Origin of the sequence: Bacillus sp. R86525 (assembly GCF_042466195.1) — a bacterium.
Lineage (GTDB): Bacteria > Bacillota > Bacilli > Bacillales > Bacillaceae_G > Bacillus_A > Bacillus_A nitratireducens.
Map to the genome: position 1 here is coordinate 1 of NZ_JAXHPX010000007.1, position 50,000 is coordinate 50,000.

49 protein-coding genes, 2 tRNA genes, 2 rRNA genes and 1 pseudogene (1 of these 54 running past the window's edge) are annotated in these 50,000 nt (G+C 36.8%); 1 reads left to right on the forward strand and 53 read right to left on the reverse strand.

Translation table 11 applies throughout. The features are described from left to right. Positions 1 to 311: 311 nt before the first annotated feature. From lysS to metG, 42 genes and pseudogenes are all read right to left on the reverse strand, one after another. Positions 312 to 1,811 (reverse strand): lysine--tRNA ligase, encoded by a 1,500-nt coding sequence (gene lysS / locus SJY24_RS02410; protein WP_377863640.1) that lies wholly within the window; start codon positions 1,809 to 1,811, stop codon positions 312 to 314. Positions 1,812 to 1,971: 160 nt separating this feature from the next. Continuing rightward, positions 1,972 to 2,970 carry a tRNA dihydrouridine synthase DusB gene (gene dusB, locus SJY24_RS02415; RefSeq protein WP_377863641.1) on the reverse strand — a complete coding sequence of 333 codons (999 nt, stop codon included), beginning with the start codon at positions 2,968 to 2,970 and terminating at the stop codon, positions 1,972 to 1,974. Between the two features lie 23 nt (positions 2,971 to 2,993). Beyond that, positions 2,994 to 3,197, reverse strand: coding sequence for a helix-turn-helix domain-containing protein (locus SJY24_RS02420; protein ID WP_000387027.1), 204 nt, complete (start codon positions 3,195 to 3,197; stop codon positions 2,994 to 2,996). Beyond that, positions 3,149 to 3,663 (reverse strand): annotated as a pseudogene (gene folK / locus SJY24_RS02425) (2-amino-4-hydroxy-6-hydroxymethyldihydropteridine diphosphokinase). The gene SJY24_RS02420 and the pseudogene folK overlap by 49 nt, the downstream one beginning before the upstream one ends. After that, positions 3,660 to 4,022 (reverse strand): dihydroneopterin aldolase, encoded by a 363-nt coding sequence (folB, locus tag SJY24_RS02430; RefSeq protein ID WP_377863642.1) that lies wholly within the window; start codon positions 4,020 to 4,022, stop codon positions 3,660 to 3,662. Before folB ends, folK begins: the two are co-directional and overlap by 4 nt. Further along, on the reverse strand, positions 4,023 to 4,883 hold the full coding sequence (folP, locus tag SJY24_RS02435) for a dihydropteroate synthase (RefSeq protein WP_377863643.1): 861 nt from the start codon (positions 4,881 to 4,883) through the stop codon (positions 4,023 to 4,025). Continuing rightward, positions 4,858 to 5,730 carry an aminodeoxychorismate lyase gene (pabC, locus tag SJY24_RS02440; RefSeq protein WP_377863644.1) on the reverse strand — a complete coding sequence of 291 codons (873 nt, stop codon included), beginning with the start codon at positions 5,728 to 5,730 and terminating at the stop codon, positions 4,858 to 4,860. Before pabC ends, folP begins: the two co-directional genes overlap by 26 nt. Further along, positions 5,724 to 6,311 carry an aminodeoxychorismate/anthranilate synthase component II gene (gene pabA / locus SJY24_RS02445; protein ID WP_377863645.1) on the reverse strand — a complete coding sequence of 196 codons (588 nt, stop codon included), beginning with the start codon at positions 6,309 to 6,311 and terminating at the stop codon, positions 5,724 to 5,726. Before pabA ends, pabC begins: the two co-directional genes overlap by 7 nt. Before the next feature lie 5 nt (positions 6,312 to 6,316). Continuing rightward, positions 6,317 to 7,714, reverse strand: coding sequence for an aminodeoxychorismate synthase, component I (gene pabB / locus SJY24_RS02450; RefSeq protein ID WP_377863646.1), 1,398 nt, complete (start codon positions 7,712 to 7,714; stop codon positions 6,317 to 6,319). Between the two features lie 222 nt (positions 7,715 to 7,936). After that, complete coding sequence (cysK, locus tag SJY24_RS02455) at positions 7,937 to 8,860, reverse strand: cysteine synthase A (RefSeq protein ID WP_377863647.1); 924 nt, start codon at positions 8,858 to 8,860, stop codon at positions 7,937 to 7,939. Positions 8,861 to 8,977: 117 nt separating this feature from the next. Beyond that, entirely contained in the window at positions 8,978 to 9,853 is an 876-nt protein-coding gene (gene hslO / locus SJY24_RS02460; RefSeq protein WP_377863648.1) for a redox-regulated molecular chaperone HslO, read from the reverse strand. 6 nt (positions 9,854 to 9,859) lie between these two features. Then, on the reverse strand, positions 9,860 to 10,648 hold the full coding sequence (locus SJY24_RS02465; RefSeq protein WP_144505707.1) for a type III pantothenate kinase: 789 nt from the start codon (positions 10,646 to 10,648) through the stop codon (positions 9,860 to 9,862). Between the two features lie 224 nt (positions 10,649 to 10,872). Continuing rightward, on the reverse strand, positions 10,873 to 12,774 hold the full coding sequence (gene ftsH / locus SJY24_RS02470) for an ATP-dependent zinc metalloprotease FtsH (protein WP_377863649.1): 1,902 nt from the start codon (positions 12,772 to 12,774) through the stop codon (positions 10,873 to 10,875). A gap of 85 nt (positions 12,775 to 12,859) precedes the next feature. Next, positions 12,860 to 13,402: a hypoxanthine phosphoribosyltransferase gene (gene hpt / locus SJY24_RS02475; RefSeq protein ID WP_000981839.1), complete on the reverse strand. Its 543-nt coding sequence runs from the start codon at positions 13,400 to 13,402 to the stop codon at positions 12,860 to 12,862. Beyond that, entirely contained in the window at positions 13,399 to 14,829 is a 1,431-nt protein-coding gene (gene tilS, locus SJY24_RS02480; protein ID WP_377863650.1) for a tRNA lysidine(34) synthetase TilS, read from the reverse strand. Before tilS ends, hpt begins: the two co-directional genes overlap by 4 nt. A 203-nt stretch (positions 14,830 to 15,032) precedes the next feature. Then, the gene (spoIIE, locus tag SJY24_RS02485; protein WP_377863651.1) at positions 15,033 to 17,504 is read right to left on the reverse strand and encodes a stage II sporulation protein E; all 2,472 of its coding nucleotides are present in this window, start codon (positions 17,502 to 17,504) and stop codon (positions 15,033 to 15,035) included. Between the two features lie 259 nt (positions 17,505 to 17,763). Beyond that, positions 17,764 to 17,835: transfer RNA gene (locus SJY24_RS02490), tRNA-Glu, on the reverse strand. Positions 17,836 to 17,848: 13 nt separating this feature from the next. Then, a tRNA-Met gene (locus tag SJY24_RS02495) sits at positions 17,849 to 17,922 on the reverse strand. 159 nt (positions 17,923 to 18,081) lie between these two features. Further along, positions 18,082 to 18,573 (reverse strand): S1 domain-containing RNA-binding protein, encoded by a 492-nt coding sequence (locus tag SJY24_RS02500; protein WP_098765862.1) that lies wholly within the window; start codon positions 18,571 to 18,573, stop codon positions 18,082 to 18,084. An 87-nt stretch (positions 18,574 to 18,660) separates the two neighbouring features. Beyond that, complete coding sequence (divIC, locus tag SJY24_RS02505) at positions 18,661 to 19,020, reverse strand: cell division protein DivIC (protein ID WP_001208735.1); 360 nt, start codon at positions 19,018 to 19,020, stop codon at positions 18,661 to 18,663. Continuing rightward, positions 19,017 to 19,670, reverse strand: coding sequence for a spore cortex biosynthesis protein YabQ (gene yabQ, locus SJY24_RS02510; protein ID WP_000059774.1), 654 nt, complete (start codon positions 19,668 to 19,670; stop codon positions 19,017 to 19,019). Before yabQ ends, divIC begins: the two co-directional genes overlap by 4 nt. Continuing rightward, the gene (gene yabP, locus SJY24_RS02515) at positions 19,667 to 19,975 is read right to left on the reverse strand and encodes a sporulation protein YabP (protein WP_001059100.1); all 309 of its coding nucleotides are present in this window, start codon (positions 19,973 to 19,975) and stop codon (positions 19,667 to 19,669) included. The genes yabQ and yabP overlap by 4 nt, the downstream gene beginning before the upstream one ends. A gap of 58 nt (positions 19,976 to 20,033) precedes the next feature. Beyond that, entirely contained in the window at positions 20,034 to 20,309 is a 276-nt protein-coding gene (locus SJY24_RS02520) for an RNA-binding S4 domain-containing protein (protein WP_001234880.1), read from the reverse strand. 14 nt (positions 20,310 to 20,323) lie between these two features. Continuing rightward, entirely contained in the window at positions 20,324 to 21,784 is a 1,461-nt protein-coding gene (yabN, locus tag SJY24_RS02525; protein WP_377863652.1) for a bifunctional methyltransferase/pyrophosphohydrolase YabN, read from the reverse strand. Positions 21,785 to 21,796: 12 nt separating this feature from the next. Next, positions 21,797 to 23,398 carry a putative polysaccharide biosynthesis protein gene (locus tag SJY24_RS02530; RefSeq protein WP_377863653.1) on the reverse strand — a complete coding sequence of 534 codons (1,602 nt, stop codon included), beginning with the start codon at positions 23,396 to 23,398 and terminating at the stop codon, positions 21,797 to 21,799. 231 nt (positions 23,399 to 23,629) lie between these two features. Further along, a complete protein-coding gene (gene spoVT, locus SJY24_RS02535) occupies positions 23,630 to 24,166 on the reverse strand; it encodes a stage V sporulation protein T (protein WP_377863654.1) in 537 nt (178 codons plus the stop codon). Positions 24,167 to 24,302: 136 nt separating this feature from the next. Next, the gene (mfd, locus tag SJY24_RS02540) at positions 24,303 to 27,833 is read right to left on the reverse strand and encodes a transcription-repair coupling factor (protein ID WP_377863655.1); all 3,531 of its coding nucleotides are present in this window, start codon (positions 27,831 to 27,833) and stop codon (positions 24,303 to 24,305) included. Between the two features lie 105 nt (positions 27,834 to 27,938). Further along, a complete protein-coding gene (locus SJY24_RS02545; protein WP_000399437.1) occupies positions 27,939 to 28,163 on the reverse strand; it encodes an anti-sigma-F factor Fin in 225 nt (74 codons plus the stop codon). Positions 28,164 to 28,233: 70 nt separating this feature from the next. Further along, positions 28,234 to 28,794 (reverse strand): aminoacyl-tRNA hydrolase, encoded by a 561-nt coding sequence (pth, locus tag SJY24_RS02550; RefSeq protein ID WP_000767700.1) that lies wholly within the window; start codon positions 28,792 to 28,794, stop codon positions 28,234 to 28,236. Positions 28,795 to 28,867: 73 nt separating this feature from the next. After that, positions 28,868 to 29,821 carry a ribose-phosphate diphosphokinase gene (locus SJY24_RS02555; RefSeq protein ID WP_000107420.1) on the reverse strand — a complete coding sequence of 318 codons (954 nt, stop codon included), beginning with the start codon at positions 29,819 to 29,821 and terminating at the stop codon, positions 28,868 to 28,870. Positions 29,822 to 29,839: 18 nt separating this feature from the next. Beyond that, positions 29,840 to 31,219 carry a bifunctional UDP-N-acetylglucosamine diphosphorylase/glucosamine-1-phosphate N-acetyltransferase GlmU gene (gene glmU / locus SJY24_RS02560; protein WP_097832989.1) on the reverse strand — a complete coding sequence of 460 codons (1,380 nt, stop codon included), beginning with the start codon at positions 31,217 to 31,219 and terminating at the stop codon, positions 29,840 to 29,842. 324 nt (positions 31,220 to 31,543) lie between these two features. Next, complete coding sequence (gene spoVG / locus SJY24_RS02565; RefSeq protein WP_000454042.1) at positions 31,544 to 31,837, reverse strand: septation regulator SpoVG; 294 nt, start codon at positions 31,835 to 31,837, stop codon at positions 31,544 to 31,546. Between the two features lie 152 nt (positions 31,838 to 31,989). Further along, complete coding sequence (locus SJY24_RS02570; RefSeq protein WP_377863656.1) at positions 31,990 to 32,364, reverse strand: RidA family protein; 375 nt, start codon at positions 32,362 to 32,364, stop codon at positions 31,990 to 31,992. A 123-nt stretch (positions 32,365 to 32,487) separates the two neighbouring features. Then, a complete protein-coding gene (gene purR, locus SJY24_RS02575; RefSeq protein WP_377863657.1) occupies positions 32,488 to 33,336 on the reverse strand; it encodes a pur operon repressor in 849 nt (282 codons plus the stop codon). Between the two features lie 54 nt (positions 33,337 to 33,390). Beyond that, a complete protein-coding gene (gene ispE / locus SJY24_RS02580; RefSeq protein WP_377863658.1) occupies positions 33,391 to 34,260 on the reverse strand; it encodes a 4-(cytidine 5'-diphospho)-2-C-methyl-D-erythritol kinase in 870 nt (289 codons plus the stop codon). A 196-nt stretch (positions 34,261 to 34,456) separates the two neighbouring features. Next, positions 34,457 to 34,636 (reverse strand): acid-soluble spore protein SspF, encoded by a 180-nt coding sequence (gene sspF, locus SJY24_RS02585; RefSeq protein WP_002094215.1) that lies wholly within the window; start codon positions 34,634 to 34,636, stop codon positions 34,457 to 34,459. A gap of 91 nt (positions 34,637 to 34,727) precedes the next feature. Next, positions 34,728 to 34,991, reverse strand: a complete 264-nt coding sequence (veg, locus tag SJY24_RS02590) for a biofilm formation stimulator Veg (RefSeq protein ID WP_000044339.1) — start codon at positions 34,989 to 34,991, stop codon at positions 34,728 to 34,730. A 238-nt stretch (positions 34,992 to 35,229) separates the two neighbouring features. Next, the gene (gene yabG, locus SJY24_RS02595; protein WP_377863659.1) at positions 35,230 to 36,093 is read right to left on the reverse strand and encodes a sporulation peptidase YabG; all 864 of its coding nucleotides are present in this window, start codon (positions 36,091 to 36,093) and stop codon (positions 35,230 to 35,232) included. Between the two features lie 110 nt (positions 36,094 to 36,203). Continuing rightward, complete coding sequence (gene rsmA / locus SJY24_RS02600) at positions 36,204 to 37,082, reverse strand: 16S rRNA (adenine(1518)-N(6)/adenine(1519)-N(6))-dimethyltransferase RsmA (RefSeq protein ID WP_000651555.1); 879 nt, start codon at positions 37,080 to 37,082, stop codon at positions 36,204 to 36,206. Then, on the reverse strand, positions 37,079 to 37,636 hold the full coding sequence (gene rnmV / locus SJY24_RS02605) for a ribonuclease M5 (protein ID WP_377863660.1): 558 nt from the start codon (positions 37,634 to 37,636) through the stop codon (positions 37,079 to 37,081). Before rnmV ends, rsmA begins: the two co-directional genes overlap by 4 nt. 260 nt (positions 37,637 to 37,896) lie before the next feature. After that, complete coding sequence (locus SJY24_RS02610) at positions 37,897 to 38,664, reverse strand: TatD family hydrolase (protein ID WP_098765850.1); 768 nt, start codon at positions 38,662 to 38,664, stop codon at positions 37,897 to 37,899. Between the two features lie 168 nt (positions 38,665 to 38,832). Next, the gene (metG, locus tag SJY24_RS02615) at positions 38,833 to 40,815 is read right to left on the reverse strand and encodes a methionine--tRNA ligase (RefSeq protein WP_377863661.1); all 1,983 of its coding nucleotides are present in this window, start codon (positions 40,813 to 40,815) and stop codon (positions 38,833 to 38,835) included. 366 nt (positions 40,816 to 41,181) lie between these two features. Here metG and SJY24_RS02620 point away from each other — a divergent pair, with 366 nt between their 5' ends. Then, complete coding sequence (locus SJY24_RS02620) at positions 41,182 to 41,466, forward strand: transition state genes transcriptional regulator AbrB (protein WP_000843037.1); 285 nt, start codon at positions 41,182 to 41,184, stop codon at positions 41,464 to 41,466. Positions 41,467 to 41,486: 20 nt separating this feature from the next. On the opposite strand, the gene rsmI is transcribed toward SJY24_RS02620, so the two are convergent. The 11 genes from rsmI to SJY24_RS02675 all read right to left on the reverse strand — a co-directional run. Further along, complete coding sequence (gene rsmI, locus SJY24_RS02625) at positions 41,487 to 42,362, reverse strand: 16S rRNA (cytidine(1402)-2'-O)-methyltransferase (protein WP_377863662.1); 876 nt, start codon at positions 42,360 to 42,362, stop codon at positions 41,487 to 41,489. Then, positions 42,331 to 42,621 carry a GIY-YIG nuclease family protein gene (locus SJY24_RS02630; protein WP_016131051.1) on the reverse strand — a complete coding sequence of 97 codons (291 nt, stop codon included), beginning with the start codon at positions 42,619 to 42,621 and terminating at the stop codon, positions 42,331 to 42,333. The genes rsmI and SJY24_RS02630 overlap by 32 nt, the downstream gene beginning before the upstream one ends. Beyond that, entirely contained in the window at positions 42,608 to 43,348 is a 741-nt protein-coding gene (locus tag SJY24_RS02635; RefSeq protein WP_097832997.1) for a tRNA1(Val) (adenine(37)-N6)-methyltransferase, read from the reverse strand. The genes SJY24_RS02630 and SJY24_RS02635 overlap by 14 nt, the downstream gene beginning before the upstream one ends. A gap of 120 nt (positions 43,349 to 43,468) precedes the next feature. Further along, positions 43,469 to 43,819 (reverse strand): DNA replication initiation control protein YabA, encoded by a 351-nt coding sequence (gene yabA, locus SJY24_RS02640; RefSeq protein ID WP_000412059.1) that lies wholly within the window; start codon positions 43,817 to 43,819, stop codon positions 43,469 to 43,471. 14 nt (positions 43,820 to 43,833) lie between these two features. Next, positions 43,834 to 44,661: a PSP1 domain-containing protein gene (locus SJY24_RS02645; protein ID WP_002107285.1), complete on the reverse strand. Its 828-nt coding sequence runs from the start codon at positions 44,659 to 44,661 to the stop codon at positions 43,834 to 43,836. A 5-nt stretch (positions 44,662 to 44,666) separates the two neighbouring features. Next, positions 44,667 to 45,650, reverse strand: coding sequence for a DNA polymerase III subunit delta' (gene holB / locus SJY24_RS02650; protein ID WP_000598358.1), 984 nt, complete (start codon positions 45,648 to 45,650; stop codon positions 44,667 to 44,669). 35 nt (positions 45,651 to 45,685) lie between these two features. Next, entirely contained in the window at positions 45,686 to 46,312 is a 627-nt protein-coding gene (gene tmk, locus SJY24_RS02655) for a dTMP kinase (protein ID WP_000677223.1), read from the reverse strand. Between the two features lies 1 nt (position 46,313). After that, positions 46,314 to 47,735 (reverse strand): aminotransferase class I/II-fold pyridoxal phosphate-dependent enzyme, encoded by a 1,422-nt coding sequence (locus tag SJY24_RS02660; protein ID WP_377863663.1) that lies wholly within the window; start codon positions 47,733 to 47,735, stop codon positions 46,314 to 46,316. Positions 47,736 to 47,806: 71 nt separating this feature from the next. Then, positions 47,807 to 47,986 (reverse strand): sigma factor G inhibitor Gin, encoded by a 180-nt coding sequence (locus SJY24_RS02665; protein WP_000842053.1) that lies wholly within the window; start codon positions 47,984 to 47,986, stop codon positions 47,807 to 47,809. Positions 47,987 to 48,176: 190 nt separating this feature from the next. Further along, positions 48,177 to 48,292 (reverse strand): 5S ribosomal RNA (gene rrf / locus SJY24_RS02670). A gap of 48 nt (positions 48,293 to 48,340) precedes the next feature. Beyond that, positions 48,341 to 50,000, reverse strand: a 23S ribosomal RNA gene (locus tag SJY24_RS02675) (it continues 1,262 nt past the right edge of the window).

Consider the following 50,000-nt stretch of genomic DNA (forward strand, 5'->3'; position numbering starts at 1 on the left):
ACTTCGTCGCTCAGAAGCGACTTTATTAATATAACATTTCGTTATATTTTCGTCAACAACTTTTTTCAATAAGTTGTTTTTCGTTTGTTTCTTTTGTTACCTCTCGTGGCAACGAATATAAATATACCAGTTTGATTATTAAAATGCAATAGTTTTTCTAATAAAATTTTTAACCTAGTAAAAAAGTATAAAAATAGCATGTTTCTTCTATATAAATATAATTTCTAGACGCATTCTCTACCCTATCAAGATCCACTCCCTTCATGTCACTCATAGTAAAATAAAAAAAGCTTTGGAGAAATCTCCAAAGCTTAGTCTTGTTTATGACGCATAGCAGGGAATAATAGTACATCGCGAATAGATGGTGCATTTGTTAACAACATAACTAAACGATCAATACCGATTCCTAATCCGCCCGTAGGAGGCATGCCGTACTCAAGTGCTTCGATATAATCATCATCCATCATGTGAGCTTCGTCATTACCTTGCTCGCGCTCTTTTAATTGAGCTTCAAAACGTTCTTTTTGATCGATTGGATCATTTAACTCAGTGAATGCATTTGCATGTTCACGTGCAACGATAAATAACTCGAAACGATCTGTGAATCGTGGATCTTCGTCATTCTTTTTCGCAAGTGGCGAAATTTCTACCGGATGACCGTAAATAAATGTTGGTTGAATTAATTTATCTTCTACTTTTTGTTCGAAGAACTCATTAATAATATGACCAACTTCCATTGTGTCTTTAATTTCTACATTATGTTCTTTTGCAAGTTCACGCGCTTCTTCTACACTCATTGGATTCCAGAAATCTGCTCCAGAGTGTTGCTTAATTGCATCTACCATATGAAGACGTGTCCATTCTGGCTCTAGATTAATTTCATAATCACCATATTGGATTGTTGTTGTACCCAATACTTTTTTCGCGATATGAGCAACCATATTTTCTGTTAGTTTCATAATATCATTATAATCAGCATACGCTTCATATAATTCAATCATCGTAAACTCAGGGTTATGACGAGTTGATACACCCTCATTACGGAATACACGGCCGATCTCATAAACCTTTTCTAATCCACCCACAATAAGACGTTTTAAATGAAGTTCAATTGCGATACGCATATATAATTCCATATCTAACGCATTATGGTGTGTAGTGAAAGGACGAGCAGACGCTCCACCTGCAATCGCGTGCATCATAGGCGTTTCTACTTCAAGATAACCGTTGTCATCTAAATATCTTCTCATTTCACGAATGATTTTACTACGGGTAACGAACGTTTCACGGCTTTCCATACTTGTAATTAAGTCCAAGTAACGTTGACGATAGCGTTGTTCAACATCTTTTAACCCATGGTATTTATCCGGTAATGGACGAAGAGATTTCGTTAAAAGTGTAAATCCTATTGCTTTTACTGAAAGTTCTCCAACGTTTGTTTTGAACACTTTACCTTCAATACCTACTAAGTCACCTAAATCTGCTGTCGTAAATAACTCGTACTCTTCATCTCCAACAGTATCTTTACGAACATAAATTTGAACTTGCCCCTGTAAATCTTGAATATGTGCAAATCCCGCTTTTCCTTTACCGCGTTTTGTCATAATACGACCAGCGATAGAAACAGTGATTTCTTTCTCTTCTAATTCTTCTTTAGAGAATTCTCCATATAGACTTACTAAGTCAGTTGTTGAATTTGTGCGTTCAAATCGTTTACCGAACGGATCGATTCCTTGCTCACGTAAATTATGTAGCTTTTCACGACGAACAAGCAATTGGTCGTTTAATTCTTCGTGGTTCATGTTATCCATGATATTAATATCACTCCAGCTCTATTAATTTTTACAATATATACAGTATAGCATTTTCTAATCAACTAGAAAAACTGCCAGCAACTAACTGGCAGTTCTTCTTTCTTTCACGTAATTATAGGAAGTGTATAGAAGAATGTCAATCTTCTATGCCCCCTTATTAACCAACATAAATTGTTTGTTGTTTCGCTTCTACTTCTTCTACAAATGCACCTAATACATTCGCAAGGTCTTCACGTGTGTCGCAAGTATTGATACCATTACGCACACTCGCATTACCACGAACACCTTTTAAATACCAAGCTGCATGCTTTCTCATCTCTCTTACGGCAACATTTTCGTTCTTTAAATCGATAAGACGATCTAGATGCAACATACATACATCAATTTTCTCACGCACTGTTGGTTCCGGCATTAACTCACCTGTCTCTAAATACTTTACCGTACGATAAATCATCCACGGATCTCCAAGAGCAGCGCGACCAATCATAACACCATCTACACCAATTTCATCAAGCATACGCTTTGCATCTTGTGGTGTTTCGACATCACCATTTCCGATAACCGGAATATTTACAGCCTGCTTTACTTGTTTAATAATATTCCAATCCGCTTTACCTTCATACATTTGCACTCGTGTACGCCCATGAACCGCTACCGCTTGTCCACCAGCACGCTCAACAGCTCTAGCATTTTCTATTGCGAAAATATGATCTTCATCCCAACCAATACGCATTTTAACTGTAACTGGCTTTTCAACAGCATCTACAACCGCTGCTACCATCTCATATATTTTATTTGGGTCTAAAAGCCACTTTGCTCCTGCATCACACTTAGTGATTTTCGGTACTGGGCACCCCATATTAATATCAATAATGTCCGCTGTCGTATATTTATCTACGTATTTCGCAGCATCCACAAGAGTCTCTTTCTCTCCACCAAAAATTTGTAAACTTAATGGCTTTTCTCTCTCATCGATATATAGCATATCTAATGTTCTTTTGTTATTAAGTAATATTGCCTTATCACTTACCATCTCGGCACAAACTAAACCTGCACCAAATTCTTTTACTGTCAAACGGAATGCAGAGTTACACACTCCCGCCATCGGTGCTAATACAACCGGATTTTTCATCTCAATATTTGCAATCTTTAACACTCGATTTACTCCTTCCTTCATAGTCACTTCGGCATTAGTTCATCTATCGAGACCTTTAATGCTTTAGCAACTTCTACTACAAAATCTTGGGAAGGCGATCGATTCCCTCTCTCAACTTCACCTAAAACAGATACAGATACCCCTAATTCTTTAGCAAAACCTTCTTGTGTATAGCCTTTTAGCTTTCGAAAAGCACGAATGCGTCTTCCCCATTTTTCTGCTTCCATACCGTTACTCCCTCTCGCCTTTTCATTTCTTCTACTTGCGAACGTGAAATGTCTTGTTTTATATCTTGATTGATTTCTAACAACGGAACGATAACAAAAGCTCTTTCGAACATCCGCGGATGCGGAACAATAAGATTCTCTGCTTCAATATTTTCTTGATTATATAGCAAAATGTCAAGGTCGATGGTCCTCGGCCCCATCTAATTTCCCTTTTTCTTCCTAAACCATTCTCTACCTTTTGCGTTACTTTCAATAATTCTTGCGGTGATAAATTGGTAGAAATTTTTATAACTAAATTTAAAAAACAACTTTGGTCAGTATAGCCAACTGGTTCCGTTTCATATACAGACGAAACATCATCAACATGGATATAAGGGTTTTTATTTAAAAACTTAATCGCTTCAGTTAAATACGTATAACGCTCTCCAATATTTGAACCTAATGCAATGTACGCTATATTATTCATGGACGCTCTCTCATAATTTCCACAGCTACAGCACGATAATGTCCTGGTATCGGCGGATCCGGTTTAATTACCTTAATTGTACACCGTGAAATACTCTCATATTGTTTCAATATATCTGTAGCGATATTTTCAGCGATACTCTCTACAAGCTTATACGTCTTATCTTCAACAACTTTTCTACATAGTTCGAAAAGCTCGCCGTAATTGACAGAATGCTCCAAGTCGTCACTTTCTCCTGCGCGTTTTAAATCTAACTCCACCGTTAAATCCACTTTAAATCTCTGACCTAATTTATTCTCTTCTGGGAATACACCATGATAACCGTAAAACTCCATATCATGGATATAAATTTTATCCAATTATTTTGCCCCCTTACCAATCATCGCGTCCATCATCTTAGCCATACGCGCCATTTCTTTCACATCATGAACACGGATAAACTCACAGCCCTTTTCAATACCAAGGCACACGGTAGCGCCCGTTCCTTCAAGACGTTCCTCCACTGGCAAATCTAATACATGACCAATAAAGGATTTTCTTGAAGTACCTAAGAGGACTGGATAACCCAGTACATTTAACTGTTCTAAATTACGCATCGCTTCTAAATTTTGTTCAGGCGTTTTCGCAAAACCGATACCTGGGTCTAAAATAATATTCTCATCTCGCACACCAGCATCTTTAGCAATTTTAATACTTTCATACAAATCAGCAATCATATCAGCCATTAAGTTGCGGTAGTTCATATTATCTCGGTTATGCATTAAGATAATAGGCACATCATAATAGGCTGCAACTTCAGCAATCTTCGGTTCCGCCTTCGCTCCCCAAATATCATTAATGATATGAGCGCCAGCTTCAATCGCTTGTTTTGCAACTTCAGCTTTATACGTATCAATAGAAATAGGTAATTTCGCTTCTTTCGAAACCGCCTGAATCATCGGAACGACTCGCTTTATTTCTTCTTCTACCGAAACTTTAGCGAAACCCGGGCGGGTAGACTCGCCACCGATATCAATAATATGTGCACCCTCATTTTTCATTTCTTTCGCGTGACGCACCGCAGCATCTACCTCGTTGTAACTCCCACCATCAGAAAACGAATCTGGTGTTACATTTAAAATCCCCATAATTAATGTCTTTTCATTTAAGTTCAATGTATATTCGCCGCAGCGTAAATCATAATCCCACTTCAAATTACACATCTCCTCTTCGCAATTCATTTCTGCTCCACAATTTCTCTCTCTGCACTTCATAAAGATCCATAAATCTTTTTGTAACTATTCCCACTTTGCCCGGGAAATCTTCTCCCTCTATAAGATAAAGAGGAACAATTTCTTGAATAGAGTTCGTTACGAACACTTCATCCGCTGAAAGCAATTCATCTTTCGTAAAGAAACCTTCCTTTACTTCTATACCCTGCTCTTCAGCAACCTTTATAATAAATGCACGAGTGATACCATTTAAAATCCCTGTTTCTAATGAAGGAGTATACAGAGTACCTCCTTTAACAAAAAAGAGATTCGAAACGATCCCCTCTGCAACATAACCTGTTTCAGTAAGGAAAATCCCTTCCTTATTCACACCATTTCCAATTTCGCGTTTCCCTAAAATATTATTTAAATAATGATGGGACTTCAAGCGAAACGCACCCTCTGGTGTATTTCGTACTTGTTTTAAAATAACCCCTTCTTTCTCCACTACATCTCCTGGAATTGCCAAAGGTTTTATAAAAACAATAACAGATGGTTCTTCATACACATTCGTTTGCAATCCTATTTCATCTATACCCGCCGATACATTAAAGCGTACATACGCATGCTTCAATCCATTCTTAACGAGTAGATTCTCCAAAATACGTATTACGTCATCTTTCGTCATTGTCCATTTGATTTGCAATGTATCCAGCGCATCCATTAAACGTTCATAATGATCATCCAACAAGAAAGGATGACCATTATAAATACGAAACGTCTCAAAAACTCCAAGCCCATATAAATAACCATGATCATAAGGAGAAATTTTCGCTTCACTCGCTTCTACATACGCGCCATTTACGTAAATTAACATAATGTCACACTTGGACTATATTTGTGAATAAAATTATGCAACAACTCTTTCCCATGAGAAGTCATAATAGATTCTGGATGGAATTGTACACCTTCAATCGGCAACGTTTTATGACGAAGCGCCATAATCTCTCCCTCTTCCGTCCAAGATGTGATCTCTAAACATTCTGGTAACGTCTCTTTCTTTACAATAAGTGAATGATAACGCGTTGCAGTAAACGGATTAGGAATATCCGAGAAAATCGTCTTTCCGTCATGATGCATAGGCGACGTTTTCCCATGCATTAATCGTTCTGCACGAACAACCTCTCCACCAAACACTTGCGCAATTGATTGATGCCCAAGACAAACTCCAAAAATCGGAATCTTTCCAGCGAAGTATTGAATAACCTCCATACTAATACCCGCTTCATTAGGACTACATGGACCTGGCGAAATCATTAAAAAGTCTGGCTTCATATTCTCAATATCCGAAATAGTCACCTCATCATTACGCTTAACAATAAGCTCTTGTCCAAGTTCTCCAAGAAACTGCACTAAATTAAATGTAAAAGAATCATAATTATCAATCATCAATATCATTTCTCTCACCTAACCGTTTCTTCGCTACTTTCTTTCGCACGCCATAAAGCGATTGCCTTTTTTAACGACTCTTTATATTCATTTTTTGGATTCGAATCAATTACAATTCCCGCTCCAGCTTGTACATGTGCTTGCCCATCTTTAGCAAGCAGCGTTCTAATTACAATATTCAATTCCGTATCTCCGGAATAACCAATCCAACCAATTGAACCTGTATAAATCCCTCGGCGAACAGGCTCTAATTCTTCAATAATCTCCATCGTACGTATTTTCGGGGCACCAGTAATTGTCCCGCCAGGAAATACGGCCTTTACTAAATCGAACGCATCCTTATCTTCTTCCACTTCACCGCGCACATTAGAAACAATATGCATAACGTGTGAGTACTTTTCAATTACCATAAATTCATCTACTTCAACCGTTCCATATTTACAAATACGGCCTAAATCGTTTCGTTCTAAATCCACAAGCATTACGTGCTCTGCTCTTTCCTTTTCGTTCTCAATTAATTCCCTCGCTAATTCTTTATCCTCTTGTTCATTCGCACCACGGGATCTTGTACCAGCAATTGGTCTTGTACTTACTTCTGGCCCTTGTTTTTTAATTAGCAATTCAGGCGAAGCACTAACAATTTGAAAATCCCCAAGCTCCAAGTAGCCCATATATGGAGATGGATTAATTTCACGAAGACTTGTATAAATTTCTAGCGGATGTGTTTGTAAAGTTCTTTCTTGCCTTGTCGACAAGTTTACTTGAAACACATCACCCGCTCCAATATATTCTTGAATACGTTCAACAGCCTTTATAAAGCCCTCTTCCGTAAAAGCAACTGCTTCATTTTTCTTTTCAGGACATTCAAACGGCATAGTCAATTTAGGTGCTTCTTTCACCCAAAGATCCTTCCATGCATTTAATCGTTCTTCTGCCTTTTCATGTTCATCTACATAATGCGTAATAATCCATAACACTTGTTCTTTTTGATCGTACACAAACACGTCATCAAATAATAAAAAGAATATATCAGGTATATTCAGATCATCCTCTGCAAGAGAAGGAAGTTTTTCGATATAACGGATACAATCATAACTAAAGTAACCAATTGCACCACCTTGAAAAGGCGGGTACTCCGGATTATAGTCAGTTTTCCATTTCTCCATATATTCTTGCATTAAATCTAATGGATTCCCTCGCTTTATTGTTTCCTTACCACTTTCCCTTATATGTAACGTCTCATTCTTCCCTTGAATTACCGCTACTGGGTCCAGCCCCACAATGTTATAACGACCACCACGTCCACTTTCTAACAAAATATGTTGTGGCTTATTTTTGGAAAGAAATTTATATTGCTTAAAAAAATCTAACTGATATGGAATAGAAAGCGCTAAAGATTTTCTTCGTTGCATATCAACACCCCGTCTTCTTTTATCCCACCCTCTAAGACTAACCAGCTCCAACTACATAAGTTATGTATATAGAGAATGATTATACTCAAGGGCTAGTGAAAATAAATTAATTATACTACCTCTTATTTTACATGAAGTTTTCTAGTCATTCACTCTTTTCCTTTTTCCAATCCAAAAAGAAAAAGCATCCTCTTTCAAGGATGCTTTTTCAATCACATTCAATTATGATTCAAATTGATAAAGCGGTGTACTTAAATAACGTTCACCGTTACTCGGAATAATAACAAGTACCTTTTTCCCTTTACCTAATTTCTTCGCAACTTCTGTCGCTGCATAAACGACTGCTCCCGAAGAGATACCAACTAAAATACCTTCTTCTCTAGCTACTCTTCTCGCATATTCGAACGCTTGCTCCGTTTTCACTTGAATAATTTCATCATATACCTCTACATCCAATGTCTCCGGAACAAACCCCGCTCCAATTCCTTGGATTTTATGTGGCCCCGGTTTCCCACCAGATAATACTGGCGAATCCGCAGGTTCTACCGCATAAATTTTAATATCTTTATACGCTTCCTTCAGCACTTCACCAGCGCCTGTAATTGTTCCACCTGTACCAATACCCGCGATAAACGCATCTAATTGATCACCCATCTGTTCAACAATTTCTGGACCTGTTGTTATACGATGGATTTCTGGATTCGCTTGATTTTGGAACTGTTGTGGTATAAAGTACCCATGTTCTTTTGCTAATTCAGTTGCCTTACGAATTGCTCCACCCATTCCTTCAGGTCCTGGAGTCAATACTAATTCAGCACCGTAAGCGCGTAATAAATTACGACGCTCAATACTCATTGTTTCTGGCATTACTAAAATTGCCTTATATCCTTTAGCAGCCGCTACCATCGCTAAGCCAATACCTGTGTTACCACTTGTCGGCTCAATGATTGTATCGCCCTCTTTTAATAATCCTTTATTTTCAGCATCTTCAATCATAGCTAACGCGATACGATCTTTAACACTGCTCCCCGGATTCATAAATTCTAATTTTAAGTATACATCTGCGCTGTCTGATTCTACGATGCGGTTCAACTTAACGATCGGCGTTTTCCCGATTAATTCTGAAACTGATTGTGCCACTCGCATTCCTGTCACTCCTAACACCGAGTATTTTTATTGGTTTTATCTATATTTAGATTTTGTCAGAAAATTCCCTGTTTGTCAATCTATTTGGGCAGCTGATTCTCCGCCTAAACTTCTTTATTACAGACTCTCAATCAGGCCTGTAATATCTTCTTTAGCGAATTTATATCGTTCATTACAGAAGTGACAGTGAACTTCCGTCTCTTCTTCTTCTTCACGAATTTGCTCTAACTCTGTTTTACCTAAACTAATTAACACACTCTCAATACGTTCGCGTGAACACGTGCAATTAAATTGAACATCCATAGTTTCTAATACTTTTACTTTATCTTCTCCAAGGACTGCATATAGTAGCTCTTCTGGAGAAAGACCTTGTTCGATCAATGTTGATACAGGAGGGGTTTTTTGTAAACGATCTTCAATGAATGAGATTGTTTCTTCCTGTGCGCCCGGCATAATTTGAAGGATAAATCCACCCGCTGCCAATACGCTGTCATCTCCATTTACAAGAACACCGACACCAACGGAAGAAGGCGTCTGCTCAGAAACTGCGAAATAATATGTGAAGTCTTCCCCTAGTTCTCCTGAAACGATGGGAGATTGACCGATAAACGGCTCACGCATACCAATATCTTTAATTACCGTTACAAATCCTTCTGTACCTACCGCTTGATATACACGTAATTTACCTTGTTCTGTCCCTTCAAAATCAACATGTGGATTCGTTACATAACCACGTACATCTCCATTTGCATGGGCATCTACTAAGATAGGACCAATCGGACCGTTACCCTCTACTTTAATCGTTAGCTTCTGCTCGCCTTTTAGCATAGCACCCATCATTGTACCCGCAGTTAAAGAACGACCAAGTGCCGCTGAAGCTGTTCTCCATGTATCGTGACGTTTTTGCGCCTCACTTACTGTGTTTGTCGTACGTACACTATACGCACGCACTTCTCCATCAAACGCTAACGCTTTTACTAAATAATCTTTCATACTTATTTATTCACCTTTCTCATATTGTAAATTTGCATTACGCTCATATAACATATACAAACCTTTTAACGTTAAAAATGGATCTACAATATCAATTACATTTGATTCCTCTGAAATTAATTTTGCTAATCCACCCGTTGCAATAACTTTCGGTTCTTGTTTAGCTTCTTCTTTCATACGCTTAACAATACCTTCCACTTGTCCAACGTATCCATAAAGAATACCTGATTGCATCGCACTTACTGTATTCTTCCCGATAACACTACTCGGTTTTGTAATTTCAATACGAGGAAGCTTTGCTGCTCTACTATATAACGCCTCTGCCGAAATCATAATTCCCGGCGTAATAACGCCTCCCATATAATGCTTCTCTTCGTTAATATAACAATATGTAGTAGCCGTACCAAAATCAACAATAATAAGCGGACTTCCATATAAGTGGATTCCTGCTACTGCATTTACAATTCGGTCCGCGCCTACTTCACGTGGATTTTCATATTTAATGTTCAAGCCAGTTTTTATCCCAGGCCCTACTACAAGCGGTTTAATTTTAAAATACTTTTCACACATACGCTCTAAAGCGAACATAATTGGCGGTACGACTGAAGACACAATAATACCTTTCACATCTTCAAAAGAAAGACCCTCATGCTCAAGTAACTGCTTTACAAGCATCCCATACTCATCTTCTGTTTTATGACGATCTGTTTCCATGCGCCAATGCTGACAAAGTTTCCCCTCTTCAAACACACCTAGTACCGCATTTGTGTTCCCTACATCCAATACAAAAATCATATTCTCACCACTTATCTTATTTAATCTATATTTGTGCAGTATGTATAAAACTTATAAAAACATCATATCACACATACTTATATAATCAGTTTTTCTATACTCATCATTGTACAAAAAGATTACTCTCTATTTCAATTTTTAATAATAGTTTTATTTAAATTCTTTTGCCACTTACATTCATTCCACAAATAAAAAAGGAGTGACTATTGTCACTCCTTCATCTCTTACTTATCTTCTACGTCTTCATCATCTTTCTTCATGTTGATGTTTATTTTCACATCATCTGAAGATGTTGGACGCTCTGGTAATCTGCCATAATCATATAAATGATTAATTTGCTCTGCATCTAATGTTTCTACTTCAAGTAACGTTTTCGCAATAATATCTAGCTTATCACGTTTTTCAGTAAGAATTTGTTTCGCACGAGCGTAACAGTCTTTCATAATAGTTTGCATTTCCACATCGATTTCATGTGCAATTGCATCACTGTAGTTTTGCTCTGAGTGGAAGTCTCTTCCTAAGAATACCTGACCACCTTGTGAGCTACCGAATTGCATCGGGCCAAGCTTATCACTCATACCGAATTCCGTAACCATACGTCTTGCAATACCAGTCGCACGTTGGAAGTCGTTGTGAGCACCTGTACTTACTTCACCAAATACAATCTCCTCAGCTACTCGACCACCAAGTAAACCAGTGATTTTATCAAGTAACTCTGGTTTTGTCATGAAGTAACGATCTTCTTTCGGAAGCATTACTGCATATCCACCAGCTTGACCACGAGGGACAATTGTTACTTTATGAACGATATCCGCTTCATCAAGGACAACACCAATTACAGTATGGCCAGCTTCATGGAATGCAACGATATTACGTTCTTTTTCAGAGATAACACGACTTTTCTTAGCAGGACCTGCAATAACACGATCCGTCGCTTCATCGATGTCGCTCATATCAATTTTCTTCTTATCTTGACGGGCAGCTACTAGAGCAGCTTCGTTTAATAAGTTTTCAAGATCAGCACCAGAAAATCCTGGTGTACGAGTTGCAATTGCTCTTAAGTTGACATTCTCATCAAGCGGTTTATTACGAGCATGTACTTTAAGTACAGCCTCACGACCATTTACATCTGGGCGATCTACTGTAATTTGACGGTCAAAACGACCTGGACGTAATAACGCTGGATCAAGAATATCAGGACGGTTTGTCGCAGCGATGATAATAATACCTTCGTTTGCACCGAATCCATCCATTTCAACAAGCAATTGGTTCAACGTTTGTTCACGCTCATCATGACCACCGCCAAGACCCGCGCCACGTTGACGTCCTACTGCATCAATTTCATCAATGAAAATGATACAAGGAGCATTTTTCTTTGCATTTTCAAATAAATCACGTACACGGGATGCACCGACACCGACGAACATCTCTACGAAGTCAGAACCACTAATAGAGAAGAACGGAACGCCTGCTTCACCTGCAACAGCACGTGCTAGTAAAGTTTTACCTGTACCTGGAGGGCCCACTAATAGAACACCCTTCGGAATACGGGCACCAACTTCAGCGAACTTACGAGGGTCTTTCAAGAATTCAACTACCTCAACAAGTTCTTGTTTCTCTTCATCCGCTCCAGCAACATCTCTGAAACGAATTTTTTTCTTTTCATCATTGTATAGCTTCGCCTTACTTTTCCCGAAGTTCATAACACGGCTACCGCCGCCCTGAGCTTGATTTAATAAGAAGAAGAATAAAATGAAGATAATGACAAACGGAATGATAGAAGTAAAGAATGTTACCCAAGCACTTGTTTCTTCTGCTGGTTGATACTTAACCTCGGCCCCTTGCGCTTTATCATTAATTTTCTTTTGTAATTCCTCAGTATTTGGTGCATAAGTAACAAATTGTTCTCCTTGGTTAGAAGTATTGAATTGTCCTTTTACTTCAAATACACCATTTTTCGGTTGAAGCTGCACATTGCGCACTTCACCTTTTTCAAGTTTAGTAATGAATTTGTCGTAGCTAACTGATGTCGTTTTTTGCGTCGAACCATTAAAATAGCTTACGATCCCAATTACTACTAAGAATATCAGTAAATAAAAGATGGTATTACGGAAGATACGATTCATTCCTAACCTCCTCTCACGGCATAAACACTATAGTAAATCGTAACATAGAAAAACTTTCCTATACAATTGTAACGCCTGTATTTAATTAATTTGAGTAAACACTTGGTTTTAATACTCCCACATACGGAAGATTACGGTATTGTTCTTTATAATCTAATCCATACCCTACAACGAATTCATGAGGGACAGTAAATCCAACATAATCCGCTTTCAGATCAACCTTACGACCTGTTGGTTTATCTAATAATGTAACAATTTTTACAGATTTCGCTTTACGATATTTAAACAGGTCTACTAAATAGCTTAGTGTAAGACCGCTATCAATAATATCTTCAACGATTAAAATATCGCGACCTTCTACAGAAGTATCAAGATCTTTTAAGATTTTTACTTCGCCTGTTGAAACAGTAGAGTGACCGTAGCTAGATACAGCCATAAAATCCATTTCAAGATATGTATCTGTTCTCTTTAATAAATCTGCCATAAATGGCATTGCACCCTTTAGTACACCAATTGCAAGCGGTACTGTATTTTTGTAATCCTCTGCAATAACTGCACCTAATTCGAGCACCTTTTCCTGTATTTGTTCTTCAGAAATTAATACTTTTTCGATATCTTGATTCATCATTTCATTATCCTCCCGGAAGACTCCTTGCTTTTGTAGTGAATAATAATATATTTATCCTTCTTTGCTACCTCTTTCGAAATAGCAAATGCAGATCGTTTCAACAAGGGTACCCAAATAATATTTTCACTTGCGTCACAAACGATCGGCCATTCTTCTCTTTTTTCTTTCGGTACTTTTGATTCGATAAAAATAGCTTTTATCTTTTTTGTACCATCCATACCTTGTATTGACATGCGATCTCCATTTTCCCTAGAACGAATACGAAGTGGATACGATATATCATTATACTTAGCAACAAACACTGTTTCATTCATGTTACTTGGTATATCCTCGCTCACCTCTGTTACAAATTTATCTCCGTTCGGTAATGTAATTGTCCCGGGTACTGATAAATCTTGCAAAAAAGGAGAAACAATTTCTTGTTTAAATCCAAAGCTACATTCTTCGTATGTACGAATAATTTTCAAGCCACCTGGAAAATCCAATGAACCTGAAGGTTGTATCCGCTTAAAAAATTCAATCACCTTGTCAATATGTATAGAAGAAAGCGAAGATGGAATCTTATATTCATAAAGATAGTTTAATATTAGTTGAATCCCTCTCCTTTGTAAAGGCATAGACATGGATTCAAAGGCAGGAATTGATAAGCTAATTTGTTTATCGCTTTTTTTTGTAATTACTTTATTCATTTTCTCAAAAGCTAATTCCTGCAAATAAGCCTCATCCTCTTGCATTTGCACGCTAAATTTTTGGAATTTCTCATGCATTTGTGGATTTTCCTCTTTCAAATAAGGAAGGACATATTTACGTAATCGATTCCTTGTATATACTTCCTTTTTATTACTCGGATCTATACGTGGAATAACTTTTAACTTATTACAGTAATCAACAATCTCTTCCTTAGTTACTCCAAGTAACGGCCTAATTAAATATCCATTATGAAAAGGACGCTTCACTGCAATTCCTGCGTATCCTTTCGGAGTACTCCCTCGTACAAGGCGCATTAAAATTGTCTCTACTTGATCATCCCCATGGTGACCAAGAGCTACATATCTCGCATCATATTTCTTCATTATTGTTTCCAAAAATGCATATCTGCATTCTCTAGCAGCAACTTGTGCATTCATTCCATATTGCTGTTGATATTGCGACACATTAATCCTTATCGTCTCACAAATAACTCCCAGCTCTTTGCAAAGATCCTGTACAAACTGTAGGTCCTCATGAGATTCATTACCTCTAAACATATGATCCACATGTGCTACTACAATTTCGAGTTGCTTTTCTGCCCTTTTTTCTAACAAATAATATAGAAGAGCTAAAGAGTCAGGACCGCCAGAAACCCCTACAACAATTGTTGAATGTTTCTTTAATACATCATGCTGCTTTACAAAGTCATCTACTTTTCCAACAAATGCATCTTTCAACTTCGCAATCACCTTTCATTAAACAAGAACAGCAACATTAGTTACCCTGTATATAATGGTACAACTTTTACAAACATTGTGCAAAAAAAAGATGTGCAAAACTCACATTTTTATCTTACATTCCTCCTGTAGATTCAACAAAGTAATTACATTACCTTTTTAATCAAAAAAACCTAGGTAAATACCTAGGTTTTTTGATTATTTTATTGCGCCTGCATTCCCACTATCGGAATCGTAGCCCACTTCGGCATATTTTTCTTTACTTTCGCCACAACAATAGTCATATCATCATTTATATAGCCATCACCAGACCTAATTACTTCTTCCATAATAATATCAGCTATTTCTTGTGGGTCCTCTGTTTGTAGTTCTTTAATTTTACGTTTTATCCATAACTCGTGATTCTCCACATGTTGCGCTCCCTCAAAAATGCCATCACTCATCATAATAAGAATATCACCCGTTTTTAATTGCTCACCAACCACATCAACTTCAACATCTTCAATAATTCCTATCGGTAAATTACTTGCCTCAATTTTCAAAATATTATTGCCGCGTTTAACAAAACTCGGCGTCGATCCAACCTTTAAGAACTTCGCACTTGCATCCCGTAAATCTACCATAGCCAAGTCAAGCGTGGTATACATCTCCTCTGTCGTTCTTAAAGAAAGAATTGAATTGATGGACTTAATCGCTATTTCCTCATCAATACCTGACTGAAGTATCTTTTGTAATAATTTTACCGTTTCCCTACTCTCCATATGAGCCCTTTGCCCATTTCCCATACCATCACTAATCGCAAGTGCATATTTTCCAACACTTAAATCCATCATCGCGTAGGAATCGCCTGAAACAAACCCACCACCTTTTGCAGCCGTAGCCAATCCTGTATCAAGAGAATAGGTTTTCGCTGAACCAAATGATATTAAACTGTGACCATTTGGATAAGAGGATTTCTCTTCATGCTTAACAACGATATTTTCTTTTAAAATATCCGAGAGCATCGGCGCAACCAACTTCTCACATTCTCCATGCTCATTAGATGCAACTGGAATCAACATTTCAATATCAATACTTCCTCTGTCTAAACAATAAATATCAACATGCTCCACTTCGACACCAAAATCACGAAATGCTTGTAAAATCTGCTCCTCCTGCGCTTGATGGTTCTCTCTTTCTCGTTGTATCTCCTTAGCGAAGTCTTCCATTACTTTTGATACACCTAGTAACTGCTCGGCTACAATTCTACGATTTTCCTTCATTTGTTTTCTTAATTTCTGTCCCTCATAGAAGTGATCTAATTCACCTGCCACTAAATCCGTTACTTTCTTTCCTCTCACACAATGCTTGTCCCATTCACGAACTAACTTCCGATTATGCTGCAACGTTCCTTCTTCTGTCTCATTCATTATTTGTTTCATATAATCGTACGTTTTATCAAAATTAACTACCCAACATTGATCCTTCTTAAAGCACGTTTGACATGTTTTTGCAGTAATTGTACTTAAAAATAAATCCGCTTCTGTTTCTTTATCTTCCTCTTCCACGTACCCATATACAGAAAAACTATTAGACAAAGCAGCAAATACATTAGCAAATTGATTGATTTTGTTCGCTGTAACATCTCGCATTCTTCGTAAATATTGTTGTTGATCTTGTGAGTGTTCTTGTGTACCTGGCATAAATTTAGCAATACGATCCATAACAAGTTTCGGTGTTAATAAAAAGAAAACAATTGCCACACCAGATTCAATTAAGGTTGTTACAATACTTGTTTGCTTGTCTACATATAACGTAATTAAACTTGTACCAATTAATAATCCTAAACTAACTCCTATACGCTTTCCTTCTTTCAACAATCCCCCAAGCAATCCTGAAAAGGCAAGGAGGCTAAGTTGAGACAAACTAGACACATTCGCTAAACTTAATATCAATCCGGTGACAACTCCCACCGTGGACCCTGTAGCCGCACCAGCAATAAATGCAAATACTAATACTAAGTATCTAGTGAAAATATGTTGAATAGAAGCATCAAAAACGAACCAGTCTGTTGTACCCGTTAAAACAGATGCTAGTAATATAATTAAACACACAATTTCTTCTGTTTCTAACGTTTGTTGTTTCCCTTTCCTTTCCACCAAGAGTGGAACACTTTGCAGAAATATCATCGTTAATACGAAACTAAGCCCTGCTTCGATCGTACTAACGAGCAAGTCATACATGGTGATGGTTTGTTGTGCAAAATATACAACAACTAAATGTGCGGTTAATGCGGAGATAAATACTTGGAATGGTACAAGTCCAACAGTTTTACGTGTAAATCGACTAAAGAAGATATTATAAATGAAGAAAGTAAAAATAGATGCAAAAGTAAAAAATAAATTATCTATCGAAACTGAAAGTGCTCCTCCCATCAGAGCTAAAAATGCGAGCGGCATTTTATCTCGCTTCATAACATAAACAGCAGCAAAAAACGGCAATGCAAAAGGTAAGATGTTCGTTAATATATATGCTCGTCCCAAAAGAAAACCAATAACAACAATTATGAATCCCCATCTAAAGAAAACTTGTTCAAATTTCATTCGCAACTTACTTGTCCACTTCATTGTTCCAAGCTGACTTTCATTCATCGCCAATGTACTTGTATTCATAGTATTCCTTCCTGCTTTAGGCATATTTTTAACACCACCTGCATAGTTTAATTACTGTCATTATAAAAGATGATTATTGGGATTTTTGTCAAAACAACAGTTTTCACTTTTATAATCGTTCGACGTTTTATTCGAAATAAGTCTACATATATACACAGTATTTAATTTATCCATTTATAGTCGGTGGAATATTCAGAAAATATAGGGTGATTTTGTAGAAGTGTTGTATGTCTTAATTTACTTAACAAAAAAAAGATCATGCAATTTGCATGATCTTTTTAGATGACCCGTACGGGATTCGAACCCGTGTTACCGCCGTGAAAGGGCGGTGTCTTAACCACTTGACCAACGGGCCGTTAAATTAAATATAGCGGCGGAGGGGATCGAACCCCCGACCTCACGGGTATGAACCGTACGCTCTAGCCAGCTGAGCTACACCGCCATGTCGTCGTATTTAACGGACAATTAGTATCTTACATCAGATGTGTTTTAAAGTCAATACATCTCAAAAACTTTTTTAAAAATATATTCTCTCACATAAAAAAGTACCCGAGTAATTACTCTGGGTACCTCTCTATATGCTAAGAATTAAACGATCTTATTATCCGCGACGTGCGCCACGGCCACCACGTTTAGATTCTGTGTTACGCTTTAAAGAAGTTAAACGATCTTCACTATCTTTTAAAAAGCGTGCCATCTTTTGTTCAAATGTTTCTTTTGGAGCTCGGTCGTTACCGCCACCGCGGTTATCTCTGTTGAAAGAACGATTATTATTACGTTGTGGACGTCCAGAACGTTGTTGATCACCACCGCGTTGTTGGTATTCACCACGTGGACGATCTCCTTCTGTTTTTTCGCGTTCTTTCGCTTTTTTAATAGATAGACCAATCTTTCCATCTTTTTCAACATTAATAACTTTTACTTCTACTTGGTCGCCCACTTTTAAGTGATCGTTAATATCTTTCACATAATTATCAGCAACTTCACTAATATGAACAAGACCCGTTAAGCCTTCTGGCAGCTCCACAAAAGCGCCAAAATTTGTAATACCTGTTACTTTACCCTGTAACTTGCTGCCTACCTCGATTGACATAAAAAAAATGCTCCTCCTTAGTGGTTAAAAAGTCAAATTTTACTTTATTATATATAATCCTAAAATATAGTGTCAATAAGACATACTCTACTTAGAAACAGGAAAAATTATCTCCCCTTTTCCGGAGAAGAAATAATCCCTTCTAGCAATCTTTAAAACGTACTCTTCATCATTTAACTTTTGAACTTCGTCTTTTAGACTTTTTTCCTTTTTCGTTAATGAATCCAGTTCTTTTTTCATGTCCTTAACTTTTGCCTCTTTTGCTTTAATGGAACTGTTTTGTTGATAAAACGTTACACTAATACTCGCAATAATTGTAAAAGCAAAGACAAGAAAAACCGCTAAACGGCGATAAAGTCGCTTCCTGTTCTCATCCGTTTGTATTATATGTTCTTTAACAGGATTTGGACTCTGTTTTTCGATTGTTCTTTGTCTCAGTTCCCTCATTTCCGAGGTCCCCCTAACTTCTTTTTTATACGCTCCCATAATTGGAAGGTATGTCCCTTCAACTTTGCTATATATTGCAGGAACCCTACATGCTTCGTTATAAAAAGTTTAACACGATTAGGGAGAAGTTTCCATATGAGTGAAGCAATAAATCGAACAGGCCAGAAAAAAACTTTCCACATGAAAAGTAATATCCAAATCGCCATTTTCCATAACACACGTCCAATTGAAAGCAGTACACGAAATAAGAATAATATAAATGCAATAAATAGCTGCGCTATAATAATAACAGGTTTTATCATGAGTAGCTGTATAATTCGAACAAAAAATTGTATTGTTTGCACAAAAATATGGATGAGAAAATTTAACATCTTCATGTATAATGCTTTCAATAAACTTTGATATGCCGCAAAACCGCATAATAATGCCAAAAATACATATATACGTAATTCAGCTTCATTCACGAGCAGTAATACATAAAAAACGAATAAGGCTTGGACAATCCAGAATAGTATATCATGTATAAATACAAGCCAACGTTTACGCTCTTGGCGTTTTAAGAATCGTTGATACGTATCTAAAGATGCACCAATCCAAGCACCCATTCCAATCATTGAAAGCATTGTATACAACTGAATTGTTAGGCTCATTTAAACAACTTACTAAAGAAACCTTTAGTTTTTTCCCCTTGGTTCTCATCAATATACAGCATCTCATGAATTTTCCCTTTAATCGATACAACACCCTTTTCTACATCTAAATTCTTCATCTGTAAATTTTGACCACGAATTGTTAAAAAGCCCATTACAGTCTCCAGTAAAAACTCTTCGCTATCAAAACTCTCCACTTGCTTTACACCGGTAATATCGATTACACGCCTGCCACGCATGATAATATCATGCTCTACAGAAACATTTTGTTGATTAGAAGACATAGGTGAGTAACCATTATTCACGAAAATCCCCCCATAGCTTTATACTAGCTAATAGTAATGTATGAAGGGGTGACCCATTTTAGAACAAGCCTTCTTCCGCTTTTACTTTTTCTTCGCGAACTATACTATACATGTTTGCTGCATCTTCTTTTTTAGTCGTCTCTTTCAATTCATTTACTTTCACAGTTACTATTTTTTGACCAAAACGAATTGTTAATTCATCATCTACCTTTACATCTGAACTCGCTTTTGCCACTTGACCATTAATGGATATTCTTCCTTGATCAGATACTTCTTTTGCTAATGTTCTTCTTTTAATTAAACGTGACACTTTCAAAAACTTATCTAAACGCATATCAAGTCCCCCTATTAACGCTCTGTTTGTTTGGCCTCTTCCCATAAAACATCTAACTGTTCTAATGATAAATCTTGCATTTCTTTATTCATTTCTGCTACTTTTGCTTCCATGTATAAAAAACGACCGGTAAATTTCTCATTAGTTGAATGCAACGCTTCTTCTGGATCTATTTTATAATGACGAGCTATATTAACAAATGCAAATAGTAAATCACCAAATTCACCTAGCATCTTTTCCTCATCCATGTTTACAACTTCTTGCTGGAATTCTTGCCATTCTTCTAAGGCTTTCTCTATCATCGGCTGCACATCAACCCAATCAAATCCAACCTTTCCAGCTTTCTTCTGAATTTCATAAGCACGCATTAGCTGCGGTAAGCTTTTTGGAATACCCGTTAAAACAGATTCTTTCACGAATCCCTTTTCTTGTTTTTTAATCTCTTCCCAATTCGCAATTACTTCATCAGCATTATTTACATCCGTATTCCCAAACACATGCGGGTGACGACGAACCATTTTCTCAGATAAAGTTCGAATAATATCATCTATAGAGAACCAACCTTCATCCTCTCCAATTTGAGCATGAAGCATAACTTGTAATAATATATCACCCAGTTCTTCTACTAAATGATCATCATCCTCTTCATCAATGGCTTCTATCACTTCATATGCTTCTTCAATTAAGTATTTCTTTAAAGATTGATGAGTTTGCTTTTTATCCCACGGGCAACCATTTGGTCCACGAAGATCAGCAATAATTGCTCTAAGCACATCAAACTGCTGATACAACGATGCACGCTCCTTAACTGGCGGTACATATACACTCGTTAAATTATTTAATTCCGTTTCATGATCTAACATGTATAATGGCACTTTTTTTACTTGCTCAAATGAAGTTCCTGCAGCTGTTACGATATACACTTCGTAATCATCTGGCAACATCTCCATTAACGGCAGTTTCACATCTGAAGCAACAAACGCATCATACACTTGGCAAAAGATTAAATGTTGACGTAATTCTAATTGCCCTCTTTCAAATGATGTAGCATCAATTAATTGAAATCCTTCAATCGGATCAATTTTTAGACTCGCAAACATCGGATCAAGGAAACTTTGTCCACCTTCAAGTCGCACTTCAATATTTGCTACCTCTCCTTTTTCCAAAAGTAGCTGAACTGTTCTTTCTGCTACAAGCGGATGACCAGGAACGGCATAAATAATTTCTGTACCTTTAGCTTGTTCTAACAACGTATTCGCGATTGTTTCATATACAATTTCAAATGTATCATGCGCTTCGTATACATCGTCAAAAGCTGTATATTTTATGCCTTCTTTCTCCAATTCTTCTATAACTGGGTGTTCCTTCGTTCTAACAAACATATGGTCCGCTTCTTTTATCTTTCGATATACACCCATCGTTAACTGATCTAACTCACCAGCACCTAATCCTAAAATCGTAATAATCCCACTCACAACCAGTCACCTCTATCCACTCTTCTTCAATGAACCTTCTTTTTTCTCTTGTTTCATAACGGTTCCTAATTCTTCTTTTGTAAATACACGTAATTTTAAAATTAAAAACATATATGCTAATCCGCCGATAGCTACACCTAACAGCGCTTCAAGCGTCGCAATTCCTCTATGTCCTGTATCAATTACTAATCCAGACATTCGCAACACACGCATAAAGATTATTAATACAAATCCCATACCAATACCACTAATAACTACACCTAACATATTCCGCTTATCAATAAGCGGCTCTGATACAGCTCGCATAAGTAGCACACTATTTAGCAAGGCAATTACAATAAGCGCAACTAAAGTTGCAATTGCAGCTCCCTTTACACCAAAATAAGGCATTAATATATAGTTTAAAGCTAGCTTCAAACAACCTCCAAATACAACGAATATTGCTGGTTTTAATGTTTGTCCCAACCCTTGCAAAATAGAAGCAGTTGTAATTGACAATGAGCTAAATAAAATAGATAAAGATAAAATCGATAACACATCTGATCCATCACTATTTTCAAACAACATAATATTTGTAGGTTGAATAATACAAGTTAATCCAATAGCAGCTGCAAATCCAATAACGAATGTTATTTTCATTGCTAACTTTACCTTTTCTTGAATAAAGGAAAGATCTCCTCTTTCTTTCGCCGCTGTAATAATAGGAATAAGTGACAATGAGAAAGAAGTTGTCACAACAGTACCCAATTGCATAAGCGGGATACTTCTATCATAAACACCTTTTAGTACCTTTGCATTTTCAACTTGCTCTCCCGCGCGAATAAGCAAGGTATAAAAAGAAATAGAATCCGCCATTTGTATAAAAATAAGGACTAAATTACTAACACAAATCGCTAATCCCTGCCAAAAAAGGATTCTAATAATCCTTTGTTTATCTCCAACTCTCTTCCAACTTTTAAAGAAAATAGACCGGAAATCATGACGCATATAAAGTAAAAGTACGATAATCCCAATAAGCCCGCCTGCAATTGAACCTAGCATAGCACCCGCACCAACTGTATATAAATCAAATCCATGAGCAATAAGGAATAGTGATAAAAATACAATAATAGAAACACGAATCGTTTGTTCAATTACTTGCGAAACAGCCGTCGGCATCATATTATTGAATCCTTGAAAATATCCTCTCGCTACAGATAAAAATGGCATTAGTAGGAATGAAAACGAAATAACACGTAATAATTTATCTAAATGTATATCGCCCATAGCCGATGCTATTGTTTCGGCACCGAAGAACAATGTGAAAAACCCCACAAATCCAATTCCTAATAAAAACCAAAAAGATACACAAATAATTTCTTCCGCTTCTTTTTGTTTTCCTTGTTCTAATCTTTCTGCGACCATTTTTGAAATAATAATGGGAAACCCATAAGTAGCTAAAATTAAACAAAATCCATAAAACGGATAAATTTGTTGGTAAATATAAAAACCAACATCACCCGCTATATTTTGATATGGAATACGGTAAAAAGCGCTTAATACCTTCGTAACAAAACTTGCGATTGTTAATATAATAGCCCCACGCCAAAAGGCTTGGTACTTCTTCGCTTCCATACAAGAAAACTCCTTTTTCTATTCTCACCCCTCGTATTATATCACAAAGAAAAACTGTCTCTTCTTCATATTCCTTACATTCACTGACTTCTTTCAACAGCAAAAATATTCAATGAAAAAAGGTAGCAAAGAGCTACCTTCGTTCAATATACTTATATCTCCAAATAGTTAATTTCTCAAATAGAAATATCATAATTAGGAAAGATTGCTACTTATAGAAATTACACTTCACTACTGCTCCATTTGTTTCGCTAAAAAGCTTGCAGCTGTATTTACTGACTTATGCTCTACTTCACTTATAATAGCCTCTTTAGAGAAGATAACAACAGCTCCAATTGGATCCCCATTCGCAACAATTGGGCCAATTGTATAAGAATTAACTTTTTCTGTTACTCCATCAATAATTGAAATTTCGCTTTCATCTGTCATAATTACAGACTTACGCTCTTCCATTGTCTTCTCAATTAAATCGCCAACACTTTTATTTAAGTATTCTTTTTTAGATATGCCTGCTACTGCGATAATAGAATCACGATCACATACAAGCACATTATGTCCTAAGCTATCGTATAAAGCTTCCGTATATTCTTTTGCAAAATTACCTAGTTCACTAATTGGAGAATATTTTTTTAAAATAACTTCTCCATCGCGATCAACAAATATTTCTAGTGGGTCTCCTTCTCGAATACGTAAAGTTCTACGAATTTCCTTCGGGATTACTACCCTGCCTAAGTCATCAATTCGACGTACGATTCCAGTTGCTTTCATTCTAATGCTGCCTCACTTTCTACTGATGATCAAAAGTGGTGAATTTACCTGTTCATGTAAAAATCACCAACTGTTAAACATAGTATTTTACACATTAGTTCTTCTATGCACGTCGAATTGTATTTTTTATCTTAAATTAGGCATTTATTACTTCTTTTTTTACATCTGGTAAGCCTTTTAATAAATTTTCAGCAATTGTTAACCATTTCGATGTCTCTAATCCATTCGTTTTCATCACAATTTTCAATTGTGATCCTTCCATACCAAGACCAATCATACGACCAAAACTATTCCCTAGCATAAATAATTTCCCACCATCAATATTTTGGCTTGCTTGTTCAGAAAACAGGAACGTTACTTCAAATTTATTTTGCTTAATTAACTCAATTTGTTCTTTCATTGCTAACACTTTAATATTTGCGATTTGTAATAAATAACCAACTTCTTGTGGGTAATCACCAAATCTATCTATCATCTCTTCCTGCAGCTCTTCAATATCCTCAATTGCAGAAACACCTCTAAATTGTTTATACATCATAATTTTTTGTTTACTATCTGAAATATAAGCATCTGGTAAATATGCATCTACTTCTAAATCAATTTCAACATTAACTGTATTTTCAACTCCGTCTGTTCCCCTGCGCTGTTCAATTGCATCTTTTAGCATTTGAGAATATAGATCAAATCCGACAGAATCAATAAATCCATGTTGTTCTGCTCCTAACAAGTTACCTGCACCACGAATTGATAAGTCTCTCATCGCAATTTTGAAACCAGATCCAAGCTCTGTAAACTCTTTAATTGCCTGCAGACGCCTCTCTGCAACTTCAGATAACACTTTATCGCGTTTGTATGCAAAGTATGCATACGCGACGCGATTAGAACGTCCAACACGACCACGAAGCTGATACAACTGTGATAATCCCATACGATCTGCATCAAATACAATTAATGTATTTACATTCGGAATATCTACACCCGTCTCAATAATTGTTGTACTTACAAGAACATCATGCTGCCCCTCTAAAAACGATAGCATAACAGACTCTAATTCACCTTCATTCATTTTCCCGTGTGCGTATGTTACACGAGCGTCTGGAACTAACATTGAAATTTCCTCTGCTTTTCTTTCAATATCCTCCACACGGTTATATAAGAAGTAAATTTGACCTCCCCTTGCAAGCTCTCGCTCTATCGCTTCTCGCATTAATGCTGGGTTATACTCCACTACATATGTTTGTACTGGGAACCTATTCTCTGGCGGTGTCTCAATTACAGATAAATCACGCACACCAAGCATAGACATATGAAGTGTACGTGGAATCGGAGTTGCTGTTAACGTTAAAACGTCAACATTTGCTTTCAATTGTTTAATTTTTTCTTTATGCGTAACACCAAATCTTTGTTCTTCATCAATAATAAGAAGTCCTAAATCTTTATAAGTAACATCTTTAGATAAAATACGATGTGTTCCGATTACAATATCTACCGTTCCATCTTTTAAACCCTTAATCGTTTCATTTTGTTGTTTCCGCGTACGGAATCTACTTAGTAACCCTATATTAATCGGGTAATCTTGAAAACGCTCTCGAATTGTTTCATAGTGTTGTTGTGCAAGAATGGTTGTCGGTACTAAAATCGCAACTTGTTTTTCATCCATAATTGCTTTAAATGCCGCACGAATGGCTACTTCAGTCTTTCCATACCCTACGTCACCACAAAGAAGCCTATCCATCGGACGTCCACGTTCCATATCTTTCTTAATTTCGTCAATAGAACGTAATTGATCCTCTGTCTCTTGATATGGGAAAGAAGATTCAAATTCTTGTTGTTCTGCCGTATCTGGTGTATATGCATAACCTTTTGAAGCTTCGCGCTCGGCATACAATTTAATTAGGTCATCTGCAATGTCTTGTACAGATTTTTCAACTTTCGTTTTAACTTTCTTCCAATCATTCCCACCTAGTTTATAAACTTTCGGATCTTTACCTTCAGATCCTACATATTTTTGCACTTGATCAATTTGTTCAATCGGAACATATAACTTATCATTACCTTGATATTTAATATTTAAATAATCTTTATGAACACCATTAATCTCTAATGTCTCAATACCTAAAAATTTACCTATACCATGATTTACATGAACTACATAGTCTCCAACTTTTAATTCCGAATAACTTTTAATACGTTCAGCGTTAGATAACTTTTGCTTACGTTGTGATTTTTTAACCTTCTTATGAAAAAGCTCCTTTTCAGTAATAACAACGAGCTTTTGCATCGGCATTTCAAACCCTGCATGTAAATCACCCACAGCAATTTGTAACCTTCCAGGCAATAAAATATCTGTCGCCTCTACAATGTCTGCATCAATATCATAATCACTTAAAATATGTTGTAGTTTTTTTACACGTTCATCATCTGTTCCGAGCACAACCGTCGTAAAATGCCCTTCATTCCATCTATCAATTTCAGTTTTTAACAACTGCATCTGTCCGTGGAAATCTTGCATTGTTTTACATGTCACATTCACAATATTTTGTGGATGTGTATGTGCTATATGGCGCAAGAATAACGTTAAATATACAAAACTTCTTTTTTTATGATGAAGAAACTCCTCAAATGAGTGGGAGAAAGATAAGTCCTGAATAATTGTTCCTTCACCAAGAAGTGATATATACCATTCCGCTTCTTCTGTTTCGAGATGTGATGCCGTTTCTTGAATACGGGAAATTTCATCTAAAATCACAACACCATCTTCTGGTAAATAATCTATCAGACTAGCAGGTTCTTTATAGAAAATAGATAAATATTTAAACATTTGTTCTATACTTTGCCCGTTTTTCAACATCTCAATTTCATGACTTACCGTCTCAAGTACTGTAGTCTTTAATTTATCATCGGAAAGCTTTTGCATCGTCTTAGTCAAACCTTCTTCAAGATGCTTAATTCCCGATTTCAATTCTTCCTGTGAAAATAAAAACTCTGTTGCTGGACCGAACTTAACACTTTCCTTTTTATCTTGAGAGCGCTGTTCATCCACATCAAACAATCGAATAGAATCGACTTCTGTATCGAAGAATTCAATACGAAATGGTAATTCTTCCGTTAATGGGTAAATATCTAATATTCCCCCGCGTAAACTGAACTCTCCTGGAGCTTCTACCATTGACTTACGCTCGTAGCCAATATGATGTAATGTATGCAAAAGTGCATCTAAATCAATCTCTTGCCCTAGATTGATTTCAATTTGCCTTTGCTTCCATAATTCTTTTATTGGTAAAAATCTACGTAGTCCTGCAACTGGCGCTACAATAATCCCATTCTCTCCCGCCGCTAAGCGATTTAACACTTCAATACGCTGCGCCTTCAATTCTGGACTTGCAACACCAATTTCCGATGCTATCAATTCATTTACGGGATATAACCACACATCTTTTTCACCAAGTAAAGCCACTAAATCTTCATGTACTTTTTGTGCTTGGTATAAATTGTGCGTCACAATTAGTTGCGATTTTTTTGTTTTTTTATATAAAGCTGCCATTAATAATGAACGAGAAGATGTTGCCATACCCGATATAAGTTGCTCTTTCAACCCATCTTCTAGCCCATTAATAACCGATTGTATCTCTTCATTCTTATAAAACTGCTCTAATAAACCTATCATTATCAAAACTCCTCTCAACATAAAGAGCAAGTTACTATATTTTATGCAAATATTTTGGAAAAAGAAAACAGAAAAATGCTTTGGACATGCCAAAGCGACAACATTTTATTGCAGAAATTTTTCATATTCATAATACTCAGGATAAGATGCGAGCGTTTCTTGACACGATTCACAAATCGTTTTTATATATATATTTCCATTCTCATGAAAATGAATCATATCCACTACTTCTTGCTCTGTTAGTTGAAGCAAAACGTCGCTATATACTTTTTCTACGGTAACGGAGCCTACATTACTCTCACAATGTCTGCAGTAATAATACCCTTCCATACTAGCCTCCTAAATATCCAATTACTACTAGTATGGGTTAAAGCAAAATAAAATATTCCAGATTATACGCTTAACTATTAAAAGTATTCATAATTTGGAGAAATGGTTTATTTAACCACTCTTCACATGCATCTGCTGTCTTTTCAATGGATTGATTGACACCAGGAAGTTCTTCAGACGTAAAACGCCCTAATACATAATCCACTACTTTCATCCCATTTTTCGGGCGATCGATTCCCATGCGGATACGTTGAAATTCTTGTGTTCCTAAATGTGAAATTGTTGATTTCACACCATTATGTCCACCTGCACTTCCTTTCATGCGAAGGCGTAATTTACCTACAGGAATATCTAAATCATCGTACATGACGATGAAGTCCTCGACATCAATTTTATAATAATCCATGAGTGGACGGATACTTTCCCCAGATAAATTCATATATGTAAGTGGCTTTAATAAGATTACCTTTTCCCCATTAACAAAGCCTGCACCAAATAGCCCTTTGAATTTTTGTTCATTCAAAGAAATATTCCAACGCTTGGCAAGTTCATCAATCGCCATAAACCCAATATTATGCCTTGTTAATTCATATTCTCTACCTGGGTTCCCAAGTCCTACTATTAATTTCATTCTTTGTACCACTACTTTCTTTTTTCGATACGAAAAGACGTAACCAATCTTGGTTACGTCTCATTCTATCCAATTAATTGAATAATACACTTACTGATTCTTCTTCGTATACACGAATGATTGCTTCTCCGATTAATGGAGCAACTGAAAGTTCATGTACTTTATCAATTTTCTTTTCTTCTGGTAATACGATAGAGTTCGTTACAACTAACTCTTTAATATTCGAATTTTGAATACGCTCAATTGCTGGGCCAGATAATACTGGGTGTGTACAGCAAGCATATACTTCAGAAGCACCGTTCTCAACAAGAGCGTTTGCCGCTAATGTAATTGTACCAGCTGTATCAATGATGTCATCAATTAAAATTGCTGTTTTGCCTTCGATATTACCAATAATGTTCATTACTTCCGATACATTCGGACGAGGACGACGCTTATCAATAATAGCGATTGGCGCTTTTAGGCGGTCTGCCATTTTTCTAGCACGAGTTACACCACCGTGATCAGGAGATACGATTACGATATCTTTAAGACCTTTTGTTTCAAAGTAATCTGAAAGAATCGGTACACCCATTAAGTGGTCGATTGGGATATCAAAGAATCCTTGAATTTGTGGAGCATGTAAATCTAGAGTGATTACACGAGTTGCACCTGCTGTTTCAAGCAAGTTTGCTACAAGTTTCGATGTAATTGGTTCACGAGAACGCGCTTTACGGTCTTGACGCGCATAACCATAGTAAGGAATAACAATATTAATTGTTTTTGCAGATGCACGTTTTAATGCATCAATCATAATAAGTAATTCCATGATATGTTCGTTTACTGGGAAGCTTGTAGATTGAATAATGAATACATCGCAACCACGGATACTTTCTTCAATGTTAATTTGAACTTCTCCATCACTAAAACGATCAACAGAACATTTTCCTAGTCCTACTCCAATATGCTTTGCGATTTGCTCAGCAAGTTCCTTATTAGAGTTTAAAGAGAATACTTTCAAATTAGAATTTAGATATTGAGTCGACATCTAGATTAACCCTCCACATTATGATTTTTTCTTATTCAGCAATTGATCAACATAGTCTTCTTTGTTAACTTGACGTGCACGTGCTACTGATAATGCTTTTGATGGAACATTCTCTGTAATTGTAGAGCCTGCTGCCACATAAGCACCATCTTCAACTGTTACAGGAGCAACAAGATTTGAATTACATCCAATAAATACCCCGTTACCAATCACAGTTTTAAATTTATTCTTTCCGTCGTAGTTCACCGTAATTGAACCACAACCAAGATTCACGTCTTCTCCAACTTGTGCATCCCCGATATAACTTAAGTGTGAAGCTTTACTTCTATTACCAAAAACAGTTTTTTTGATTTCTACGAAGTTTCCAACGCGCACTTCATCTCCAATAACTGAATCTGGGCGAATATGTGCAAATGGACCAACTGATACTTCTGTACCAAGTTTGCTGTCATGTACAGTAGATTGACGAATTACCGTACGCTCTCCAATTTCACTGTCGCGAATTACTGTATGTGGTCCAATTTCACAATCAGAACCAATTACAGTGTTACCCTCAATAATTGTTCCTGGGTGAAGAACTGTATCACTGCCAATAATTGCATCAGCAGAAATGTATGTGTTACTTGGATCAATAATTGTAACACCATTTACCATGTTTTTTCGGTTAATACGGTTTTTCATAATAATTTCCGCTTGCGATAGAGCGACTCTGTCGTTAACACCTAACGTTTCATCGAAGTGCTCTGTTTGATAAGCTGATACAATATGACCTTCATTTTTTAAAATTTCAATAACGTCCGGAAGGTAATATTCACCCTGTACATTATCATTTGAAACTTTAGAAAGTGAAGCAAATAGAGCTTTATTATCAAAACAATACGTACCTGTATTGATTTCTTTAATAGCTAATTCTTTTTCATTTGCATCCTTATGCTCAACAATCTTTTCAACATGACCATTCTCATTACGAACGATACGGCCATATCCAGCAGGCTCTTCTATGTACGCTGTTAGTACCGTTGCCATTGCTCCCGCTTCTTCGTGTTGCTGAAGCAATGCTTCCATCGTTTCAGCAGTTATTAGAGGTGTATCACCACAAATAACTAAAGTTGTTCCTTCTTCATTTGCAAGTACATTTGCAGCTTGATCGACAGCATGTGCTGTACCAAGTTGTTCTGCTTGTAATGCAAACTCACTTACGTTTCCTAGCTGTTCTTGTACCATTTCAGCACCATGTCCAACGACTGTTACAAGTTTCTGCATCCCTAATTGAGATACTTGATCGACTACATGTTGTACCATTGGTTTTCCACATACAGGATGTAGCACTTTGTATAGCTTGGACTTCATACGTGTGCCTTTACCTGCAGCTAGAATCACTGCAAATCTGTTTGACATATAGACCCTCCATCGCAACCTATTTATCCATTAACGATATTATCCTAAATCATCATATATTTCAAGAAACACATTATAACTATTAAATTTTACCATAATTCTTATACGATGTTTTACTCTTTAGTATCTTTTTTAAGAAATAAGCTATACTATTTTAAATGATTTTGAAAAAATTAGAAGTTTTTCACCCTTATTTTTCTAAATATGAATTTTTATAATTAGAAACAGATATTATTCCAAAAAAAAACAAACTCCTGTAAATGCTTACAGGAGTTTGCTACAAAATTATAAGACTTTCTTTCAAAAGCCCTTTTCATTCGAATTTTACGAAGCGCCTGCTTCTTCAAACTCAACCTCTTCTAACTCGCCTAAACGATGATACTCTGTTAAAACCGCATCTTGAATTTTAGAGCGTGTATTAGAATTAATTGGATGTGCAATGTCACGGAATTCTCCATCTGGAGTACGTTTACTTGGCATTGCTACAAATAATCCATTATTACCATCAATTACACGAATATCATGAACAACAAATTCATGGTCTAGAGTAATAGAGGCAATTGCTCTCATGCGGCCTTCTGTGTTTACGCGGCGTAATCTTACGTCAGTCACTTCCATCTTGTGTTCACCACCCTTTTCTAAATAAGCGATATATTTGTATAAATTCCACAAATTTTCTATTTTCCCTTTAATTTTTTAAAAATTTTTAAGATAAAAATTTTTATTGTAGTTGAATATAGAGATTAGTAGAGGTTATCGCTTACAAAGAGCTACTTAACTAGGGCGATTACTTCGATTTCAACAGAAACATCTTTCGGTAATTTTGCTACTTGTACACAAGAACGCGCTGGTTTATGAGTAGAGAAATAAGAACCGTATACTTCATTAACCGCGTTAAAATCATCCATATCCTTTAAGAATATTGTTGTTTTTACCACTGTATCAAATGAAGCACCAGCTTCTGCTAATACTGCTTGTAAATTTTCAAATACTTGCTCTGTTTGTATTGTTACATCCCCCGTTACAAGTTCTCCACTTGCCGTTAACGGGATTTGTCCCGAACTATAGAACATATTATTTACAATAATCCCTTGTGAATATGGTCCGATTGCTTGTGGTGCTTTGCTTGTTTGAACAACTTTCATACTTTTCACCCTTTTATTATTTATTTTTACTCTTTAAAAATAGTGCACGAAAAGCAGTTTGTCCACCTATTTTATAATTTATAAATAGAATAAAAAAAGATAAAGCTATCTGCTTTACCCTTTTTACTCAGCCTCTACAATTCCTTCATTAAACGGCGCAAGCGAATAATTCCCCTTCTCCACTTGAATCGCTTTTTCTTTCACATCAACTTCTGACAGACGAATTAATGATACAAAGTTATTAATAAGTCTTTCTTCGATATCCGTAGATTCTACTAATACACCAATTCCAACAACGTTAGCTTTAAACTCTTCTAGCATGCTCATCATACCTTGAATGGTTCCGCCAGCTTTCATAAAATCATCAATAATTAAAACATTAGATCCTTCTGGAAGGCTGCGCTTTGCTAAAGTCATCGTTTGGATTCGCTTAGAGGAACCTGATACATAGTTAATACTAACAGTGGGTCCTTCTGTTACCTTATTATCTTTTCTCGCAATTACCACCGGTACATCTAAGTAATTCGCCACTGCATAAGCAAGTGGAATTCCTTTTGTCGCTACGGTCATAACCGCATCAATTGGTTGTCTAGCAAAAACGGAAGCAAATAAACGACCCGCACCATTAATCTGGCGAGGATTACTTAAAAGATCCGTCATATATAAGTAACCGCCAGGCAAAATACGATCTGGATTTTCAAATAAGCTACAAAGCTCTTTAATAATCAGATTTGCCTCTTCTTCACTTATATAGGGAATATATTTCACTCCTCCTGCTGCTCCTGGTATCGTTTGCAATGTGCCGACCCCTTGTTGTTCAAACGTTTGCTTAATAATAACTAAATCTTCACTAATGGATGATTTAGCCGATTGATACCTCTCAGCAAAAAAAGTGAGAGAAACTAGCTGACGAGGATTTTGTAGCAAGTAATAAGTCATATCGACCAATCTTGTACTTCGTCTAATTTTCATACTCTCACCTCAAATCACGAATATTCTAAACAAATCATAACGTATTATACGTCTTTATTCAAGCGTTTCTCGCTCTCCTAATAAACGTACTGCATATACTTGTTCGCAAAATCCTTTTAATCCGTTATATATACGATGCATTCGCGAATCATGGTGTACAAGACCAAATACAGTTGGACCACTTCCACTCATTAATACGGCATCCGCACCGAATCGTTTCATCTGCGCCTTAATACGCGCAACTTCAGGATGCATCGCAAATGTCACATCTTCTAAAACGTTACCAACAGTATCACAAATCCCTTTATAGTCCCCGCCATTAATGACTTCAACCATTTTATCTACATTTGGATGTGTAACACAATTCAATTTTAAATTTCCATATACGTCAGCAGTCGATACACCAATGTGTGGCTTTGCTAAAATAACCCAACAAGAAGGTGGAGTCTTTATGTGTTCAATTTTTTCTCCTCTTCCAGTGGCGATCGCAGTTCCGCCGTATACACAAAACGAAACATCTGACCCAATTTCTGCGCCAAGCTTTGCTAACTCATCGATTGTAATTCCTAAATTCCATAACTTATTAAGGCCACGTAATGTCGCTGCTGCATCACTACTTCCACCTGCTAATCCAGCGGCTACTGGAATCGTTTTTTCAATAGTAATAGATACACCTTTTTTTACATTAAACTTCTCTTTTAATAATTTCGCTGCTTGATAAGCTAAGTTGCGTTGGTCGTCTGGGACATACCGATTATGGGACAAAATTTCAATACGGTCTTCTGCTAATTCTGTTAGCTCTAAACGATCTGCTAAATCAATTGTTGTCATAATCATTTTCACTTCATGATATCCGTCTTGTCTTTTTCCCAGTACATCTAACGACAGATTAATCTTTGCTGGCGCTTTCACTAGTAGCTTCAATCTATTCACCCACTCTATGTACTCAATCTTTTATCGTTTATTTTACCATAAATTTATAGTAAGACGATGACACTTCCCTAATTATAACGAAAAGCATTCAGAATGAAACTACTTATATCAAATGATGGCACCTTTTAGCGTGCAAAAAGCCGAGGAATCTCTCCTCGGCTACCGTAGCATAGAAAGTATCTTACAACTACTGGTTTCGTTTCATTAATTGCTGTTCCGCAATTTCTATAGCACGTTTCACCATATTACCAGCATCTTTCGCACGAATTCCGCCCCATCCTTCTTTCTGAACAACATCATAAAAGCCAAGCTCTTTTGCCAGCTCTTCTTTAAATTGATTTGACATGACTCCTCTTCGTCTACTCAATGCAGAGTCCCTCCTTATTTTGCTACGGTATAATTAGTATGCAAAATAATATAGATTTTCATTTGTGGGAATATATGTAACAACTAACATGTTAATTATAAAATGCTTCATTATGAGGTTCATCGTAAAATGTTAACTCTACTGTCTCTGTTAAAACATCTGCATAACTATAAGATACACGTTGCAATGCATCTTCTTGTTGGTCTAACTGTACAACAAACACAGAACGATATGTTTCTGCAAGCACACCCGATTGCTCCACTGTTTTTCTTCTTCCACTATTCGCCTTTAGCATCAGTCGCTGTCCAAGATGGTGATCTAATTCGTTTTTAATATCATCTAAACGTTTTGACATATCCCTTGCTACACCTCGCTGTAATTTAGATTGAACACTTAAAACACGATATATCTATCCCAATTATTAACCGCAATTTACAGACAATATCATTATAAAAGCATTATGCGTTCGAATAGATGGAAGAAATACTATATTGTAAAAGTATCATTGTATAGTCTGCACGTTCTTGCAGTTTTTTATCCAAGTTCATTCAAATCATTCCAGCATAAAAAAGCAAGATACATATGTACCTTGCTCATTCTTCATAATGTTGAAAGGGTAATCCTGTTCGTAAAATCCCTCTCGTTTCAATTCCGCCTAGTCCTTTTTCACCAGTAATTGTATTACGCACAACGTCCCATACATTTACTCTTTCCATAAATGAAGTAAAGCTAATTTTACCAACTACATATACAGGATCTAGAGCATGAATATTAATTCTAGACGGTGAACTAGCAAAATTAGCACCTGCTCGAATCAGCGCCTCAAAATGTGATTGACAAGCTCCAGCAAAAATAACGAGTTGATCTAATGAAGGATATTTTTTTCTCACCTCTCGAACAGCCTGTACAAAATGTCTAGAATGTCTATATGCTGCTAAATCTCCCATGACTCCTTTTGACTTTGTATATGCATCATGTCCTGTAATAACTAAAATGTCTGGACGAAAATGATCGATTAAGTCTACTACCTTCTCATGCATCTCCGTTTCCTTACAATGAATACCTTGTACAGGAACGCCTATTTTATTATATAAATCTAAGCACTTGCGCAAATATAAAGGATCTCCATCTATATGCAATACACGTCCTGGCATTTGAAAATAATTCACTTCACTTGTATATCCACCAGTTGAATTATGTTCATGTCTTTGTTTCATCAACACGTAATCTTGCTGAAACAACCGGTAAGTACGCTCCATCGTTTCTTTTTCACGCTTCACTCTTTTTTTATGCTCTCGTTGATCTATACTAATTAAATCTTCAAGCGGTGCATCCGCAACAAGTCTAATTTCTTCCCCAAACAATATCGCGATCTCACCTTTTATTTCTATAATACGAAAAAGAATATCCCTATTATGAGAATATCGTTCCACTAATTCTCCAACATGTAAAGCCATTCTCCTACCTCCAAACTCGTTAGGCCATCTTACCTGCTTTTAAAGTATGAATTTAGGAAAGGAAAGGTGACAAAAGGGACAGCTCAAGTTGAACTGTCCCTTTCATATTCTTATGACAATTTATGAAGAACTAATGCATTACTTAATGTTGCAAACTCTTCGATAGATAGCGTTTCGCCTCTTCGCTTCGGATCAATTCCTACTTCTGTTAAAATTCGGTCTAACAACTCTTTATCTTTCGGGAAACCATTTAAATTATTTGATAAATTATTCATTAACGTTTTACGACGCTGTGCGAAACTCGCTCGTACTACTTCAAAGAAGAAAGTTTCATCTGTCACTTCTACAACTGGTTTAGGACGCTTTAGAAGACGGATAATCGCAGAATCAACATTTGGTTGTGGTACAAACACTGTACGCGGTACAGTCATAACTGTTTCTACCTCTGTATAATACTGAATGGCAATTGATAAAGAACCATACTCTTTCGTTCCAGGTTTAGCAGCTAAACGATCTCCAACTTCTTTTTGCATCATAACAACAAATCCACGAACCGGTAATTTTTCTTCAAGCAATTTAAATAAAATTGGTGTTGTAATATAGTATGGTAAGTTAGCTACTACCATTACATCTTGTCCTTCTTCGAATTGCTCACTAAACACTTCATGTACATCTGCCTTTAGTACATCTTTATTTATAACTGTAACGTTGCTATATGGAGCTAACGTCTCGTCTAAAATTGGTAATAATCTCTGATCAATTTCAAAAGCCACTACTTTTTTAGCACGTTTTGCCAATTGCTCTGTTAATGCACCGATACCTGGTCCAATTTCAATTGCACCACTTTCTGAACCGATTTCTGCGTGATCAACGATACGATTTAATACATTTGTATCAATTAAAAAATTTTGCCCTAAACTTTTTTTGAATGAAAATCCATACTTTTCAACAATGTCTTTCGTACGATTTGGCGTTGCGATATCCTTCATTTTCTTTCCTCCTGTATGACTTGCTTATAAGCTTCTGCAAATGCTTCTTTTGAAACTTGAAACATTTGTAAACGTTTATGTAACTGTTTTGCGTTTGTATAACCAATCTTTAATAGCTTACCCATTCTTTCTCTGCGACTCTTTGCCATTTCTCCGCCCACTAAGCCTGCATCGACTAGATCGCTCCAACTAATTTCACTTGTGTAAGCTTCCATTTCTTCATGTATATTCTCTAAAGCACGGCGAATCGACTCAGTAGAAGCATGTTCGATACCAACACCTTTTTTCCTTTTAGCAAGTGCTTCTTCCTTCGATAAAAAAGCATGCTTACATCCAGGAACCTTGTCAGAAATAATTTTTCGAATACGCTCTCCAGGATAATCCGGATCTGTGAAAATAATAACGCCTCGTTTTTGCTGCGCTAATTTAACTTGCTCAATAACATGATCACCGATTGCTGAACCGTTCGTTTCGATTGTATCCGCATCAACAGCACGTTTAATCGCAACTGTATCATCTTTACCTTCTACAACGATAATCTCTTTAATTTTCATGCTTGCCTCCACACTCGTTTCGTCTCTACTTAGTAAAACAAAAAAATGACGACTTTTCCATTATTATTTTCCCAATCGTACATTTTAAAAAGTAGAAGAGAAAAATCTTTGTTCACTATTCTTATTGTAACACTTCTATCTCCATCCTAATTTATCCGCAATATTTCTACACCTATGTTAGGAGTAAATAATGGGCTCTTAGCATTTCTACTGTCTCTCTTCTAAAAAATAAAAAAAGAATGGGACTCCCCCACTCTTTTTTATTCGACACCAAATAAAGCTTTTGCATTCTTTGTTGTTATTTGTGCTACCTCGTCATAAGAAATCCCTTTTAAATTCGCAATTTCTTCTGCTACTAGTTTTACATAACTAGGTTCATTTCGTTTCCCTCGAAATGGATGTGGTGTTAAATATGGACAATCTGTCTCTATCAATAATTTTTCTAATGGAATCTCCATAGCAACTTCTTTCGGTTTCTTCGCATTTTTAAATGTAACAGGCCCACCTAATGAAATTAAAAAGTTCATATCGACACATCGCTGTGCTACCTCTACACTACCGCTAAAGCAATGCATAATGCCTCCCACTTCAGCTGCATTCTCTTCCTCTAGGATATCAACAATATCTTGAGTTGCATCGCGGTTATGTATAATAATCGGTAATTTTACCTTTTTAGCTAATGTAATTTGTTTACGGAATACTTCCTTCTGTATTTCTTTTGGAGACTTATCCCAGTGATAATCTAGTCCCATTTCTCCAAGAGCAACTACTTTAGGGTGGGCAGCTAATTCTTCTAACCAAACTAAATGTTCTTCTGTCATGTCGATAGCATCAACGGGATGCCATCCAACTGCAGCGTAAATAAAATCATAGGCTTCAGCTAATTCAATCGCTTTTTTTATTGTTACTTCATCGAATCCAACAACAACTGTATATGTAACTCCCGCTTCTTTCATCCTTGCAATAACTTCTTGTAAATCTTCTTCAAACTGCTCTGCATTTAAATGTGAATGTGTATCAAACAACATAATAAATAACTCCTTTTATATTGAAATCAATTCTATCCCAGAAAAAAATTAAGCCTTTTCTAACTTAACGATAACAATACTACAATTTTAATGCAAAAAAAGGGAATTTAAAAAGAAAAAAGATGCTTCACACATGTTACACGTGAAACATCTCTTTTCTTGTCTCAATTACTTGATTTTTGTACCATTCGGTAAACTTTGGTCGATTGTTGCTAATGACAATACGCCATTTTCTTCACCTGCTAAAATCATGCCTTGTGATAATTCACCACGTAATTTTACAGGTTTTAAGTTTGTTACACAAATTACCTTTTTACCTTTTAAATCTTCTGGTGAGTAGAATTTTGCAATTCCCGAAACAACTTGACGCTTTTCTGTGCCTAAATCAAGCTGAATTTTTAACAACTTATCTGCTTTTTTCACAGGTTCAGCCGATATTACTTCAGCTACTCGTAATTCTACTTTAAAGAAATCATCAATTGTAATTTCTTCTGCCTTCGGTTCTTCTTCTTTTTTCTCTTCTACTTTAGGAGCAGAGGCTTGCATTTTTTCTTTAATATACTCTACCTCTACTTCCATTTCCAAACGAGGGAAAATTGGGTTTCCTTTTTCTACTTTTGTTCCAGCTGGAATACATCCAATCGTAGATAGGCTTTCCCAAGATTTATGTGCCTCTTCAGTAAGTCCAAGTTGAGCAAACATCTTGCTTGGTGCTACTGTTAGGAATGGCATAAGCATAATGCCTGTTTGACGAAGTACTTCTGCTAAATGAGCCATTACAGAAGCTAACTTTTCACGATCATTCTCATCTTTCGCTAATACCCACGGCTGTGTTTCATCAATATATTTATTCGTACGGCTAACTAACTGCCAAATAGAACTTAGTGCTACAGAGAACTCCATATTCTCCATTGCCTCTTCTACTTTTTTCAATGTATCCTTCGCAAATGTAACTAGCGTTTCATCGAACTCAGTTACATTCGCTTTAAATGCAGGGATTTCCCCGTTAAAGTATTTATCAATCATAGCTACTGTACGATTTAATAAGTTTCCTAAGTCATTCGCTAAATCAAAGTTAATTCGTTCAACAAATCCCTCTGGTGTGAATACGCCATCGGATCCAAATGGAACTTCGCGAAGTAGGTAGTAACGTAATGCATCTAATCCGTAACGATCAATTAGTGTAACTGGATCTACTACGTTTCCTTTTGACTTACTCATTTTTCCATCCTTCATTAAAATCCAGCCATGAGCAAAGACTTTCTTCGGAAGTGGTAAATCTAACGCCATTAAAATAATTGGCCAATAAATTGTATGGAAACGAACAATTTCTTTTCCAACTAAATGAACATCTGCTGGCCAGAATTTTTTATATTTCTCTTCATTTTCTGTTCCATATCCTAATGCAGTAATGTAATTAGACAAAGCATCTACCCATACATAAATAACGTGTTTTGGGTTCCCTGGAACACGAACTCCCCAGTCAAATGAAGTACGAGAAACAGCTAAATCTTCTAATCCTGGCTTAATAAAATTATTAATCATTTCATTTTTACGAGACTCTGGTTGAATGAAATGAGGGTTCTCTTCATAGAACTTTAATAGTCGGTCTACATATTTACCCATTCTAAAGAAATAAGACTCTTCGCGAACAAGCTCTACATCATGACCACTATCTGGGCTTTTTCCACCAACTACTTTGTCGCCTTCCATAATTGGATCTACTAATTGATGTGCTGTATAGAATGTTTCATCTTGTACAGAATACCAACCTTCATATTCATCAAGATAAATATCACCTTGATCTACTAGCTGCTTGAAGATTTTCTCAACGACATCTTTATGACGATCTTCAGTTGTACGAATAAAATCGTCATAAGAGATATCCATCTTCTCCCAAAGTTCTTTAATCCCTGATACAATGTTGTCCACATATGCTTGTGGTGTAACATTTAGTTCTTCTGCTTTCTTTTGGATCTTCTGTCCATGCTCATCAGTTCCTGTTAAATAATGAACATTGTATCCTTGCATACGCTTATATCGTGCCATCGCATCTCCTGCTACTGTCGTATAAGCATGTCCAATGTGTAACTTTCCACTTGGATAATAAATTGGGGTAGTAATATAAAAGGACTTATTTTCCTCTGTCATTGTTTTGGACCTCCCGGATGACCTCATATGTATTTATAAACAGTATATCAAAAACTCACATATAAAAACGAGTTAATGCTCGATATCTTTATCATCTATTACTCATATTTTTAAAAATTATACAACCCTTCTCTGAAATATATATTTTTTTCAGAAAATAAAACGAAATAATTATAGTAATTACCCACATTCTATTATATATAAGAAGTAAGAAATCTATAAATCTTTTTAAAAAATATAGAATTTAAGAATTGACGGAAATGTAAATGATTGGTATCATATGTCCATAGGGTATTTTGTCGAAAAATGACGAATCAAAAAATAGACTCGTAACTTATAAACTATTTATTTAGGAGGAAAAGAATTATGAAATCTACTGGTATCGTTCGTAAAGTTGATGAATTAGGTCGTGTGGTAATTCCAATCGAATTACGCCGTACTTTAGGTATTGCAGAAAAGGATGCTCTTGAAATCTACGTTGATGACGAGAAAATCATCTTAAAAAAATATAAACCAAACATGACTTGCCAAGTAACTGGTGAAGTATCTGATGGTAACCTATCTTTAGCTGAAGGTAAAATTATCTTAAGCAAAGAAGGCGCTGAGCAAGTCTTAAACGAACTTCAAGATTATATCGAAACAGCAAAATAAGCTTCTCAATTATGAGAAGCTTATTTTTTATCGACATGATAGATTTGATATACATCCCTTTTCGACAAATCTCGATCTTTAGCGACTGTTTTAATCGCTTCTTTTGAATTCATGCCTTTTTCATTTATATAATGTTCAATATGATCATATACTGAAACAGCTTCCCACCATTGTTTTTCTGGGGCAGGTTCTTCCGTTGAACCAGCTACTAAAATACAAAACTCACCACGGACTTCATTTTGCTTCGTCCACTCAATCGTTTCTTCAATTGTTCCACGAATAAATTCTTCAAATTTTTTTGTTAGCTCGCGACATAATACGATTTCCCTATTTCCTAAAACTTCTTGCATTGAGATTAAAGTATCATCTAGACGATGAGGTGCTTCATAAAACATCATTGTAGTTTGTACGTAACGAAGCTTCTCTAATTCCATTCTTCTTTCCTTTTTATTTCTTTGCAAAAATCCATAGAAATAAAACTGCTTTGTTTCAAGTCCTGATGCAATTAATGCTGTAAGAGCCGCATTCGCTCCAGGAAGCGGGATAACATGATATTGTTCAGCTACAGCTTCTACAACAATATCGTAACCAGGGTCAGAAATACACGGCATACCGGCATCGCTCACAATGGCTACCGTCTTACCATCTTCTAACTTATCTAAAATTTTTCGTCCACTTACTTCTTTGTTATGCTCGTGATAGCTCATAACTGGTGTTTCAATTTCAAAATAATTACAAAGCTTCTTCGTTTGTCTTGTATCTTCAGCAGCAATAATATCTGCCTCTTTTAAAATTCGGATTGCACGAAATGTCATATCCTCTAAATTTCCGATTGGAGTTGGTACTAAATATAAAACTCCCTTTTCATTTTGCTGAAAGCTTTTTTGCTGCCACATAGCGTTCTCCTTTTTGCATATATTCTTCTTTTTGTTTCCTCGTTAACTGCTTAAAATGATATTCAGCTTGCATAGCCGTTCGTTTATCCTCATGATCCTCTACATATTTTAAAACAACCGGAAGTCTAGCACGTGTATATCTAGCACCTTTTCCATTATTATGAGTCTGAATTCGCTTTTCTATATGATTTGTATATCCAGCATAATAACTTCCATCAGAACACTCCACCACATAAAAACAATGCTTATTCGTCTCCATATAAAATTGAACGAATCTCCTCTGTATATTCGTTATTCTCTTCATATACAAAAAGAGGTGGCAAGATTTTTAAATCTGCATTTCCATCCTTAATTCCTTCAATTAACAATGTATTTGCTTCTTTACCAGCCTTAGGATAAACAAATCGCACACGTTTCGGTTCAATTTTGTATTTACGCATCAATGTAACGATATCGAGAAAACGACCGGGACGATGTACAAATGCAACTTTCCCACCCTGTTTTACCAATTGGCTACTTGCATATACAACATCTTCTAATGTACACATAATTTCGTGACGAGCTATCGCTAAATGTTCATTCATGTTTTTCTCAGAAGTTTGCGGTGTTTGAAAATAAGGAGGATTACACGTTACAACATCATATTGATGGCGTCCAAGTTTCTCCGGCATATCTTTCAAATCTCCATGGATTAAATGAATTCTTTCTTCTAAATTATTGTATTGAACGCTTCTTATTCCCATATCATATAAGCGCTCTTGAATCTCTACACCTGTAATTGTCCCTTTTGTCCTTGTACTTAATAAAAGAGGCACAACCGCATTCCCCGTACACAAATCAAGTAAATTACCTTTTTGAATTGGTACCCAAGCAAAATCTGCAAGTAATACAGCATCTAAAGAGAAATTAAATACTGATGGACTTTGTATAATCTTCATATCTTGTGCTAATAAGTAATCTAAACGCTCATCTTCATATAAATTCATATATTGCTCCCTTTCTTACACTTAACCTACCCTATTTCATCCTCTATTAATGTAAAAATAAATTTCATTCTACTCTCATGTATAAAAAATTACCTTTCCAATTATATTGGAAAGGTAATCTCACTTTTTATTTAAAAATGACAGACAGAATAAACAATCTCCCTCTTTACGTACACTTCCATAATGTAGATTGCAAATATGAAAACCTTCCTGATACAGTCTCGCTAAGTTATCGTAGCCCTCACCGATATCTGTTTTTGGCTTCATTTCTTTGCGTTTTTGCGTTTTTTGTTTTTCCTTATTCTGCACTTCTTCAAAACGATGTCGCAAATTTTCATTTTCCATTTTTATATGTTGGTTTTCTTCCAATAATTCTGCAAGATGTTGTTTTAATTCTCCCAACTGTTTGTATAAATGTCCAATTTGCTCTTCCATACTAGAAACCGATGCAAAAATATCCTTTTTCTCCACAAGCACCCACCTCATTAATCTGTGGTTTGACTCGAAACGACCCCTTTATTAATTAATTCATCTAACGTATATTCTACTATCCGTTCCTTGTCTACTAGTTCCACTTGAATTAATCTTTCTAAAATATTTAATCCGATAACACGGCCAGTACCATGCGGGGTTTGTATACGTTGATCTAAATCAGGAAGTTGTTCCTTTGCTGCCTCATATTCATCATTCTCATATTTTAAGCAACACATTAAGCGACCACATAAACCAGAGATTTTTGCAGGATTTAATGATAAATTTTGATCCTTTGCCATTTTAATGGATACAGGTTCAAAATCTCCTAAAAAAGTAGAACAACAAAGCATACGACCACATGGACCAATACCACCAAGCATTTTTGCTTCGTCACGAACGCCGATCTGTCTCAGCTCAATTCTTGTCCTAAAAATTGCCGCTAAGTCTTTCACTAGTTCCCGGAAATCAATCCGACCATCCGCAGTAAAGTAAAAAATAATCTTATTACGATCGAACGTATACTCTACATCTACAAGCTTCATATCAAGATTATGTTCTCCTACCTTTTGTTGACAAACTTGATATGCCTCTTTCGCAGCATGCCTATTCTCTTCAACAATGGTACGATCATTTTCATTTGCAATACGAATAACCTTTTTAAGCGGTAATACAACGTCGTTTTCATCAACTTGCTTTTTGGTAATAACTACTTTTCCGTATTCAATACCCCTTACCGTTTCTACAATTACGAACTCATTTTCTGAGATATCGAACTGATTTGGATCAAAGTAATATACCTTCCCGGCCTTCTTAAAGCGAACACCTACTACATCATACAAAACGGTCATCCCTCCTGCAACCGCAACACTAACTGTTCGAACACAAGCTGCGCATTTACATTAGCGTTGATTCTATTTTTTGCCTCTAATATATGAAAGAGAGCTGATACAATGCGCTTCTGAGCATAAGAAAAGGATTCAAACATCTCTTTCTGCTCATGAAAAACAAGACGATCTTCTTCTCCAAGTTGAACATATAATAAATCCTTATAAATAAGGAGTAACATATCTAAGCCTTGCTGTAATTGTTCTTTCTCTCCAAAGTGCTTCCCCCATTTTTCTTGTACAAAAAAAATAGAGGCCTTATCTTTTTCGAGCGCTTCACATAATTTTATCACTAAAGCTCTCGCTTGTGCAAACCATTCATCATTACACATTAATAAAGCTTCTTCAAAACTATTCGTAAGCTGTGCAGCCAGTGTAGATAAAGAAACTGTAATACCTTCTTCCTCTAATCTCTTAATTAAGGATTCTGTAGGTAACGGCCTAAATGTAACAACTTGACAACGAGATAAGATTGTATTTAAAATCTGATGACTTTGTTCAGTAAGTAAAATGGCTGTTGTATCACTACTTGGTTCTTCTAAAAACTTTAAGAGTGTATTCGCTGCATTTGCTGTCATACGATCTGCATGCTCAATAATATATACTTTTTTATTTGCTTCTAATCCTGTTTTTGAAAACTCTTCTTGTAAATCTTGGATTTGCTGTTTTTTAATAGATAATCCATCGGGTTTTACAATATGTAAGTTTGGGTGGTTACCTGAATCAATTCGGCGACAATTCGTACATACATGACAAGGCTCTACACCGTTTCTTTGTAAGCAGAGAAAACTTTTTGCCATTTGAATTGCTGTTGCGAACTTCCCAGTCCCTTTCCCCCCCTCTAACAAGTAAGCGTGGGATATACGCTCTTTTGCAATGCTATTCATCAACATTTTGACACCGATGGGCTGTATAGCAGAAAGCTGCTCCCACGTCTTTATCATAATGCATACCTCACTTATTTCATTCTTTCCTTCTATTATAACAATTTATCTTCTACAATCTGAATAACTTCTTCTATAAGTTTTTCCATTGGTTGATCAGCATCTACTACTACAATACGATCAGAGAAGCGCTCTACAACTTGTAAATACCCTTCACGCACGCGTTTATGGAAAGCGATGTCTTCCATATCTAGTCGATTTACTTCGCGTCCTGCATCCTTTTCAATTCGTGCTAACCCAACCTCTGGCTCAATGTCTAAATAAATTGTTAAACTAGGCATACAATCTTCCGTTGCAAAACGATTAATTTCAAATACTTTATCCATACCTAAGCCTCTTGCATATCCTTGATACGCTAAAGAGCTATCTATAAAACGATCACATAGTACAAGATAGTTTTCCTCAAGCGCTGGCATAACTTTTTCCACTAAATGTTGTCTACGTGCAGCAGCATACAGAAGCGCCTCTGTACGTGCTTCCATCATCGTATATTCTTGTTTATGTAAAATTGTTCTAATATCTTCAGAAATTGCAATACCACCCGGTTCCCTGGTCGCCATTACCTTTTGTTCCTTTTGCTCAAAATATGGTAATAAACTTTTAATTAATGTCGTTTTACCCGAACCTTCTGGCCCTTCAATTGTTACAAATAATCCCTTCATCCTAAAACCTACTTTCTATATCATACACGTTCATATATTTCGTACTACCTTGAAAACGAGCCCCTGTTTTCTCTAAATGAGTAATTTGCTTTGTATGTTCTTGAGTAATTCTCTCTCCATACATGATCAATGGAATTCCAGGTGGATACGGAATCACCATTTCTGCAGCTATCATACCAACGGCTTCTTCTATAGATACTAACTTCGTTTCGTATCTCTCTAATTGTTTATACGTATACGGTAAAGGGGAAATCTCCCCTTTATAAGTATAACGAATTGATGCTGTCTTGTCTTTTACCTTATATTGCTGCAAAGCTACTCGAATTATCTCTATAGCTTTCATATACCCCTCATTTACTTGTAACGGTAATATAAATAGGACGTTATATGGATCTGCCATTTCCGTATATATACCGACCTTTTCAAATACAGACTGTAATTCATACCCCGATAACTGACAGCGAGTTTGCACCGTAACCTTTAATTCATCTTGCAACGGATATTGTAAAATAACTATTTGCGGGATTGATCGCAATTCTTCTTTAAATCGGCGTAAAAACTCAACAATATCATCATGACCTTTTTCCTTTATAACCGCTATTGCGAAACGGGCTATATCAAGGGATGCCATAATTGGATAAGATGGGCTACTAGATTGTAGCATACTTAAATAGGAGGACACTTTTTCTTTACTCACCAAACGACTATTTATATGTAAATAAGATCCCATCGTCATTGCAGGTAATGTTTTATGTGCGGAATGAACCACAATATCCGCACCATAAGCTACTGCTGACTTTGGGAATGGATCCCCTATACAAAAATGTGCCCCATGTGCTTCATCTACTAGAACAGGAATTTTATGTTCATGTGCGTAAGCGATACTTGCCTCTAAATCAATCCCCATGCCATAGTAATTAGGATGTGTTAAAATAAGTGCTTTAGCATTCGGATACTTTGTAATTGCCTCCTTTATAGCTTCATCATGAACACCTACTGGTACGTTATGTACTTCATCAATCCATGGATTTAAAAAGACCGGATTAGCCCCTGCTAATTTCAAAGCATTAATAATTGATTTATGACAATTTCTTTGCACGAGGACAATATCATGTTCGCCGCAGCAAGACAAAATCATCGCTAAATTTCCAACTGTTGAACCATTAATTAAAAAATAACTCTTTTGCACACCATATACTTCAGCTAATAATCGCTGTGCTTCATCTATACATTCAAATGGACTATGTAAATCATCTAATCCTGTTAGCTCTGTTACATCTATCGATAATATGTCCTTAAACCCTCCTGTAGCTTCCTGAGGGAAGTTTAAACCATTCTTATGACCTGGAACATGAAAAGATAGTGGTCGTCTTTCTTTAAATTCCATTAACGCCTCATATAAAGGCATACGATTTTGATTCATCTATATCTCTTCCTTATTATTCATTCTTTCTCTATTATACAGAACAAAAAAAATAATAGGCATATGCCTATTTAAAAATATGATACTTCTAATTTTCGAAGTTGTTTTAAATAATATATATACTTCGGATCATTTGTCTCCGTATTCACCATATCTTTTTCACATTCATAACAAATCAAATTATTATAAACATATATACCTTCTTTTCTTTCTGTCTCACAAACAATGCAAACTTCGCTTTGTGATTTCATAACCTTCCCTCCCTATTTAAATGGACATATTTTATACTTCTATTCCTTAACAATTTACAGAAAAATATACATCAATTTCTTATATAATATGATTAACTCTTGGGCAACGTGTTTGTATTATCATTACTTCTTTTACGTACCATTTAACAATACAAAAAAAACACGAATCAAATGATTCGTGTTTTAGGTTGCTTGGCGACGTCCTACTCTCACAGGGACAAGGTCCCAACTACCATCGGCGCTAGAGAGCTTAACTTCCGTGTTCGGTATGGGAACGGGTGTGACCTCTCTGCCATCATCACCAAACTATGAAGGCATATTCCTTCAAAACTAGATAACATTGCTACATATTATATGGTTAAGTCCTCGATCTATTAGTATTCGTCAGCTCCACATGTCACCATGCTTCCACCTCGAACCTATCAACCTGATCATCTTTCAGGGATCTTACTAGCTTACGCTATGGGAAATCTCATCTTGAGGGGGGCTTCATGCTTAGATGCTTTCAGCACTTATCCCTTCCGCACATAGCTACCCAGCTATGCCCTTGGCAGAACAACTGGTACACCAGCGGTGCGTCCATCCCGGTCCTCTCGTACTAAGGACAGCTCCTCTCAAATTTCCTACGCCCACGACGGATAGGGACCGAACTGTCTCACGACGTTCTGAACCCAGCTCGCGTACCGCTTTAATGGGCGAACAGCCCAACCCTTGGGACCGACTACAGCCCCAGGATGCGATGAGCCGACATCGAGGTGCCAAACCTCCCCGTCGATGTGGACTCTTGGGGGAGATAAGCCTGTTATCCCCGGGGTAGCTTTTATCCGTTGAGCGATGGCCCTTCCATGCGGAACCACCGGATCACTAAGCCCGACTTTCGTCCCTGCTCGACTTGTAGGTCTCGCAGTCAAGCTCCCTTATGCCTTTGCACTCTACGAATGATTTCCAACCATTCTGAGGGAACCTTTGGGCGCCTCCGTTACACTTTAGGAGGCGACCGCCCCAGTCAAACTGCCCACCTGACACTGTCTCCCGGGTCGATAAGACCCGTAGGTTAGAATTTCAATACAGTCAGGGCGGTATCCCACCAGCGCCTCCACCGAAGCTAGCGCTCCGGTTTCAATGGCTCCCGCCTATCCTGTACAAACTGTACCAAAATTCAATATCAGGCTACAGTAAAGCTCCACGGGGTCTTTCCGTCCTGTCGCGGGTAACCTGCATCTTCACAGGTACTATAATTTCACCGAGTCTCTGGTTGAGACAGTGCCCAAATCGTTACACCTTTCGTGCGGGTCGGAACTTACCCGACAAGGAATTTCGCTACCTTAGGACCGTTATAGTTACGGCCGCCGTTTACTGGGGCTTCAGTTCAGAGCTTCGCTTACGCTAACCCCTCTCCTTAACCTTCCAGCACCGGGCAGGTGTCAGCCCCTATACTTCGCCTTACGGCTTCGCAGAGACCTGTGTTTTTGCTAAACAGTCGCTTGGGCCTATTCACTGCGGCTTTCCGTTAAGAAAGCACCCCTTCTCCCGAAGTTACGGGGTCATTTTGCCGAGTTCCTTAACCAGAGTTCTCTCGCACACCTTAGGATTCTCTCCTCGCCTACCTGTGTCGGTTTGCGGTACAGGCACCTTTTATCTCGCTAGAAGCTTTTCTTGGCAGCGGGGAATCAAAGACTTCGCTCCATAAGGAGCTTCCCCATCACAGCTCAGCCTTCACGATAAGCGGATTTGCCTACTTATCAGCCTAACTGCTTGGACGTGCACAACCAATCGCACGCTTCTTCTATCCTTCTGCGTCCCTCCATTGCTCAAACGATAAAGAGGTGGTACAGGAATATCAACCTGTTGTCCATCGCCTACGCCTGTCGGCCTCGGCTTAGGTCCTGACTAACCCTGAGCGGACGAGCCTTCCTCAGGAAACCTTAGGCATTCGGTGGACGGGATTCTCACCCGTCTTTCGCTACTCATACCGGCATTCTCACTTCTAAGCGCTCCACCAGTCCTTCCGGTC

What these genes read in the sequence shown, in the direction of transcription:
- spoVG (WP_000454042.1), bottom strand. Translation starts at nt 31,837, where the DNA reads ATGGAAGTGACTGACGTAAGATTACGCCGCGTAAACACAGAAGGCCGC.
- pabB (WP_377863646.1), bottom strand. Translation starts at nt 7,714, where the DNA reads ATGCAACGAAGAAAATCTTTAGCGCTTTCTATTCCATATCAGTTAGAT.
- ftsH (WP_377863649.1), bottom strand. Translation starts at nt 12,774, where the DNA reads ATGAATCGTATCTTCCGTAATACCATCTTTTATTTACTGATATTCTTA.
- yabQ (WP_000059774.1), bottom strand. Translation starts at nt 19,670, where the DNA reads ATGAGCCTAACAATTCAGTTGTATACAATGCTTTCAATGATTGGAATG.
- SJY24_RS02610 (WP_098765850.1), bottom strand. Translation starts at nt 38,664, where the DNA reads ATGTTGTTTGATACACATTCACATTTAAATGCAGAGCAGTTTGAAGAA.
- spoVT (WP_377863654.1), bottom strand. Translation starts at nt 24,166, where the DNA reads ATGAAAGCAACTGGAATCGTACGTCGAATTGATGACTTAGGCAGGGTA.
- yabG (WP_377863659.1), bottom strand. Translation starts at nt 36,093, where the DNA reads ATGGCTTTACATGTTGGAGAATTAGTGGAACGATATTCTCATAATAGG.
- SJY24_RS02500 (WP_098765862.1), bottom strand. Translation starts at nt 18,573, where the DNA reads ATGTCAATCGAGGTAGGCAGCAAGTTACAGGGTAAAGTAACAGGTATT.
- SJY24_RS02465 (WP_144505707.1), bottom strand. Translation starts at nt 10,648, where the DNA reads ATGATTTTTGTATTGGATGTAGGGAACACAAATGCGGTACTAGGTGTG.
- hpt (WP_000981839.1), bottom strand. Translation starts at nt 13,402, where the DNA reads ATGATGAATCAAGATATCGAAAAAGTATTAATTTCTGAAGAACAAATA.
- holB (WP_000598358.1), bottom strand. Translation starts at nt 45,650, where the DNA reads ATGATAAAGACGTGGGAGCAGCTTTCTGCTATACAGCCCATCGGTGTC.
- mfd (WP_377863655.1), bottom strand. Translation starts at nt 27,833, where the DNA reads ATGATAGGTTTATTAGAGCAGTTTTATAAGAATGAAGAGATACAATCG.
- SJY24_RS02530 (WP_377863653.1), bottom strand. Translation starts at nt 23,398, where the DNA reads ATGGAAGCGAAGAAGTACCAAGCCTTTTGGCGTGGGGCTATTATATTA.
- rsmA (WP_000651555.1), bottom strand. Translation starts at nt 37,082, where the DNA reads ATGAAGGATATCGCAACGCCAAATCGTACGAAAGACATTGTTGAAAAG.
- pabC (WP_377863644.1), bottom strand. Translation starts at nt 5,730, where the DNA reads ATGTTAATTTACGTAAATGGCGCGTATGTAGAAGCGAGTGAAGCGAAA.
- SJY24_RS02635 (WP_097832997.1), bottom strand. Translation starts at nt 43,348, where the DNA reads ATGAATTTATATGAAGATGAGCGTTTAGATTACTTATTAGCACAAGAT.
- rsmI (WP_377863662.1), bottom strand. Translation starts at nt 42,362, where the DNA reads ATGTGGCAGCAAAAAAGCTTTCAGCAAAATGAAAAGGGAGTTTTATAT.
- cysK (WP_377863647.1), bottom strand. Translation starts at nt 8,860, where the DNA reads ATGCGAGTGGCACAATCAGTTTCAGAATTAATCGGGAAAACGCCGATC.
- glmU (WP_097832989.1), bottom strand. Translation starts at nt 31,219, where the DNA reads ATGTCAAACAGATTTGCAGTGATTCTAGCTGCAGGTAAAGGCACACGT.
- divIC (WP_001208735.1), bottom strand. Translation starts at nt 19,020, where the DNA reads ATGAGGGAACTGAGACAAAGAACAATCGAAAAACAGAGTCCAAATCCT.
- purR (WP_377863657.1), bottom strand. Translation starts at nt 33,336, where the DNA reads ATGAAAATTAGACGAAGTACAAGATTGGTCGATATGACTTATTACTTG.
- SJY24_RS02665 (WP_000842053.1), bottom strand. Translation starts at nt 47,986, where the DNA reads ATGAAATCACAAAGCGAAGTTTGCATTGTTTGTGAGACAGAAAGAAAA.
- metG (WP_377863661.1), bottom strand. Translation starts at nt 40,815, where the DNA reads ATGACAGAGGAAAATAAGTCCTTTTATATTACTACCCCAATTTATTAT.
- rnmV (WP_377863660.1), bottom strand. Translation starts at nt 37,636, where the DNA reads ATGAAAATTAAAGAGATTATCGTTGTAGAAGGTAAAGATGATACAGTT.
- lysS (WP_377863640.1), bottom strand. Translation starts at nt 1,811, where the DNA reads ATGGATAACATGAACCACGAAGAATTAAACGACCAATTGCTTGTTCGT.
- SJY24_RS02420 (WP_000387027.1), bottom strand. Translation starts at nt 3,197, where the DNA reads ATGGAAGCAGAAAAATGGGGAAGACGCATTCGTGCTTTTCGAAAGCTA.
- SJY24_RS02660 (WP_377863663.1), bottom strand. Translation starts at nt 47,735, where the DNA reads ATGAATCAAAATCGTATGCCTTTATATGAGGCGTTAATGGAATTTAAA.
- spoIIE (WP_377863651.1), bottom strand. Translation starts at nt 17,504, where the DNA reads ATGCCTAAAGCAGGAAGGAATACTATGAATACAAGTACATTGGCGATG.
- SJY24_RS02630 (WP_016131051.1), bottom strand. Translation starts at nt 42,621, where the DNA reads ATGGAGACGAATAAGCATTGTTTTTATGTGGTGGAGTGTTCTGATGGA.
- veg (WP_000044339.1), bottom strand. Translation starts at nt 34,991, where the DNA reads ATGTCAAAACGTTTAGATGATATTAAAAACGAATTAGATCACCATCTT.
- pabA (WP_377863645.1), bottom strand. Translation starts at nt 6,311, where the DNA reads ATGATATTGATGATTGATAATTATGATTCTTTTACATTTAATTTAGTG.
- folP (WP_377863643.1), bottom strand. Translation starts at nt 4,883, where the DNA reads ATGAATTGCGAAGAGGAGATGTGTAATTTGAAGTGGGATTATGATTTA.
- SJY24_RS02570 (WP_377863656.1), bottom strand. Translation starts at nt 32,364, where the DNA reads ATGAAAGTTGTTCAAACAAGCAAAGCACCACAAGCAATCGGACCATAT.
- SJY24_RS02545 (WP_000399437.1), bottom strand. Translation starts at nt 28,163, where the DNA reads ATGGAAGGGTATTATTACTGCAGACATTGTGAGAGTAATGTAGGCTCC.
- pth (WP_000767700.1), bottom strand. Translation starts at nt 28,794, where the DNA reads ATGAAATTAATAGTAGGACTTGGGAACCCAGGTAGAGAATATGAATTA.
- SJY24_RS02520 (WP_001234880.1), bottom strand. Translation starts at nt 20,309, where the DNA reads ATGCGTTTAGATAAGTTTTTGAAAGTGTCACGTTTAATTAAAAGAAGA.
- hslO (WP_377863648.1), bottom strand. Translation starts at nt 9,853, where the DNA reads ATGAAAGATTATTTAGTAAAAGCGTTAGCGTTTGATGGAGAAGTGCGT.
- SJY24_RS02555 (WP_000107420.1), bottom strand. Translation starts at nt 29,821, where the DNA reads ATGTCGACTCAATATCTAAATTCTAATTTGAAAGTATTCTCTTTAAAC.
- SJY24_RS02620 (WP_000843037.1), top strand. Translation starts at nt 41,182, where the DNA reads ATGAAATCTACTGGTATCGTTCGTAAAGTTGATGAATTAGGTCGTGTG.
- tmk (WP_000677223.1), bottom strand. Translation starts at nt 46,312, where the DNA reads ATGAAGGGATTATTTGTAACAATTGAAGGGCCAGAAGGTTCGGGTAAA.